Source organism: Cyclobacterium sediminis (assembly GCF_054781075.1).
The window spans coordinates 863,443-921,113 of sequence record NZ_BAAGVC010000003.1 but is presented as its reverse complement, the minus strand read 5'-3'; the positions used below and the strand labels follow the sequence as shown (position 1 = coordinate 921,113).

Genomic DNA, 57,671 nt, shown 5'->3' with positions numbered 1-57,671 from the left:
CCTCGGTTGAAGGAGTTTTGAGCTGTTCTCAAATTGGCTGCTATATCAGTGCTTTTTGCTGCATTCCCTATAATTGCAATTCCAGATATACTCGCATTATTTGCCTCAGCATTCAATTCTAAAATCATCTTACCGTCGGTTACATCTATATTTTCAAAAGAAAGAACGGTAGGAGCATTATTGTTTTCTACAAATAGATCAAAATCATTTTTCAATAACTCACCCTGTATAGAGATGTCGTAAACTCTTTTGCCAGCCCGAGCAGCGCTTCCGGCATGTCCAAACCAAATCTCATGATGCATGGTAAAGACAGTATAGGTTCCATTCGGCACAGGAATTGTATATGTCAAGTTTTCCCCACTTCTTTCTGTATGGAAAAGTGCATTGACATCGGTTATTTCATTTTTATAGCTGTTGGTACCGTCGCTGTAATATTTTTCAGTATTGGTCTCTCCCAGATAAGTGATGCCATTTAATGTAGCATCTGATTTGTCACCGGTATTCAAAAAGAAAAGGTAATCTGAATCAATAGATTGCATTACTTCTTCAGATTCTTTGATAATGGAGATACCAGAAATTGATACATTATTAGAACTAGCTATTAAACTTAAGTCTAGAGCGCCATCAACAACTTTAATTCCTTCGAAAGTAAGGACGGCTTGTTGGTTATTGTTATAGGAAAAGATGTCAAAATTATCCATAGCCAAATTGTCTTCTAAGAATATGTCGAAGACCCTTTTTCCTTCTCTAGCAGTAGAACCACCTTTACCGAAATACAACTCATTGTGGTAAGTTTTAACAGTGTAAGTTCCATTATCAAGTGGTACTACGAATTCCAATGTAGAAGCATATCTTTCAGCTTGAAAGATTTTGTCGTTGCTTGCACTTGCATTGGTAGATGTTTTAGAGTTAGCCGAGCTAATGAAAGCTGTTACGGGCTCAAAGACGTTATTCTGAAAAGAGACTGCATCTTTATAGCCAGTATTCAGGTGGATAGAAATTCCTTCTTGCTTCTCTGAGGAATCGGGTACCTCTACAGAGGGTTCTTCAATTATTGGTGATCCAACAGGAACTATAGCTATTCCAGAAATCAGACTGTTGTTGGCTGAAGCATTAAGCTCCAGGTCTAGGATTCCGTCCTTTATCTCTATGGAATTGAAAGTAAGGGTAGTTTCTTGGTTTTTGTTTTCAAGGAAAATATCAAAATCTTTCTTTACAATATTTCCTTCAATAGAAATATCAAATACCCTTAGACCGGCTCTTTCATATTTCCCATTGTTTCCAAAATACATTTCGTTGTGGTAGGTACTGATGTTATAAGTGCCATTTTCCAAAGGAATTTCAAACTTAAGGTTTTTGTTGAACATTTCAGTTTGAAATAAAACTTCGTCACTTCCAGATGCGTTGGTAGCAACATTCACACCTGATGATTTAATGAATGTCTTGTTTATCGCTTCGAATTCTTGGCCTTCATAAATGACTGTTCCATTGTAACCCACATGATAATAAATCCCTTCTAATGTATGGTCTGTTCCATTTTCAACAGGACTTTTTTCAACTTCCTCAGTCACTTTGGTTTTTGCTGTAAATGTGATTTCGGAAGAAGTGCTTATATTACCATCTATGTCTGTTACAGTAGCCCAAACGTAATTTTCACCGGCTGGTATTTCCGGAATAATTGCCTGATAAGGTGATTCTTCACAAGAACCTATCAATTTCAATCCACAATAGAAATCTACTTTTTCGACCTTATCGTCCAAATTTATAATCTCACTTCTTAATGTTACATTGTCACCTTCTGTAAGCTGTGAAATATCTTCACTTACGATTAGGTTGATTTCTGGTGTTTTGGGAACTTCAATTTCCTCTTCGGATTCAAAATCTCTAGCTATTCGAATAAGTACTATTGAACCATAAGCTGGAATTGTAACATTTCCTGAGAACCTTTCCAATTTGGCATTAACATACTCACCAGATAGTGCAATAGTTTTGCTGTTTTTAGTGGGGTTGTATTCAAATAAAATTTCTTCATCAGGATTAATAAATGATGCTTCAACTTCTACAAACTCTAAATCATCTAACCAGTAGGTGAAGTTTTCTTCTGTAGTTGTAATCAAAAGGGATACGTCATTTACATCTGCATATGGAGAAACAAGTACCTCATAACCATCAAGGCTAGTATTTACTTCAAATGTGGTCATGGCAGACAATTTTTCCCAAGGGCTACCGGTGTACCTTAAGTAAGTGGAAATGTTTCCCACTTTATTAGCCAAGGCATTGAATTTTAATAAGTAAGTTTTATCCTTTTTCAATTCTCCCAAGACTATTTTAACAGCACTTGATCCGGAAGTGGTAACTTTAAGTGCTCCACCATTTGTCTTACTATTTGACTCCCACTGTTGTTTACAATTGCTACAGTATACCCCACTCACATTTTGCTCGAAGGAAGAATTGGCATAATAGCTCGATCCAATTTTTTTGGTGATGGTATAAGTGGAAATGTCTACGGAATTACTAACAGAATTGATATCTTTTCCGAATTTAGCACTCCATTGTTCTAAGTTGTCTATAGCCGCTACTTTTTGTCCATTTCTAATGTATTGATTTTCAATGCTGAATTCATCACCTAGTGGCCTGAAAAAGTAGTTTTTGTCAAAGCTACTCAATGATTGCATATCATCTTTGTAAGTTTTAATAGAGTAGGAATTTTGATCGGAGGTTTTTAGAAAAAATTGATTGTTAATGACGTTATTGTTTCTAGTGTCTTCTCCGATAACGCTATTTCCTATAGTCAAAGCTGAATGAGAATTGAAGAAAGTGTTGTTTGAGACAAGGATATTGTTCACATTAGACATCTTTAAACCAGAGTTTTCAGTATTTCCAATGGTGTTGCCTATAATCTCAATGTTGTTGGAGTTGTCATCAAGGAAGATGCCTTCAGCCAATGGCCTGTAGTTAACCCCTTTGTCAGGAGTACCTCCTTTACTTCCAATGCTATTTACCACAATATTACCTTCAATTTTACGGCCTTTATACCCTTGATACTGTACCCCGCCAAAGGTGTAAATTCCTCCACCGTCACCCTTTATCTGGCAAAAAGTATCAACAAAATTATTTTTGACAACTGAATAGTTTCCATTGAACTGGATGCCGTTGAAACCTGAATTAATGATGGCATTGTTTTGAACCAATACATTTTCTCCATAGGCAAATATACCTATGCCTGCAGCATCTTCATTTTGAGTTCTCCCAGCGACCAACGCCGTTTTAGTTATTTCATTATCTCTAATTATTGCATTGTCATTACCATACCTTAGGTACATTGCATTGTTATAAGTGCTGTTGATATTGTTCTTTTCTACCAACAAGTCTAATACTTCTAGGGAAAGGATCCCATTCTCTCCAGAAAAGTTAATTTCAGAATTCGCAATTTTGATATTGCTTCCTCCTTCTAATTTGATGGCGTCTTTGTTGGCACCTTTAAAGTTGATGTTTTCAATAGAAACATTAATATCCCTATAATCCTTAATAAGTAAATTGTCCAAAGTACTTACTTCTATTTTCATAGCCGAAGGATTGCTGGATCCGAAGAAAACGTTAATTTTCTTAGTTGAAGGATTGAAATACCATTCTCCAAAGGTATCAAGGGTCTTGATGTGGTTCTGAATAAAAAAACCGTAATCTCTTTGAGCTGGATAAGCACTGATGTTTCCATTGTAGCGAATCTGACTTCCGCTATGTGAAGAAATTTGGTGGGTATCAATTATCCATTGGTTTTTTTTGATGACTACCTCTCCACCATTCCAGTCAGGTGATCCACCTAGCTCACTACTTGAAAGCAAGTAATTACCACTTACATCATCAATGTTTAAATACCCTTCATTAGCAACATTATTGTTTGGAAATCTTCCTAATTCATAAGCTTTACCATTGATCAAAAGAACCTTAACAGTAGAGGTATTGATAGGAGAGTTGCTCTCATAAATTCCATTGCCTATAGCTTTCCATTCACTCACAGTTTTTAAAGAAGTGATGATTGGCTTGGCTCCAGAACCGTAAGCTCCAATTTTAATGGGAGCATTTAAAGAACCTGAGGCACTTATATGTAATGTACCATAAAAAGTTTCGCCTCTATTGAACAAAATGGCATCACCGGGCTTAAGGTAATTGAAAAGTGAATTTACCTTATCAATAGACTTCCAAGGGGTAGCAGGGTTTTGAGCTTCTGCTAAAGACCGATTGTCATTTCCTTTTTCTTGAGATACATAATAATTGGCTGCAAAAATATTAGATAATGGGGCTGCCAAAACTATTAGAAAGGAAATGGAGAAAAGTAACGCTTTCATGACATTGTAGTTTTAAGTTATTATTATTTTCATTTCACAATCACCTTTTGATTCAGGTGCTTGTTAATTTTGTCCTACTTTTTTTGATTTATGAAGTCTCAAAATGGTATTTTGATTAAAAGAATCTTGTTTTTTGATTTTCATATATATCAAAATGAAATTCTAAAAAAGAATATCATATCAATAATAAGCAGTATAAAATTCTTATTTGCAAATGTTAGCTTTGGGTGAATGCCTTGCGTGTAGGGAGAAATAATTGAATAATTTCAATAGGTCAAAAGTATATTGCTTTTGGAAAGGTGAATTTTGTTGATGATCTAAAATTCAGTAGAGAAAAAATTTTTTTAATTTTTTTTACTTCTTCAATTAATTTCTAATAGGTTTAGCTATTCTAAGGAATTGTGAGAAACTATGCCCAAATAGTGGGTAGGAAGTATAAGAAGTGAATTAAGAGGAAGCTGATAGGTGAAAATTTTAATTATAAAGGAATTTATACATTAAAAGGGACTTGACCTGTTAATTTTAAGTCGACGGATGATGGTGTCGGCAGGAGGTGGATTTTTGAAAATGGCTTTTGCTTAATTATAACTTCTGAATATTACCTAAGTCCTACAAAGATAAACCAATAGCATTGATGGGTTGGAGGATTAAATCATTGAAAGCCTTTGGTATGACTTGTCCTTTGAGCCTATTATAATAATTGGAAGTGATTAAATAATGTAGGATGTAAAGAATAGGACTCTAGCCGGCTGGAAACCTTAAGGATATTAGCCTGTTTTTCGAATCAAGCTGCAGAATGGTAATGGTACGAATGAAAAACTAATTTGGAAATGGGTTGACCCAATTACAAAAGAATCGTGTAATTTGGCCTATATAGAGGATTGATTTGATTATAATTAACCAATAGGAATTTAAAAATATTAAAGTAAAAAAAAGGCCTTGTATATTACAAGGCCTTTTTTTTATCGTCATTTAATTGGTTTTAAGGCGTAACTGCAAGTCTCAAGCGCTCTATTACCCCGATGTCAGATGTAAGTGTAACAATATATATACCTTGTCTTAGGTTTTGAACAGGGATTTCGTAATTGCCATCTGAATTTTTTACTTCTTCTGCATTAGTAAAAGAAATAAGCTGTCCGTTAAAATTATGAATGCTAATATAGAAATTACCCAAATCTTCTCCAGTTTGAAGGATAGCATAAGAAATAGCTGGATTTGGATAAATTTTATTTTCTAAAGTGGGATTAAAACTATTCTCCCTTGCTTCATTCACTGTCAAAATTTCCTCAGTTTCGATAAACAATTGTCTTAAGTTACTATTACCTAAGTTGATTTTACCACTTGGGAAAACTGCGATTCCTGAAACTAAGGCATTGTTTACAATTCCCTCAAAATCGAGATTTAAATTACCATCAGATACTTTGATGTTTTCGAAACGCAAAGAGACAGGTCTATTTGAGTTTTCAATGTATAAATCTACATTATTCTTGACTGTAGTATTTTCAATATTGATATCGAACACCCTATTGTTTACCCCTGTTTTAGAAGTGATTTCACCGAAGTAGTTTTCATTATGGTAGGTGATTACTGTGTACTCTCCATTCGATACCGGAAATTGATATTTCAAGGATTTACCATAACGATTGGATTGAAACAATTTGTCTGAACTTGAAGCCGGGACATTATACAGGTAAGAATCAGCTGGTATCTGTACTTTACTGTCTTCAGATACGAAGTTAACTCCCTGGTAGTCAGTGTCAGTGTCGCTTCCGACGTTGATGAAAAATGAATCTGTGTCCAACTCGTCATAAAATCCACTCATAGGAATGATAGCTATTCCAGCAAGTAGCGCATTATTTACGGAAGCTTTAAGCTCTATTTTTAGTTCTCCATCCTTTACAAGTATGTCATTGAAGATTAAGCTTGTTTCTTGATTGCCACTTCTGGCATAGAGGTCAAGATCATTTCTAACCAATTCATTTTGAATAAAGATATCAAACACTCTCATACCAGCTTTTCCATCAGGGTGTGTAACTCCAAAATAGTTTTCAATATGGTAAGTTTTAACCCTATACGTGCCATTTTTAACTGGAATCGTGTAAATTAAATTTTCTGAAAACCTTGTGGAATGGAACAAGGGCTGATTTGAAGCTTTAGTATTTTCAGAAATTCCTGATGGAGAGAAATGCTTGTCAATATAATCCGACACAAAAACATCCCCATTGTAATTCTCGCTTGTTGTTCCTCCTACATTGATGAACTTTGCCCCTTCAGTTGGTTCCGGAACTTCTGTAGATAGACCTCTCTCAACAATTGAAATGGCAGAAATAATTGCGTTATTAGCCGAAGCAATTAAATCTAGGTTTAAGGTACCATCTGTTACCTCTATGTTTTCGTGAGTCAATATTATTTCTTGATTTTTACTGAGCGCATATAGGTCAAGGTCTTTGTATTTCGTTTCTCCATCAATAATGAGATCAAAAACCCTTTTTCCATTACTTCCTGCAACACCATTTACCCCAAAGTGAACCTCTTGATGGTAAGTCTTTACAGTGTAGGTACCATTAGGTACGGGTATTTTATAGGTAAGATCTTCATTAAATGAAATGGACTTAAAGATTGATCCTGAAAAATTGGTTAGTTCTAAAGAGTTAGATACACCAGTTGATACATTGGTTTGACTTAGTGGGAGAAATTTATTTCCCTCATATATCTCTGCGTCATTTGAGCCAATATTAAGGAATAACGAAAATCCACTAGTAACAGGGCTTTCATTATCAGAACCTGTTGTACCTGGATTAATTTTTATAGGAATGAGATCAGAAGTTGCTACTTCTGTATTGGAAGTATTGATAATCACCGCACTTACTTGATGATTACCCGCATTTCCTTCTTCCCAAGAAATACTATATGGTTGATCTGTAGCACTACCAATCAGTTGACTGCCGCTGTAAAATTCTATTTTACTAACATTATCAATATTTGGAGTTATTTCTGCAGTTAATTCAATTTTTTCACCGAATTCAAAACTGCTGTTGGCTGTAAGTGATGTGATTTTTACTTCTTGTTGAATATCAGGCTCATTTACTGGGGGAAGCACAACGTCAGAAGTTCTTACCAATAAAACTGAGGAATAAGGTTCAATTTGATAATTGCCTGAAAATGTATTTCCTTTTACGTCTTTAAATGTTCCATCTAAAAATATGGACTTCTTAGATTTAGAAGCGTTGTATTCAAATAGGAATACGTCGTCCGGGTTTGTTAGCTCTACATTAGCCTCTTTAATTTCTAAATCATCAATCATGTATTCCCAGTCGCCGACATCAGAAATAAACATGATTACCGGATTAGGAACATTTTCATATGGCTTTAGTAAAACAGAAAATTCTTGTACCTCAGGACTTACTTCAATTGCTGTACTCGGTGAAATTACTTCCCAAGGGGTTCCGGCATACCTCAAAGCTATCCTAAGGAATCCTTTTTTGTTACTTTTGGCTTTAAATTTAGCTACGTAGGTTTTGTTCTTTTCCACACTTTCTATCCTAGCCAGTGCAGAGGAATATCCCGGACTTTTGACTTTAATGGTTCCATCTAAAATCCCATTGGGTTCCCACCCTAGGGTACAGTCGTTACAGTAAAAATCATCTATGCCTTTTAGAAACGATAAATTATTATACAGGAGCTCTCCTATAAGGTTTAAAAGACTAAACTGTTTAAACTTATCTTGCTTGAATGTAGTTGAAGTATTGTCTTTGCTGAATGTGCTTTTCCAATCATCTAAGTTTTTAATTTCCTGTAACTTCTTACTATTCTGATAGTGAGTTACATATATACTATGTTCATCACCAAGGGGCCTGGCGAAATAGTTCCGATCAAAAGTACCAAAGCTTGGTATGTCGTTCTCTTTATATGTGTTAATTCGGTAGGAGTATTGGTCAGTTTCTTTAGAGAAAAGGACATTATTCGAAAAGGTTACATTTCGGACGTCTGTCCCCCTTTCACTGTTGCCTATCAATGCTTGGGTGTATGAATTGTAAAAAACGTTTTCTTTGACTGATACATTAAAAACATTGGATGCTTTAAGCCCAGAATAATTGGTGTTAGCGATAGTGTTTTTATTTATTGATACGCCATTTGCATTGTCATCTAAGAAAATACCACTTCCTTGAGGATGGTGGTTGGATACATCATGGTAGGGGGTTCCATTATTGGAAGAAAAACCATCCACAATAATATTATTTTCAATTACACGGTTGCTAAAAGTGGAAACTGAATTGCCACCAAATGTGTAAATTCCACCGCAATCATTTTTTAAGAGGCAAAATTCCTGAATCAAATTGTTTTTGATGGAGATATTATTTCCATTAAAATGGATGCCATTAAACCCTACACTTTTTACAATATTATTCTCAATTATAACATTATTACCTGATAAAAATATACCGTTACCATTATTGTCTTGATTTTGCCCACCTCCAGGAAAAGGGAAACTATTTTCAATGCTATTGTCCTTAATAATGGCATTGTCATTTCCATACCTTAGGTTTAGTCCTGTGTTTAGGGAATAATTAATTCGACAGTTTTGAATAACCAGGTCCTTGATGTTTAATGAGTTAACCCCATTTTGACCCGAGTACTCAATGTCGGTATTGTTCAAAACGATATCACTACCTTCCCCGATATAAATTGCATTTTTATTTGCACCTTTAAAGTGAATACTCTGAATTAATAGGTGGTCGATGTTATAAGATTTTACAAGGAGATTTTCTAATGTACTAACAAGTACAGTGTGATTGTTAGGATTTGAATTGCCAAAATATACATTTAATTTTCTGGAATTATTGTAAAACCACTCACCGAATTTATCAAGAGTAGAAAGGTGATTCTGAATAAAAAAACCAAATCCGGTGCTTGGGCTATATGCCCCTGAACCATTAAAATTAACAGTTGAACCTGAATTAGACTTAATCAAATGCCTATCCAGTATCCATTGATTCTTTCTAATAACTATTTCTCCATTACTGAAATTTGGCGCACCTGATAATTCGTCACTACTTATTGAAGCGTTTCCGGAAAATGAGGAAACAGTTAAATATCCACCATTTTTTTCGTCACTATTTGGAAATCGACCCTTCTCATACAATTGATCGTCGATGGTGACTATATTGGTTTCGTAACTAGAGAATGTGTTAGTGCTCTCATATCGGCCATTTCCAATGGATTTCCAGCCACTTACCTTTTCGAAGGAGGTGATAATTGGTTTAGGCCCCGACCCATAGGCATCTATTTTAATGGGATTTCCAGGACTCCCGCTCTGATTTGCTTTTATAGTGCCATAAAAAACATCCCCTCTTTTTAAATAAATTGCATCTCCAGGCTTTAAACTACTAAAAATGGCATTTAATTTGTTGATAGATTTCCAAGGAGTATCCGGATTTTGTGCTTCCGATGTACTTCTCGAATCGTTACCATGTTCAGTTGAAAAATAGTAGTCTGTTGCAATTGCATGTAAACTAAAGAATAGGAGGCTGAAACAGAGAATAAGTTTAGATAAATTTTTATTCATTGGAACTTGTATTTAGTCGGTGGTTGGTTAATATTTCTATTCAACTAAGGTTTGATATATCTATTCTATAGCCCATAATCATTTGATTAGGACAAATTGTTTTACCAGTGAAGTTTTAAAATAGGCCACTTCATCTCGATTCGATTCCCTTCTAGCTTAATTTTTACTCGCACTTAACTAATGCCTTCGCTTGGGTAATTAAAATATCGCGTTGGCATTGATGTGCTATGAAATTTCGTACCAAAATTTCATATTCAATCTGTTTTTATAATCTCAGTAACATTAATAGGTGAAATAGTTGGCGGTAATTTACTGAAACTTAATTATACATATAAATTTAAGTATGTAATACTAATAAAAATGCATTTAATATACAACGGGTTGGTTTATAATTTTTTAGAGGTTTTTTTTTTACCGATGCATCGGCTCATTTAATACTAATTTTTTTGTGGGTTGAACCCACAAAATGGTCAATTTCTCAACAAGTTTATAAATTTATTCGTTAAAGAGTAAATTATTTGCTAAAAATTACTGTTAAATTTTGAAATTAATGCGGATATGACCGTGATTTATTTCTTTTTTCGTAAATATCGCCAATTTATTTATTATCAATTATTGTTTTGGGAAAATTATTGATTTTTGCTTAAATCAATAACAAATGCTTTAAAAAACAATGATTTTTTAAGAAGGGTTTACTAAGTATTATAAAAAGAACACCCCAAATCATATGTGTACAATTTGGGGTGGTTATTGGTAAAGATGATGATTCAATTCACTTTACATTTTAAAAAAAAAAAATTGGCGTAAGCCCACAGTTTCTTTTACCAGTGGTAATTTGTTATCTATGAAAGTATTGTTGTAGGCAAACGCTTAACTGCTTAGCCTTTTAAGTTTTCTGCTTCCTGATCTTCTTCCCCAGCTGAGGAATTTTCAATCTTTAAATTTTGACCATTCTCGTTTCTTACGTATAATGTACGTGTTGGGAATGCAATAGAGATACCCATTTCTAAGAATCTATCAAAGATTTCGAAATTGATTTGCTGTTGGATGTCCATATAGGTATTATAAGCCGCGTCTTCTATATAGTAAACAACTTCAAAATTAAGACTTGAATCTCCAAATTCTTTAAAATGTGCTCGGTCAAAAGTAATGGGTTGTTGATGGTTTACGATCTCTTTTAAAATTATAGGTATTCTTTTTAAGTCTTCATTGTTTGTCTCGTAACTTACCCCGACGCTAAACAGAATCCGCCTTCGTTGCATCTTTTTGTAATTGTGAATTCTCGAGCTTGTCAAGTCACTATTTGCAATGACTAGTTGTTCCCCCGAGAGTGTCTTTACGCGTGTGGTTTTAATACCGATCTTTTCTACAACTCCATTCTTGTCATCTATTACAATAAAATCACCTATTTCTATGGGCCTGTCAAAAAATATCACAAAATAATTGAACAAGTCACCTAGTATATTTTGAGCAGCAAGGGCTACTGCTATACCACCAATACCCATACCGGTAACAATTGCGGTTACGTTGTAACCTAAATTGTCAAAGAGGAATAATATACCTAATCCCCATATTAATACGTTGATAATGAGAATGATTCCACCTATTTGCTTGACTTTTTCTTCTCCGTTCTCTTGTTCTCTTACCCAGGTTTTTAATAACAAGATCAAGACGCTGGAAACTAGCCTTACGATATAATAAGCGAGAATTACCTTGTGAGCATTGGCAAGGATTGCTCTAAACCCCTCAGAAATAGTCAGCGTTCTTATGCCAAAAAATACTATAGAGATATATAATGCCGGAATAACAAACTTCTCTATTGCCTCCAATAAAAAATCATCCAAGTTCGTGGCTGTTTTCTCAGTCAGAGATTTAATTTTTTGAAGTATTGTTTTCTTAAAAATTCTGACGATTAAAATGCCAATAACAATGATTCCCAACGCAATTAAATAATCTTGGGTCGTATTGTTCCAGAATTCGAAATTGAGGTATTCTTCTAACATATCATGATTAGTTTTAAAGTTTAAATCAAAAGAATTTTGGGTTCTTGGTAATGATTTTATGAGTAGGTGTATATGGGATCTTGGTAATGGTTTTTAGGCAAAAGCCCTATAGTTATTTTAGCTTTAATAGTACAATTCTTTTTGTCAAGTCTTATTAAGCCAGATTTCTGATATTACTCAGGTGTAAATAATTGTACCTTATGATAAAAAGCATTTCAAACAATGGGTTTTCTTTTTTTTAACAACCTAACCAATTAATGTAATAATCAGACAACCTATAAAATAAAAGGAGGCACAATAAATGTGCCTCCTTTATTATTTTAAGTAGAAAATTTTTATTAAGCTGGGCTTACCGCCTCTGTTTTTTTAGAATTCTTTTGCCAGAAGAAGAAGATGGTAAACAATACGATCAGTAATATGGGGAAAAATGCCATGTTTTGAAGCGTCGCTTGACCAGCAGCCAACTCCAATGCGTCTCCTGATAACCCTTCAGCACTTTTTTCTGCCCTAGAGGAATCAATCCACCCACCGATGATAGGTTGGAAAATTGCCGTTGAAAACATTCCTATTCCTCCGATAATAGACATACCCAAGGCTCCACTTAAAGGTACTCTTTGTGCTACCGCACCGACCATGACAGGCCAGAAGTAAGCAACACCCAAGGCGAAAATGATGGCTACAATATAAGCTATGGGGCCAGTAACTACACTGAAAAGTAAAATGCCTAATGTGGCCAAACAAGCTCCGGTTAATAACACTCCTGTTTGACCTAGTTTTTCAACTACTGGTCCTGCAAAGAATCTTGCTACGGCCATTACTCCTGTAGTCAATGCCAATATGATCATTGCATCAGCACCACTGCTTGCTAAGACGATATTTACCCATTGCTGTGGGCCGAATTCGGATATAGCTGTAAATGCCATGCACACAAAAAGAAATAGAAAGACCGGACTAAACAATGCTTTGAAATTATTAAGCAAAGAAGTGGCTCCTTCCACTTTTGCCTTTGGAAATGTTTTTCCAAAAAACAATACGGCATAAATTACTGTAGGAATCATTGTCACCCACATCTGAGCTTCCCAGCCCAGGTTTAACCCTGTCATAAAACTTGAAATCAATGCTCCAACCATAATTCCCCCCGGGAACCACATATGAAACCGGTTCAACATTTTATTCATTTTTACTCCAGAGTACATGTCCGCAATCATTGGATTACATGCAGCTTCGGTACATCCGTTACCAAAGCCAATAAATAAAGTTGAAATGAGAAGTGTTGTATACCCTCCGGCATATATGGTTAATAAAATACCAAGCGTGTGGGCCACAAATGCTACCCTCATGATATTTTTGGGGCCAAATGAGTGGTAAACTATTCCTCCAATGATCATTGAAATTGGAAAGCCTAAGAACCACATTGAGTTTATAAAACCTAATTGAGCTGCAGAAAGACCGAAATCTTCTCCTAACTGTGGTAGAATGCCGGCTCGTATACTAAAGGTGAATGCGGTGGTAATCAGTGCGAAACAGCTCCCGTTAAAGAGCGCACTTTTGTTAATGTTTTCGTTCATTGAATTTGGGTTTAGAAGTTTTATACATTTTTTTCAGATGGTTGATCAATTTAATTGGACAATATATAAAAAAAATAAATTTACCTTTTGCCCTTTTATGTAAATTATCCTTAAAAATTTGGTGAATCTCTCTTCAATTGCTTGAATGTATGTATTTTATGGGTTTTTATGAATTTTTACTTCTGATCACTTTTGGTCTGCTTACTTTTTATAATGGCCAAATTAATAGTATTTCATTTGTTTGGTTCAATTCAATTTTTTGATAATCAAATTTTCTTAAATAATAATTGAGCCTAAAGAAAAACAATTCAGTATTTTTTATTAGATTTGAAATGATATCAAAATAATATTAAAATAATATGGAAAAGACAATCAAACCCCAATCCGGATACTTTATGGTATTCATAGCCTTCTGCCTCTTGGCACTTATCGCTTTTAGCATTATTGGTAAAGTTGTGTTTCTACTTATACCAACTGTGTTGCTGTTTGCCTTCATTATTTCCGGGTTTTTTATAGTAGAGCCCAATAAGGCCATGGTGTTGCTTCTGTTTGGTTCTTACAAAGGGACAGTAAAAGACGATGGGTTCTTTTGGGTGATTCCCTTTATGACCAAGAAAAAAATTTCATTGAGGGTTCGGAACTTTGAAAATAAGCCTTTAAAAGTCAATGATAAAATAGGTAACCCGGTAATGGTGGGCACCATTGTCGTTTGGCAGGTGGCAGATACCTTCAAAGCCTCATTTGATGTGGATGACTATGAGAATTTTGTGCACTTACAAGCCGATGCGGCCGTTCGAAAGATGGCAGGGACTTATCCTTACGATAATTTTGAAGATGCACATGCGGAAATAACACTTCGGTCCGGGGTGGAAGATGTGAATAAATCGCTTGAAGATGAGATCAGTGACCGCTTGCAGCATGCGGGAATTAAAGTCATTGAAGCTAGAATTTCCCATTTGGCCTATTCGTCTGAAATTGCATCTGCCATGCTGCAAAGACAGCAAGCAACTGCAATTGTTGCTGCCAGAAGAATGATCGTAGACGGAGCAGTAGGGATGGTGGAGATGGCCTTGGAGGATTTAAAGATAAAAGGAATTATTGATTTTGAGGATGAGAAGAAAGCAGCAATGGTAAGTAACCTGATGGTAGTCCTTTGCTCCGACAAAAATGCCAGCCCCGTGGTGAATGTAGGTACTTTAAATCAATAAGTATGGTGTATAATGAGTCCCAGGCCTTAAAGGATACTTGGTTTATACCTGTTTTTTTTGGTCTTCAGTTAATAGTATCTGCTGTTTCATTGGTTTATGGTGTTGTTGAAGCAGAGGAATCTACGAACATCATGGTGCTAGCGATTGTTTTATTTGTTTCTTTGCTTATAGGTTGGATGATTGTTAGTATGAAGCTTGAGATCAGGATGGATCCTACTGCACTTTCTTATAAAAGCCCTCCATTTATTAATTCCTGGAAAAAATACAAATGGGAAGAGGTGAAAAATATCCAACAAATTAAGCAGAGATCGATTTGGAATGGGGGAGGGTTAGGTATACGCTATGACCTCAAAGGGGAGTGGAAATACCTATTCAGTACATCTTATGTAGTGAGAGTATCACTGAAAGATAGTAGTTTTGTATGGAGTACCCGCAATCCGAATAAAATTCTGGATGCTTGGGAAGAATGGAGAAGTGAAAGGTAATATATATGGCACAGAAGAAACCTTTTGCCTTGCGAATAGATGAGCGGCTAATGAAAGCCATGGAAAAATGGGCTGAAGATGAGTTCAGAAGTACCAATGGACAACTGGAATGGCTGATTCATGATGCTTTAAAAAAAGCAGGCAGGTTACCAAAATCAAAAGATGAAAAAAAATAAATCAGATCGACAAACTTATCCTCCCTGTTATGGATATAGCTCAATAGAACTTAATTATTGATAGTAATAAGCCCAATATACAAGGGGGAAACAAAGAAATTTTGCTTAATTTGTTTGCTTAAATTTAAAACAAGTGATTACCTTAAATATGGACAGTACTGAAAATAATCATATAGATCGATTAATTGGAAAATTGCTCGATCAATCAAATGAGGATCCAATGAAATATGGTGATCAGTTGGTACGGATAGGAGGAGAGGAAGTACAAGGAAAGTTGATCCATGTGCTTAAGTCAGGTGAAATGGATGAGGCTTTTTTGGCTACCAAGGTGCTTTCAAGGATGGAAAATAAACAAATAACTTTAGATGCCTTATTTGATGTGATTCACCGGCCGGCAAACCAACACCAAAATGGAGGTTTGGTCTCTCTGGTGGAAGAGTTTGATATCATTGATAAATTTGTTGATTTATTTAGGGTTTATCTTTTTGGGAACTTTAAATCGTCAACCTTAGCTAAGGTTCATTTGGATTATGCTGAGTTTGACATAACGCCGAGAACCCTTAAAAAGGCCAAAAAACATTATAATCATTTTCTCAACAATTCGTCTAAAGGAGACGATTTTGAATTAAAAAAAGCTGAAGCAGAGACAATTTTAGCAGAACTTAAAGACTTGCTTGATGAAGAGGAATAAAATTAAAAGTTAAATATATTTTAAACCCAAATTCAGTCCTAAACAGATATCTCCTGAATTTCTAATCGAAAGAATTAAAATGAACCCAATCAAGATCAGATTTTACATTTTTTCACTCTTATTATTATTTGGATACCATTCGTCTTTTGCCCAACAAAGCTGGAAAGAAATCACCTCAATTAAAGAATTATACAGGTCTTACCCATACTTGGTAGAAGGTACTTTTAATCATATGGATTTGGAGCACAAAGGGCTGGGAAAAGTAAAGACAGCAGTTTCAAATGAGAACTGGGTGCTTGCTGCCAATGAATTGTTGGCCTACTATAAAGTCTCCGAAAATGGAATGGGGCTTAGGAAAACCCTGCCTAATGCTTCGTCCAAAACAGTAGCAGCAGCTGATACCATTCTAAAAGATGTTTTCACTATTCAGAATGTAAAAGGTAAAGTTCCTTTACTGGAAAATGGACACAGGGATTGGTACTATAAGGGGCCAAATAATGATAGAGAATGGGCTTGGCTCTCCAATCGACATAGCCAATTATCCAATGTTATGGGAGCTTATTTTCAAACTGGCAATCCAAAATACGCACAATACATGGACCTGTTTTTAAGAGATTTTATCCTTGCAAGCATGCCTTACCCTGCAGAGAAGAAATCTGAATCAATTTGGAGGGGACTTGAAGTGGCTGCAAGAGTGAAAACTTGGACCAGGGTTTTCTATGGCATGATGGAAAGTGAATATATCTCACCGGTAACCCGATTTTTAATTTTGAGTAGTTTACCTGATCATGCCCATTACAATAGAAATTTTCATAGTGGCAACAATTGGTTGACGATGGAAATATCATCTTTGGCCACCGTTGTGGCCTATTTCCCGGAATACAAAGCTACCGATGAATGGATGGATTATGCGATTGCTACCATGACAGAAAGCATGCGGGGTCAGGTTTATCCTGATGGAGTCCAAACCGAATTGTCTTCTCATTACCATAACGTTTCCTTGAATAATTTTGAGCTGTTCAAAGACTTGTGTGATGAGGCGGGTCGTGAACTCCCTCAATATTTTACTCAGACCATAGAAAATATGTATGGTTATGTTGCAAAAGCAATAAGGCCTGATGGGTATAGAATATTGAACAATGATGGTGATAGAGGAAGTGATCGAGCGTATATTTTAAAAGCTGCTAAAAAATACAATAAACCGGAATGGGCTTTTTTAGCTAGTAATGGGACTGAGGGAACAAAGCCTGCTGACGGACCTTCTTACTTTATCCCTTGGGCAGGACAATTGATTTCCAGAAGTGGTTATGATGCCATGGCCCACTGGTCCTTTTTTGATATAGGCCCTTGGGGCAGTGGTCACCAACACAATGATAAACTGCACCTGTCTCTTTCAGCTTTCGGAAAGGATTTTCTTGTAGATGCAGGTAGATATGCTTATACCGGAGAGATAGCAAAGAAATTTAGACCTTATGCGTTAAGTAGCAAGGGCCATAATTTGGTTTTGATCGATGGGAAAGTTCAGGAGGATGGCCCACGTTTGGCAGACAAACCGGTGGATAGCAAGAGGGTTAAACTTACAGAAGACTTTGATTTTGCCTCTTCTTCCTTCGATGATTTCATTGATTTAGATGGGAAAGCAAGTCACAATAGAAGTCTCTTTTATGTTAGAGGGGCGTTTTGGGTAGTAGTAGATAGGATCCGAACTGAGCAGCCCAGGGAAATAAGTACCTTATGGCATTGGCATCCGGATGCAGATGTCAAACAAAACGGCAATATTACCGTGGGAAGTTATTCGGAAGGTAGCCTGGAAATTGTTCCTGTTGGGGATGTCGCATTTGATATTCAAATGATCATGGGGCAAGAAGAACCTGAAATTCAAGGTTGGTACAGCCCTGAATACAATTTATACGAACCAAATGTAGCCAGCATCTACAATAGTAAAATAAAGGATAACGACACGACGTTGGTTTGGTTGTTGATTCCCTCTCCGGGAAACGCAAGTAAGCATAAAAGCAACGCTAAAATTATAGGAGAAAGTCAAAATGCAATTGAACTTGAAGTGAGTCACAATGGACAAACTTATGAACTTTCTATCCCTTTTGAGGACAATAGGTTTGCCAAGTTTAATAAAAAATAAACCACTATTGGTTGTGTTTTCTATAAGGCTATTTCAGAAAGTCTAAAGAATAAATAAATAAAAAAAGAGGCAGGTTTCTGTGAAGAAACTTGCCTCTTTGATTATACCCTGGAGAATATTTCTTTTTCACAAGGTCAGTGTCTTACTGATCTTGGATCAAAGTCCTGTATAATTGAATGGTGTTATTTCCTTTAACTCCTTTTTAATTTCTTCAGACACATTGAGGTTATTGATAAATGTAGCTATTGAGTCTTCGGTAATTTTTTCATTGGTTCTGGTAAGTGCTTTCAGCGCCTCATATGGTTTAGGAAAAGCTTCTCTCCTAAGCACTGTTTGGATGGCCTCTGCCACTACAGCCCAGTTTTCATCCAAGTCTTTTTCTATGGCAACTTGGTTCAATTCCAATTTTTCTATGCCTTTATCCAGAGAAAGAAAAGCAATTTGCATATGTGCCAATGGAACACCTATTACCCGAAGAACAGTACTGTCTGTCAAATCTCTTTGGAGACGGCTGATGGGAAGTTTTGCCGCCAAATGCTCCAATAAAGCATTGGCTATCCCAAGGTTTCCTTCTGCATTTTCAAAATCTATAGGGTTGACCTTATGTGGCATAGCTGATGAACCCACCTCACCCGCTTTGATTTTTTGTTTGAAATAATTCATGGCCACATACTGCCAAATATCTTTACTGAAATCTAGTAAGATGGTGTTCAATCTTTTGAGGCCATCAAAATGAGCTGCAAAATGATCGTAATGTTCAATTTGGGTCGTTGGGTAACTTCTGCTTAGGCCTAGGTTTTTAGAGACCAGGTTGTTAGCGAAGGTGTTCCAGTCAATTTCCGGAAAAGCCACGTGATGGGCATTCATGTTTCCGGTAGCACCACCAAATTTGGCTGCAAAAGGAATGTTGTTTAATAATTCCAATTGGGAAGAAAGACGGCTTACAAAAACATCAAATTCTTTTCCCAAGCGAGTTGGAGAGGCAGGCTGCCCATGTGTTTTGGCCAACATAGGAACTCTTGCCCACTCTTCTGCACGAGATTTGATTTTATCGAATACTTGGGTTAAAGCAGGAAGGATTACTTCTTTGATGCCATCCCTGTACATCATGGGGACGGCAGTATTGTTGATGTCCTGTGAGGTCAATCCAAAATGGATAAATTCAACAACCTCTTCAAGCCCTAAAGCGGTGAATTTATCTTTTAAGAAATATTCAACTGCCTTGACATCATGGTTGGTGGTTTTTTCAATGTCTTTAATTGCCTGGGCATCTGCCTCGGTGAAATCCTTTTCTATGGACCTGATAACCTCAAATTTTTCCGGTTTCACACTTTTTAATTGGGGAAGAGGTAATTCACACAGGGCAATGAAATATTCAATCTCCACTTTAACCCTATACCGAATCAATGCATATTCAGAAAAATAGGCCATTAAAGGGCTTGTTTTGGAGGCATATCTGCCATCAATGGAAGAGATTGCGGTAAGCGGATTAAGTTTCATCATTTGTCTGTAAATCAATTGAGGCACAAAAATAATTGTTATTATTCAAAAGACGAGGCCAAGACCAAATTAATATAAAATAAAAGGGGACCCTGTTTCCAGGATCCCCTTAAAATAAACATTGTTAAGTTAACTAATAGTTGGGATAGTTTCTTATCAATTGAAGGCGAAGGGCTTCTGCGGAGTTACTATCTGCACCCAATTTACCTCTGATGACTACCGTATAAATTCTGCCTTCCCTGAGGTGAATGTCATTTAAACGGATCAGCTCATTCTGGTCATCAGAAGAAACCTTTAGAATAAGGTCTGTTTCTCCGATGTCAACATTGACAAAATCGGTAAATTCCAAAAAGGAAAGCTCCTCCAAAACTGCATCTTCATTGTTCCTTTGGTATAAATCCACTTCCGGTCCATCAGCTGCTAAGTGAACGAGTCTTATCAGAGCTTTACCATTCACCGGGTTTTCCAAACTGTCTTCAATAAATAGGGTAGTGTATTCGTCTCCTGTTTCTGTAAGAAAAAACGAATAGGCCTTTTCAACTCCTAAGTTTACAGCAGTGTCTAATAGGGATTGATCTGAATCATTGTCTACAAAAGAGAAATTTCTTTCACCTGTATAGAAATACCAATAATCTATGAATTCGCCAAATTCAAAAGACTTGCGATCATATACTGTTGTATCGACCTCTATTTGAATATCCGATGATTCGTTAGTACCATTATAAAAAGAAACATAGGCTGTTGGTTCATAGGCTGAGTTTGGTCCTTCATCGTCAAGGCAAGAGAAAGTAATGGGGAGGATCATTAGTATTAATAAGTATTTTCCTGTTGCCGAAGCTTTTTTCTTTAAATAATTGATTTTAGTATTCATAATCTTATAGTTGTTTTGTTTTCTAAAGCCAGTACGAATGGATGCTTCTAAATGCTACAATGGAATAAGAAATTCTTTGGAATTTGAAGGAAAGTAAGGCTTTTGAGTTAAAGTTTGGTAACTATTTTTTCTCGCAATAGGTAATTGGAAAAGAGTATGTTAATTTTGTATGAATTGCTCATCAAACTATTCCTTTTATTGTAATGCTGTTTAAACTATTTAAGAAGAAAAAGGATGATCTCGAAAAGGATGATCATTACCTTACCCTCAGAATTAGGGAAACTGTCCAAGAAACTTCTGATACCGTAACCATATATTTTGACCAGCCGGATCCCATCATGGATTACCTGCCCGGTCAATTCCTTACTATAATTGTTGAAGTTAACGGAAAACAAGAGCGAAGAGCTTATAGCTTGTCGACCTCGCCTTTTGTGGACCCTTTTCCGGGGATCACTGTGAAGCGTCTGGAAGGCGGATTGGTTTCAAATTTCATTAATGACACTTTCGTGCCTGGTAAGCGGGTAACTGTCATGAAACCCTTAGGTAATTTTACTGCTGAGTACCACTCGCAAAACAAGAGAAAGTACGGTATGTTTGCCGGAGGAAGTGGCATTACTCCAATTATGGGGATTATCAAATCCATATTGATTAATGAGCCGAAATCTGAAGTGAATTTGCTTTATTGCAGCCGTTCTCAAGACATGATTATTTTTGATAAGGCGCTCAAGGAACTGGTAGAAAAATACCCCGGTAAATTAAATATTACCCATAACCTTACCCAACCCAAAGCAGGATGGGAGGGGGCTTCAGGGAGGTTAAACCAGGAAAAAGTCAATGAATTTTTTGATAATCATTTCACTCATTTTGCCGAAAACCAACGCTTTTTTGTATGCGGACCGGAGGGAATGATGGAAACTGCTCAGGAATGTTTGGGGAAGCTGGATGTCAAAAAAGAATTCATCCATAGTGAAAGCTTTTACCTCGAAAAAGAGGAAAGCCAAGATGATGTTCCAGTTGAAGGGGTGATCAACAGACCTGTGAAAATTTTATTGGAAGGGGAGGAGTATAGCTTTGACGTTGGTCCGAGTAAAACCATTTTAGAGGCCGGATTAGACGAAGGATTAAATATGCCTTATTCTTGTCAGAGTGGGCTCTGTACTGCATGTCGAGGGAAGCTGCTTTCCGGAACAGTGGAAATGGAAGAGGATGCAGGCTTAAGTGAAAACGAGATAAAGGCCGGCTATATCCTTTGTTGTTCCGCAAAGCCTACCAGTGCAGAGGTTAAGATTCAGATTGACTAATGGCAGAAGAAAATCAAATTAAGACAATGAAGAAAGATTTTCGCTTGTTGGAGCGAAATGTCTTGCTATTGATTGCAATACCTTTACCTCTTTTTTCTTTTGCTTATTTGTATGTGACAAGCGGCAACCTGGACTTTAATTTACCTGCACTCCCGGAGGTGTTTAACTATATTGTCCTAGGTTTGGTAAGTGCAATGCTTGTGGTCCAACAATTTGCTTTTACCAAGCGAATTAGGGCCATCAGAACAAGCGGAGTGCCGGTAAATCAAAAAGTCAAAGGATACGCCAAGGCGACTTTTTTGAGGTATTGGCAGTTGTTTTGGATAGGCGTGTTGTGCGCTTTCGGCTTGTTTTTCTATGAAAATCAAGGTTTTACAATTGTTTACGCAGCCACTTTATTGTTTGTTTCTTTGGCTAAACCAATGCCGGGCAGGATTGTAAGTGTCTTGCGTCTAAAAGGAGAAGAAAAAGAGCAAGTCATGGAAATCCAAAAAAGAGATGCTTTGGACTAATAAAAATAACCGCCAACCCTTTTGAAGCAATTTATTACAAGGGTTGGCGGCTTTTACCTTTTTATAATGGTTGAATAGAGATATTACCTGAACCAACTTTTCCGACGATCATTCCATTTTTGCCATTGTCAATATAAACGGTACTTTTACCCGATTGAGTTCCTACCCTAATGTTTCCGCTACCTGCTTTTAAGTCAAAATTATAATTCGATAAATTACTACCGGTATAGATTTGAATATTTCCTGAGGAGGCGTTCAAACTGGTGTCCAGTCCAAGTCCGGCATTATCTGCTCTGATATTTCCTGAACTTACCTCCAGGTTACCTAATTCCCCTATTTGGTTTAATTTTATGTTCCCGGATGTGAGTTTGGCATTTAATAGTCCTGACAAGGAATTGATTTTTAACTGCCCACTGGTAGCTTTAAAGTTCATGTTTCCCATTACATCTTCAATTGTGGCATTCCCGGAAGTAACTTTGCATTCCAGATTGCCTGTTAAGCCTGTCAATTGGACATTTCCCGAGGAGGCTTTTAAGCTTAAGTCCCCGCTGATGTCTGATGCCTTAATTAGCCCGGAACTTGCCTCAATCTGATGTGATGGTGCGCGTACTCCGGAAACGTAAGTAGCTCCGGAACTTGATTTTATATTTAATTGAATATTTGAAGGCCCGGTTAACCTAAGGTATCTTTTGCTTTTAGGGCGTGAATTGTTTTTGCCATTAAAGGCAATTTTTAAGGTGTTACCCACCGTTATCATCACCAGGTCCTTGTCTGCATTTTCTTCATGGCCTAAAAATGCTTCTAAATCTATCTGGGCTAAATTATCTTGTCCTTCATATTGGATCTCTATAGCTCCGGATTTTATTTCAAGGATTTCTATACCGGAAAACGATTTATTGATGACTTGTTGGCCTTGCGAAGATCCTAGACCGGTAAATAGCAGGGCTATTAGCAATAGCAGGTGTTTTAATTTATATTTCATAGTTAAGTGGGTTGTTTATTGTTAGAAAACCAATCCAAAGGAAAATGGACTAAGGCTTGGGCTAAGGGGCTTCTGGAAAAATGGGTTGAAATCATAAGTGCTGTAGAAAGTAACACTTCTAAAACCAATTTCGCCTCTAAGCCCATACCTGAAATTGCTGAGATAGCCACCCGCTGATGTTTTGTCTTTTTTTCTGCCTGACCCTCCGATCTCTCTGTAAACAAATTTGCTTCTGCCTCCCAACCTATATCCTGCATAGGGTCCGATAGCGACTCTCAATCCATTTTTACCACTGTCATTCAGTTTTCCAAAGTCTAACTTGTACATGGTCAATACATTTAAATAGGATGCTGATACCTTGCTTTTAAAGCCATTTACGTCAGTTCTGTCTACAAAAGAAACTCCGTTTTCAGTGCCTAGAATTTGGTAGTTGGCATTGTCCAATTTGAAATTATACCAACTCAGCCCAAGGCCGAAATCCCAGTACCTTCCCTTGGATAATTTTTGGCTGGCCATCCAGTTCCAACCTATATTCCAGCTTCCCCAACCTTTGGTACTATAGGGTTTTATTCCCCCCGGTATATTTCCGTTTTCAAAAAATGTGTTGATACCCAAGTCCATATTGATATAAGTCCTAAATTCAGGGTCTTTCTCTTTCTTTGGTTCGGTGATAAGCCGAACTTTGGTTTTAGAACCTTTCTCGTCCACAATTACCTTATATCTTCCTACAGTAACTTCCGTTTCCTCTTTGTCCTCATAGATAGTAACAATTTCTTTGTTTCCCTCCTTGTGTTTGATTTCAACTACTGTGAGTTCACCGTCTTTGCTTGTTTCCGGGAGGTCAAGTTCTTTGATGATTTGGTTGATGTCCATATTCTTCAACCTTTCAAAATCATCCGGATTGTCGATCACAAAAACCATTTTTCCTGAATGGCCAAACTCCACAATGATGCTATCATTTACGGGCCTATCATCCGGAATTTCAGGGTTGCCAAATACCATTTGTGCCAGTGCCATCAGAAGAATGACAATAATGTACCTTTTCATGTCTGTAAATATCTAGTTAGTTTTTCTTTTTTTCTCGTTTTGTAGTCAGTGAGGCAAAGAGGTTGTTTTTAGCATCCCGAAGGTCACCAAACCCTTCGTCCACTTTGGTGAAAAAACCACCGATTTTATTTTCAAGCTCAGCCACCAATTGTTCCTTTTCAGGTTGTATGGCATATCCATTGGAAATTATTTTTACTTTATACCCCTTGTATGACTTGTCCGGTGTTTCTTTTCTATCAATAGTGGGATTGAGAGCCATCTGTTCGCTAATTGTTGCCGTTAATTCGTCTTTGTTAAGGGGCTCCATTTGGGCCAAAACTGGAGGCAATTGCTCTCGCACTCTTTTGATACTTGGCCTAGTTTTTTCAGTTAAGGGCTTTTCCAATTTTTCTTTAGATTTCAGTTCTCCACTTTCTGGAATTGGTTCCTTAGCTACTTTTTTTGATTGGCTTTTAATTTTTTCTTTTCCGGCAATATCTGTAGAAGCGGAAATGCTGAAAGGATTTTTTTCTGATATTTTAGTGTCTTGAATAGCCAAAGAAGGATCCTGAACTTCCACAACAAAAGAGTGATGGAATAGCCAAAATGAAACCAAAACTACTGCTACAGCCGCTGCCCATCTCCAAGGAGTAAATAAGAATCCTTTGTCTTTATTGTCCAAAGAAGCGGATAATTTATCCCAAACCTCCGGAGCCGGACTTGTGGTATGATTGCTCAAGGCATTTTTGAACAATTTGTCCAAATCATCTATGTTACCTGCCATTGCTTTTTTGTTTAATTGAATGAGGGGCGATTTGCTTTTGCAAAAGTGACCTGGCCCTGCTCAGTTGAGACTTTGAGGTGCTTTCTGAAATCCCTAATAAATTGCTTATTTCACGGTGGCTATATCCTTCTATGGCATATAAGTTAAAAACTGTTCTATATCCCACTGGCAAGGAGGCTACTAGTTTTAACAATTCATCTGCTTCTATTTTCCCAAAAACCAAATTTGAAGAAGTGATATGGTCTTTATCATCCCAATCTACTTCCATTAATAATTTCTTATTCTTTCTGAGCGTTTGCAAAGCTTGGGTAACCATGATTTTTTTCATCCAGCCTTCAAAACTCCCCTCTTGTCTGTAAGTGTCTAACTTTTCAAATATTTTCATGAACCCCTCTACCAATACATCCTGTGCCAAGTCTTGGTCTTTGATATACCGCAAACAAATGCTTAGAAATTTACCTGAATAAAGCTCATACAAACCTCTTTGGCTTTTTCTGTCTCCTTCAAGGCAACCTTTGATCAGGCCGAGCACTATTCCTGTATGGTTTTCTTTGATTGGCATTTATTTTTGTCTTCAATAAGGTAGATACCCAAAGTATAAAAATGGTTGCATGCCAAAGTTAAAAAAAATTAATTGTTGTTTTAAAATATTGTAATTCAGTTAATTATAATTAGAAGGTGGCCTTGTAGTTGATGGTTATGGCCACCTTACTCCATTCGCCTTTCTCTACTTTTACAGGATGAATATAACTGTCAAGATCAAAGATGCTCGCGAAATAGCCATTCTCTTCTACCGTGAATAGGGAATATTTACCCGGGGGGAGTTCTACAGAAAATTCTCCCGCCTCATTGGTCTCTATGGAGGCAACAAGGGGTGTCTCGATATTTCCAAAAAGATAATCGCCTAAGCTTGCTTGATTGATATGGGTCAATTGATGGATATGTATGGTTCGCTTAACCGGCTTTTGGGAAGCAGGAGAAAGACTTGAATCTTCTCCTTGGGAAGCTTGTGGCATTTGGTTTCCTTCAATCCAATAAACATTCCCATGAATACCCTGATTTTTCATTTTCTGAGGTTTACAAGAGGCTAAAAGCACTAATCCGAGAAAACACAAATAGGTCAATTTAGAGAAGTTATTCATTGATGCTTGATTAAGTTTAGTTTTCCATTTGATCCAATGAAATACACCCTCTAAATTCCGGAAAATAATAGGAAAGATTCCATATAAAGCGGGCTGATCGTATTCCAGTTTAATTTGTCTTTCAAAATTCCGGCCAATTCTTCTCTGGCCTCAGGTTCTCCATGTATTAAAAAGGTGAATTTTGGTTTTGAAATAAAATTGTCACACCAATCTACCAGCTCGGTCTGGTCGGCATGGGCAGACAAGCCATCTATATAGTAAGGCCTAGCTTTTACAGGTACATCTATCCCATAAATTCTACACGTTTCTTCACCTTCTAGGATCCTTCGCCCCCTGGTCCCTTCTGCCTGATAGCCGACAAAGAGTATGCTGTCTTCTTTATTGGGTAATCTATTGTAAAGGTGGTGTAATATTCGTCCTCCTGTAGCCATTCCACTTGCCGAAATAATAATGGCATTGTTTTTTATATTATTTAGGCTGATGGAAGATTCCTGATCTCTGTAATAATGTAGGTTTTTATGTAAAAAAGGATTGGCGTTTGAATTTTCAAGCGAAGGGCCTAAATGGTGGTATTCAGGGAAGTCTTTGTACAAGCTTGTCACATCAATGGCCATGGGGCTGTCTACATAGATAGGGATTTGAGGGATAAACCCCTTTTGTTGAAGTCGGTGCAAGTAAAACAATATCATTTGTGTCCTGCCAACAGCAAAGGAAGGAATTAATGAAACCCCTCCATTGTAATAGGTGTCCCGAATTACCTTTCCTAACTTTCTATCTATCCCGGTTGATTCGTTTACCCGGTTTCCATAGGTGGTTTCTAAAAACAATACATCTGCAAAAGGTATTTCTGCCGGAGGGTTTAATATGGGATCTTTAGTCCTACCTAGATCTCCGGAAAACACAATGCTTTTTTCCTGTTTGTCCCCTTTGACCTGTAATTTTAGTATTGATGCACCGAGAATGTGACCCGCATTGTATGCAGTGATGCTTAACTGATCATTAATTTTGACCGCTTGATCAAAGGAAATGGGTTTGAGTTTTGGGAAAACTTTTTCTGCATCTTCCCGGGTAAACAAAGGTTGTGGGTTTGAATGTTTGGAGTAGCCCTTCTTTCGGGCAAACTTGGCTTCTTCTTCTTGTAGTTTGCCTGCATCCAGTAATAAGATTTTTACCAATTCTAAAGAAGCTTCAGTCAGATAAATGGGCCCCTGATATCCTTCTTTTACTAATTTAGGCAAGTATCCCGAATGGTCGATATGTGCATGCGTAAGTAAAACAATGTCAATTGTTTCAGGTTGAACAGGGAAGGTGTCCCAGTTTCTTAGACGGTTTTCCTTCAGGCCTTGGAATAAGCCGCAATCAACGAGAACCCTAAAAGATCCGATCTCTAAAAAAAAGCGAGAACCTGTAACGGTTCCTGCGGCGCCTAAAAATTTAACTTTAACATCCATAGTGCTATAATTTTGGGCAATTGACACTGATTAACCTTTGTGATTCAGGTCTGATTTATGTTTAGTTAAAGTATTGCTTTAAAACCTATTAACCTAAAAATCAAACAGGAATTTTTTCTTTTTCAATAGCATCTAATAGAAGGTCAATTAGGAAAATCGAAATAATTGATCTGAGTCATAATGAAGATGTGGTGGCTTTATAATGGAGTGATCTCTGGTCAACTCGGTGAAAAGGCATGTTTACAAGTGCTGAGGTTGATAAAAAATCCCCCCGCTTATTTAATTAAATAGGCGGGGGGATTAATATGTACAGAGTGATAAGTAGTTGTTAGCCTAGCCTGCTATTTTTTCATTATAAAACTCTCATTGTATAAAGATCTGGAAAGGCTATCGGTAGAAGATTGTTTGTGGTCATTGACACAATTCAAGCAAAGCAAGCCATTTTCATTATATACCCAATAGTTTTGACTATTGATATCTCTGTTTTTATATCCGTCTTTTCCTAAGGTGTTTCTTAAAATTGAGAGTAAATTACGATCAATTACAAAGGCCTTGTTATAGGGGATAAATAATGTCTGCTCCAAGTGTTGCATCCTAAACTTTGCTGTGTCGGGAAAGGTCAGGGATTTATCGAAAATCAACAGGCTGTCAGTAAGTTGTAATTCGTAGGCTACTTCCGAAGCATTTTCTATGGCGTCACTTCTATTGGAGCCCTTGGAAATAAACTTTTGCTTCACTATCAAGTCATCCTTTTCATGCCCTTTTAGTTGTAGTTTAACAAAGCCTAGTTCGCCTTCATCTATTCCACTACTTTCGGCGCTTAATAATAGTGTGTTTTCAGGAACTTCAAGATTTTGGTCAACCGTAAAACTGCCTTCACTTTTAAATTGACCAATTATTTTTGGTGCTTGGAAGGCGCCTAAAAGAATGCACATGATCCAAATGCCGAAGATAACAAGACCAAACCTTCCATCGATGAGGTTCCTTTTGATTAATACACTAATGCCTAAAAGAACCAATACTATACTTGGTATAAAGACAATCACAGATAGCGCAATTGCCAACCATACAGGTAAAAGCTCAGCAATGGTATTGATTGGGAAACCGTCCCACATATAAGCCCAATCATTGCTAATGATCAATTCACTGTAAAGTCCTAAAAAGGCAAGTGGGATTATAAGGATTACCATTCCTAAGGTAAAAATCAAGAGACCAAAAAATACCCTTATGACTGCCAATAAGAATGCTCCAAATGGGCCAAGTGCTTTCCCTATAGCATTAATTGCTTTTCCTAGGAACCTAAACGGAGCGAGCACTATTCTTTTTGAAGTAGACTCCTCCTTGCTGCTTTCGGTAGATAGATTTTGCTGGATGGTGGTCTCAATATTACTTAAAGTTATAGCTCCCCCTTTCATCTCAATCCTCTCTGTAATGGATTTGGCCATAGGTGTAATTATCCATAGGATAAAGTACAATACAAATCCTGAACCTCCGGCAAAAGTAAGACCGAAAAAAGCCAGCCGTACCCAAATGACATCTATATCGAAATAAGCAGCCAAGCCACTACCTACCCCTCCCAATACCCTATCATCAGGGTTTCTGTAAAGCTTCTTGATGTTTTTATCTTCCGGTTTATCATAGGAGACCGGAAGAATAATCCATAGTAAGGCATAAGCAATTACCGTCCACCAGCCGATGGCAGTGTTCAAATGAAAGCCTTCAGAAAGGAAAGGTAAGCTTAGTGCATTTAAATTTAAGCCGCCGCTAAACAGCATTAATATGGTGATGAGTCGGGTCCAAAGCGGGTCTATGGAGAAATAGTTTGCAAAGCCGGCACACACTCCTCCCAGTATTTTACCATGGACCAGGCGGGTTAGTTTCTTATATCCTTTCCCTGAATTTTGATCCGGAGGAGTTACGTATTTATAAAAGTCATTGTTTGGATCCTCAGTCTGTTTTTCCTCCTCCAAGTCCTGTTCAATAGCTTTAAAATCCGCTATTGTTCCCATTTTTTGGATTAGGTTAGAAACATTGTCTGCTGTAATAACCTGCTTATTGTTTTTTAGATTACTTAGGAAGATTTCGGCTATCCTATTTTCAATGTCGGTAATAATTTCTTGATTATCCTCGTAATGGGAGAAATGTTGATTGATGGCATCCAGGTAATTTTTTAAGGCGGTATATCCATCCTCCTCAATATGGAAGAGAATGCCACTGATATTTATGCTAATTGTCTTTTTCATGATTTAAATGACTAAGGTCAAGAAAATATATATTAATTACTTGATCGTTCCTATTCGTTTTTTGCTTTCGCTATTATTTGATTGACGGATGTGTCCAGGTTTTCCCATGTCTGCTGTAAGTCATTTAAGAATTCCAGCCCCTGAGGCGTGATAGAATAATATTTTCTTGGTGGACCTGCCTCTGATTCCACCCATTTATAGGAAGCTAATTTGGCATTTTTCAGCCTGTTCAAAAGAGGATATAAGGTACCTTCTACAATTATCATCTCAGCACTTTGCAACTCCTCTATCAGATCGGTCGCGTAGACCTCTCCTCTGGAAATGATATGTAATATGCAGAATTCCAAAATCCCTTTCCGCATTTGGGTTTGGGTGTTTGAAGCTTTCATGTTTTATTGTTCAAAGAAATATACTAGTTCACAATTATTTTAATCGATTGATCTCACCTATTGGAAAAATAATACCAACTTTTTACCTGCTAGTAGGTATTGCCTAATTCCATGATATGCAAAGATCGAAGCAATACCCAATTTTGGGCTAAAATGCGTTAATTTTTGTTTTAAAAGCAGATTATGGTAGGGCTAATAAAATATTAAAATTTTGCGTTTTTTTTATTCTAACTAGTATTACCAATAACCAAAGTATTTTTTTGGATGTCACCGTACAGTTTATTGTTCAGATGTGAACAATTCCGAACAAAGCATTCAATAATTTTTTAATTTCAGAATATTTACAATGGTTTTTTCTTTTTACTTTGCGAAAGGATTATTATTTAAACTCATGTTTGGTAGGGTAAATTTTTGTGTGTTGGTGGGGATTTTGCTATCAGGAGCCGTAAGAGCCCAAGGGATAGCCCCTAAATATTCCAACGAATTCATGAACATTGGGATTGGAGCTAGGGCTTTAGGTATGGCCGGAGCCCAAGTGTCAGCAGTCAATGATGTTACCGCCGCCTATTGGAATCCTGCAGGTTTGCTTGGGATCAAGCACGAGCACGAATTCTCTTTGATGCATGCTGAGTATTTTGCGGGAATTGCAAAATTTGATTTCGCAGGTTATTCTACAAATATTCAAGAAGACAATCAAATAGCTGTTTCACTCATTAGGTTTGGGGTAGATGATATCCCAGATACTCGATTTTTATATGATGCCAATGGAGCCTTAAATTATGACAATATCCAGTTTTTTAATGCTGCGGATTATGCATTGCTTTTGTCCTTTGCTAGGGATATTAGTGATTATTTAAAGGTGGGAGTGAATGCAAAAGTAATCCATAGAAATGTAGGTAAATTTGCCAAGGCATGGGGTTTCGGGTTAGATTTTGGAGCTATTTATATGGAAAATGGCTGGCGTGTTGGCTTAATGGCCAGAGACATTACTACCACCTTTAATGCCTGGTCTCATAACGCTGAATTGGTAAGAGATATTTATGCCCAAACCCAAAATCAAATTCCTATCAATAGTATAGAGCTTACCCTCCCAAGAGCTACCCTCAGTTTTTCCAAGAATTTTGAGCTAACAGAGGAGATTGATTTTTTGACGGTATTGGATGTAGATTTAACCTTTGACGGAGAAAGGAACGCATTGTATGGAAGCGACCTGTTTAATTTGTCTCCTAAAATCGGAATGGAGCTGGGGTACAGGCAGACTGCATTTTTTAGGATTGGAGCGGGAAATGTGCAAACATTGAAAGATTTTGATGGTTCCAAATACACTTCTTTTCAACCCGGTTTTGGCTTGGGGTTTAGGGTAAGTGAGGCCGTTCTAGTGGATTATGCCCTTACTGATATAGGTAGTATTTCAGAAACGCCTTATTCTCATGTTTTCAGTGTTAAAGTTTCACTTAACCCATTAAAGTCTGGTTTTAGATTATATGATGGATTATAGAATAAATAGTTTTAAGGCCTTGCGTATGACCTTCCTTTTGGTGGGGATTTTTCAACACTTTTTTGTGAGTGGGCAGTCAAATGATTGGTTGAATTATGATAGAGACTATTATAAAATACCTACAAGCTCGGATGGAATTTATCGATTAAGCTATACCACCCTTTCTGCATCAGGCCTGTCAGTAGATGATTTGGATCCCCGAGAGATCAAAGTTTATCACCGGGGTGAAGAGGTGTCGGTGTACATTAGTGGTCAAGAAGATGGCTCATTTGACCAGAATGATTACCTGGAATTTATAGGGAAAAGAAATGATGGAACATTAGACAAATTATTGTATGAAGATGAATCTTGGATGACCAATCCTCATTACAATACACATAATGATACTACAGCATTCTTTCTTACAATAGACCAGGGTAATTTGGGTAAAAGAATTCCAACTCCTGCTGCAGGAGAAGGCTTAGAACAAGTCGAGATATATGAGTTGGAGTCTATACAGCATTTTGCTGAGCAATATGCTTTGGGAAGAGAATATTTCCCCGGAGTACATTTATCCATATATGACCAAGGCCAAGGCTGGACTTCTTCCACAATTTCTAGGGGAAGAAGTAGAACATTAACTTTTGAAGGCTTGGGGCAGGTAGTGGAAGGCAAAGCTAGTCCGCAGCTGGAGCTTAGCATAGGCGGGAGATCCGAAACCTCCCATAAAATGACAGTTGAGATAGGCCCTACTGTCAATAACTTAAGAGAACTGGGGCAGTATACCTTTGAAGAATTTGAGAACTATGTGCTGGTAGAACAACTTGAATTGTCTGATTTTTCAGCCGGAGGAGAATGTTATATTAGAGTGACTTCCTTGGGGGTTGACAATAACCTAGACAATATTTCCATAAATTATGCGCAATTAAATTACAGCAGTACTGGTGTTTCAGGAGATTTTGAAGAGGAGATATTTACTTTTAGTGAAGGTGGAAAGGCATTGGTAATCAATAATGTAAATGAGGAATATACTGCGTATAACATCGCGGATATTTCTAACCCAGTAAGACTTGAGGTGAAAAAAACAGGTACTGACCTTTACCTTCCTACAGGAGCAACTGCAGGGCAAGTACTGGTTCAAAATCAAAGAAATATACTTGAATTAAATGTATTAGAAAAGGTTAGGTTTAGGGATTTACTCAATCAACAGGCTAATTTTATTATTATCTCTCATAAATTGCTCAGGGAGCCGGCAGACAATTACGGTGACCCGGTAGGGGCATATGCTGCTTACAGGGCCACACCTGTGGGAGGAGGCTATGATACCCTAACAGTGAATGTACAGGATTTGTACAATCAATTTTCTTACGGGGAACAATCACCTTTGGGGATCCGAAGGTTTTTAGCTCTTTATCAGGAGCAATTTGTACCTGAAAATATTCTTTTGGTAGGTAGAGCTTACGGTATTTTCAATACGAAAAGGTCTTCAGGGATTACTTATTTTTATAGAGATAACCCTGCGGTTTTTAGTTTTCAAGAGTTGGTTCCCACCTTTGGGTATCCTTATTCTGATAATCGATTTGTGATTGGTTTAGATCCATCAAAACCATTGGAACGAAATACTAGTGTTGGCCGGATTCCTGCCAGAACCCCCAATGATGTGGCGGCCTATTTGGATAAAATAAAGGAAAAAGAGGCCTTAGGTGTTTCAGAGACTTGGCAGAAAAATTTGATGCACTTAAGTGGAGGAAGATCTGCCTTTGAATTGGAGAGGTTTTATAATTTCCTCAATGGGTTTAAGGTAATCGCTGAGGATGTTTATCTTGGTGGGAATGTGGAGACGGTAAGAAAAAGATCCAATGAAACAACCGAGTTAATTAATATTTCAGATCAGGTAAATGCAGGTTTGAGTTTGGTAACTTTCTTTGGTCATGCCGCACCTTCCACTACCGATATAGATATTGGTTTTGCCAGTGTTAATGAGATGGGATACAGGAACAAAGGAAAATATCCTGTCTTATTATTAAATGGCTGTGATGCAGGAAATGCTTTTGGAGATGCTTATACTTTTGGTGAAGACTGGATCATCACTCCGGAGCGAGGGGCCTCAAATTTTCTGGCACATGCAGATGTGGGGATTGATGTGTATTTAAGGAGATTTAGTGAATCCTTTTATACCACAGCTTTTTCAGACTCCAGCATGATTTATCAAAATCTTGGAAGGGTAAAACTTCAGGCGGAAAAATTGTTTTTTTCCAAATATGGGGATTCTGAAGTAAATCAATCTCATGCCAACCAAATTATCATGTTGGGAGATCCGGCAGTTAGGATTTTCCCTGCCAATAAAGCAGATTATGTGATTTATGCAGATGATATTGAATTAGGAGGAGTAAATGATCAAGTTTTGAATTCACTTTCCGATACTTTAGAATTAACTCTTCCAATTAGGAATTTGGGGATTGTAGATCTAGAAGAGGTGGAGGTAGATGTCAGTCGGCAACTTCCAGATGGAACCCTTATTACCCTGCCCACAAGTACAATTCCTCCTGTATTTAGGTTAGATACTTTGGTGCTCTCTATCCCAAACTCAGGCATCAATTCTTTTGGTGATAACTTGTTTACCATCACTGTAAATAAAGGCAAAGAGATTGACGAAATGACTTATGCCAATAATACAGTGTCGGTTTCATTCTTTGTTCCTTTAAGCGGAACACTGAATTTGTTTCCTTTAGATTTTGGAATTGTTAAAGAAAAAGAAGTAACGTTAATTGCTCAAATCCCGGGATTAACAACAGCGCAAAGAAACCTAACCATTCAGCTGGATACCGCTTCAGATTTCTCAAGCCCAAGAAGGAAAGAAGTACGGATCACTACCAGTAATTTGGCCAGATGGAAAGTGAATTTATTTGAAGATATTCCTCAAGCTGATTCATTGACATTTTATTGGAGGACTAAATTTTCTTCCCCTAGAGAAGGGGAAGATGTAAGTTGGAAAGGGAGTAGCTTTTCTTATATAGAAAATGGACCGGAAGGCTGGACACAAAGAAAATTGCCTCAGTTTTTAGACAATCAATTATCCAATATCAGTATTTCAGCTTCGGATCAACAGTGGCAGTTTCAAGAAACAGCCCTAAATATTGATGTTTTTACTTTTGGTTCAGAAAATGAAGATTATGGTGTGGAGAACACCCAGATTATGCTAAATGGTGTGGCCTATATTTTAGATACCTTTAACCGTTTCTGCCCAAATGGGACACTTGGATTGATGGCTTTTGATCACCAGACTTTAGAACCTTACCTGCCGGTTCCATTGGTAACCATAGATGTATTGGACTCTAGGTCCTGCGGTAGAGTACCTCAGGTTATACAGAGCATCTCCAATGCCAGGATAACAGGTGAAGGCAATACCATGCTATTGGACTTTGTAGATGGAATGAAAGAAGATGATTATGTTATTATTTTCTCAGTTGGGAGGGTGACATTTTCTGATTGGCCTGATGAAGCATATATCAAATTAAAGGAATTAGGAGCAAATGAGGCCACATTAAGAAACTTAGTAACCGGTGATCCTTATATACTTTTTGGAAAAAAAGGCATGCGTCCGGGGGAAGCCATTGAGGTGGTGCCAACCACAGCTGATGAAATTGAAAGAGATTCTCAGGTTATTTCTTTCGAAACAGATATTCAAGGTTATTTTCCTACAGGTAGCATACTGTCCCCAAAGGTGGGGCCTGCATCAGATTGGATTAGCTTTTTCAATGAAGTGAGAGGAAAAGATTTGTTTCAGCCGGAAAATAGTTCCATGGATGTGTTAGGAGTGACTCCTGACGGAGGTGAGGTTTCCTTGTTGCAAGATGTGACCTTGGAAACAATGGACCTTACCGCTTTTGATGCCAATAGCTATCCTTACCTTAGATTGCGTTATTCTTTGGAAGATTTGCCTGATCAAGAGTTACCACAATTGGCCAAGTGGCAGGTTGACTATACCGGTGTGCCTGAGGGTGTGCTGATTTTGAATGATCAAAGAAGCGAAGTGATCTTAGATGAAGGAGAAGAAGATCAATTGACGTTTGAATTCATCAATATTTCAAAACATGATTTCCTTGATTCTATTCAAGTAGACTATTCCTTCCTGAATGTTGACCAACGGAAAGTTACAGAATATTCTATAAAAATACCGGCTGTAAAAGGCGGAGAGTCTACAACTTTCACCATTGAATTTGACTCCAAAGGCAATGGAGGGAATAATTCCTTGAATGTGTTTGTAAATCCAAGGATTTTAACGGAACAAGTTTATAGAAATAATGTGATGGATTTGCCTGAGTTCTTTAAAGTAAATAGCGATGATCTAAACCCGGTTTTGGATGTCAATTTTGATGGTAAATACATAATGAATGGTGACATTGTTTCTCCAACGGTCATTATTTCTGCAAAGGTGAAGGATGAAAATGAGATTGCGCTCAAGCAAGATACCACAGGGATGGAGTTGATGTTAAGGGCACCATGTGAGACTTGTGATTTTGAAAAAATTAGCTTCAGTAATGAGAGGGTAAAGTGGTTTCCGGCTACCGAAAACGCGGATTTCACCATAGAATTTCAGCCCGGACCATTAGATGATGGGATTTATACCTTGAAAATAAATGCAAGTGATGCGGCAGGAAATATGGCCGGAACCGTTCCTTATGAAGTTAGTTTTGAGGTGATCAATGAGAGTCAGATTACTAATTTTTACCCCTATCCCAACCCTTTTAGTAGTAATGTAAGGTTTGTGTTTACCGTTACAGGTGCGGAGATTCCTGATGAAATAAAAATCCAAATCATGACCATAACCGGGAAAGTGGTCAAGGAAATTTTCCAGGATGAATTGGGTCCTGTATCTATTGGGAATAATATTACAGAATATGCCTGGGATGGAAAAGATGAATTTGGCGACCAATTGGCCAATGGTGTTTATATTTACAGGGTTTTGGTAAGAAAAAATGGACAGTTTATGGAACATAGAAATACTTCAGGAGACAAGGCCTTCAAAAAAGGGTATGGAAAAATGTATTTATTGCGTTGATGAAGCCAAATAATAAATTATCAATCCATTTTCCTTGTGTACCCCAATAGTCGGATTGTTACTTAAATCATTGATTTCCATTTTGTTAAAAAGGATGATAATTGCTGCCCCATTTAAAAGTGCTTCTACACTTTTCTTGCGTTCCAAAATGGATTCCTTCTTGCTAAGTTGGTAGTTTTTCCCCTCTATAAACCGGGTTTTTGGAGCAATTTGAAGAACATCATTTTTTAAAAAAGAAAGCATAATTTTTTCAGGAGCATCAGTATAAATCTGTTGGCGATTTCCAATCAGTAGCTTGTCAATGGTTTGCTTTTTTTTGCTGTAATGAAAGTTTTTTGCTGCAAATAAAGATGAAACATCATCTCTTTGCCAAATCAAATAATGGCCCAATAAAGTATGGCCTGTGATAAGAATGGCAATTGTTATCAAGGCCACTACTTTTCTCGTTTGTATCAGAAATAGCCATAGTGCCATTGACAACACTAGCAGGTGCGGGAATAATGTTCTGAAATTAATTTCTTTGTAGCCGATCCACTGTTGAAAGCCAAGAAAAAAAACGCTATATACCAGACTGATCAAGATTAGTTTGTAAATAGGCTCCCTGAAATTATGCCGGAATCTTACAATATAATAGCTTAACCAAATGAAACCCAAGCAGCCTAAGGCAAAGGCTACAGGCATTGGAATGTATTGGGTAATAAAGTCAGAAAAGATTAATCCAAGGCTTACCTGCGCCCAAGTAGCCAAATTTTCATAGAAAAGCTTAAAGGGATTTGTTATAAACATTTCTAAAACTACCTGATTAGACAGATGGATTTGGAGAATATTTTCAGGTAGAACCAGTTGATATACTGCCCATGAACTTAAGAGGGCAGCTATTACAATTAGCCATTGTTTTTCTTTACTAAGGATTAACCAGGCACCTAAAAGTGGAATCAAAAATAAGCTATTAAGCTTGCACCATACCATCACTGCTGAAAGTAGGCTAATTAGAATTATACTCCTTTTGTCATCGGCGTTATTCCGGATAAATAAATATATCCAAAGCAGAAACAAAACATAAAAATGACTGTCTGCATGTGCGCTTCCTAAAATGCGGAAGGACCACCATGAAAGTAGGCTGCAACCCAATGCGTAAAAAATACTTTTGTTTTTAATTTGGGTTTGTTGGTAGAATTTAAAATTAAACAACATAGCGAGAAAAAACATCGCTATTGCCGAAATACTTGCCCTATCAAAAATAGAAAGAAAAGAAAATGGGGGTAAAGAAAGCACAAAGGAATAAAAGGGAGACAAGACACCAAGTTCTTCATAATTGCCTTCAATCATTTTTAAATACCCAATGGTATCAGGTGTGATATATGGGCCGTACTTCCAAAAATCCAACAAGGTGCCAATCAGAATGGCATAAAAAAGTATCTTCAAAGCAGTAACAGTTTTCCTTTCGTTAGGGAGCGAACTTTGACCAGATACCTTTCTATAAAAATTCCACATAAACGTTAGTAGTTTTGAAAGAATGCATAAGCTTTGGGAGGGAAATCAGCGTTTCAGATTTATTAGGATTGGTTTTTATAAAAAATGTAGATTCTTAGAAAGGGTAAAGTTATAAATAATATTAAGCGATTTGAAAATAAGGTGCGTTAGTTGGTTCTTCTGGGAGACTGTTCTTCCTCGTTAGGGAACACTAGCTGAAGGTAATGCAATTTAATTGTCCTATTAAGTCTTAAACCTTGAAACCTATTGATCCCTTCTTGCGCTTCCTTTTGCCATTAATTTTTGTAGTTTTATGGGGCTAATACGGGGATTAACCAAATTCAGAATTGTATTAAATTGGCCAATAATTAAGAAGTAAATAAATGGAGATGAATAGAAGAAATGTACTCAAAACGATGGGGCTAAGCTCATTGGCTGCAATTCAGCCAATGAAATCATTTGCTGCACCAAAAAAGAAAGGCAAGTTTACTTATTGTTTAAATACAAGTACCATAAGAGGTCAAAACCCGGGTTTAGCCAAGTACATAGAAATCGCTGCTGAAGCAGGCTATGATGGGATCGAAATCTGGATCCAGGATTTACAAAAATACCTTGCTGAGGGAAATAGTACTTCTGTTTTGGCTTCCCAAATTAAGGATAGTGGATTAAAAGTTGAGAATGCCATAGGTTTCGCTCCTTGGATGGCTAATGATGAAGAAAAAAGCAAGCAAGGATTTAAGCAGATGGAAGAGGAAATGAATTTACTTGCGGCCATAGGCTGTCATAGGGTAGCCGCTCCGGGAATTGGTGCTGAAGCCCCGGTAGATCTTTTCTCAGCAGGTCAAAAGTTCAAAGAATTAATAAACTTAGGAAGGAAAACCGGGGTCATGCCTCAATTGGAATTTTGGGGCGCTTTCAAACCTTTTCACCATTTAGGGCAAATCCTAATGGTGGCGGCAATAGCCAATGATCCGGATGCACGTTTGTTGCCTGATATTTATCATTTGTTCAGGGGTGGTTCGGGTTTTGATGGATTAAAACTGGTTTCAGGAGATGCCGTAGAGATCTTTCACATGAATGATTTTCCTGCAAATATACCTAGGGAAGAACAAGCCGATAAGGATAGGGTTTATCCTGGCGATGGTGTGGGCCCCTTGGTTCAGGTGGTCAAAGACCTTCAAAATATGGGAGGTGATAAAGTATTGTCACTTGAATTGTTTAATCCTGACTATTGGAAACAGGATCCCTTGCTAGTAGCCAAAACAGGACTCTCTAAAATGAAAGCCATAGTGAAAGAGGCTTCTTAAACCCGAAATATGCAATAGACCTGTTATGATGTGCTGAAATCATTTCTTAGTCAGCTATTTCGTTGCTGTTTTTAATTTCATCATAGTGATGCCATACTAAAATCTTCAAACAATTTAATTTTCTTGCCATTTCCCAACCCTTCCCGTGGAAAGGGGCAGGCTTCACAAATTCTTTAGCATAATCCTGCGTAAAAAATGATTTATAGATAAAAATAAAAAAATGCAGCTTAAATTTTAAGCTGCATTTTTATTAGTGTTTGATGAAAGATATTGCCTTATGAAGCTTTACCTTCTTTAAATATTAACGGTTTAATTTCCTCTTGTAGACCTACTGGACCTTGTAGCTGAAGATGAACTTCTAGAGCTTCTGGAAGAACTACCTACTGTACCCCTGTTTTGGGTTCGGTTACTACTGCTGGAGGACCTGATCCTTGAATTTGTAGATCGCTGCGGTGCTTTTTTTACGCGACTGTTATTTCTTGAAGGAGGAGTAACAGTTCGAGAGTTTGAGCGGTTTCTAGGTGCGCTCCTTACTTCTCTTCTCTGGGCAGGAGTACTCTGTCTTTTAACGTTTGGTTGGCTGCTAACACCACTAGATCTACGATTAGTGGATGAAGGTGAAGTACTTCTTTGGATCACCTTATTTCTATTGGTAGCAGCGTTGCCATTACTTCTTCTTGAATTGGGAGTTACCATAGACCTATTAGATCTCGTACTGTTTGAAGGAGAAACAGCTCTTTGATTCGAATTGCTTCTACCAGGTGTAACGGTACTTCTTGCTGACCTTGAAGCCGGACTATTGCTCTTTCTTAAGGTTTCAGACCGTACATTATTGTTTCTTGAGTTAGTTGCGGAAGATGATCTTCTAATTGAAGGGTTTCCTGCAGTTGATCTCGCATTACTATATTCCCTAGCACTCACATACTTTTTCGGTCTGACGGTATTAGAGCTTCTAGATGAAGACCTTGGAGAAACTTGAGGCCTGTATAGATTGATACTATTGTTTCCAATCGAAGCCCTACCCGGCCTTCTCCCTTGTTTTACTGTAAATACAGGAACGTTTTTTCGGGTAGTTCTTTTTAACTCTGCCCTGCTTGGACCTGCATTGAACCTTACATTATTGTGAACATAGGTATTGTTAATAATAGTTGTTTGATTGTAGATTACATTTACATTGCGTCCACGCATAAAATACCTGTGGATTTTTCTACTTAATAATCTTCTCCTTGGTACGAATACCCAGTGAGAATATCCATAGTGTCTGGCGGTACGGTAAAAGTGTCTTTGTGGTCCTAAAGGAACCCACCCGTAATAACCTCTACCTGATCTCCAGCTAACCCATGCAGGACCCCATTCGTATCCGGGGATCCAGGCCCAACCATAAAAATCACTAAAAAACCATCTACCATAGTGGAAAGGTGCCCATCCCCAATTGTATTGAGATACCCATGTATTTCCATAATTGGACATTACCCAGTGACCATTGGTACTGTAGGGTTGAAATGATTGGTCTACGTAAGGTACCCAAATAAACCCATAATTAGGATCCTCTATCCAATCTCCGTATGGACTTAATTCATCATAAAATACCTGAAATGAAATTGATATAGGGGCTGCCTTTGTATTTTGTTTACTACCAACAAAGAATAATAGTAAAACTAAGCCAATTACTTTTAAGGATGCTACATACCTTGACCAGTTGTTTATTGAATTTTTCATGGCACATAATTATTGGTGATAATATTGATATTACAATAAGTGTTCCAAGTTTTCTTCAATTTTACGCGGGTGTCTTAAAAGATGTTAATAGAGGTAAATCGGTTTGTGATTAGCTATAAATTGAAAGTTAAACAATTGGATTTGTGAAATTACTTAGCTTGGTGAATTTTCAATTTGTCAATTTTTTTTGCAACCTCTTCTGCATCAGCCATTAACTTGTCAGAAAGTTTACGGTCATGATGTGAAGCTTTATGTGCTTTTTCAAGGAAAGATTGGTATTGTTCCTGAAGTTTTTCTAGAGGTGATTTCTTTTTAAATAGTCCAAACATCGCTTTTTATTTAGACAACACGTAAAAGATCAATATGTTCAGACATTAATCAAAATCTTGAAATAAGTCACTTTCTTCGGGAATTTCATTAGGTAAAACTTCATCATCATCAAATTGGATAATATCTTCAAGGTTTCCGGAACGGGTATAATATTTCCAAGGTCCTTCTTTTTTGCCATCCACCATTTTTCCTTCGGAGGCTAACCTTCCGTTATCATGGTAATATTTCCAATTCCCCTCAGGTTTGCCGGATTGGTAGTTGCCTTCCGATTCTTTTGCCCCATTAATATAATAGGTAATCCTAGTGCCATTTCCATCCCTTAAGGTACCCGGATTTAATGTTTTACTGCCATTGTAATTGTTATATTCGCTAATGTTTAGCAACCTGCCAAAATCCCAAGTTTCCTCTTGAGTCAGTTGCTTGTTGTCATAAAATAGACCCCAAATACCATCCTCCTGACCAAGTAAATAACTTCCTACAGACTTCAATTGGCCACCATCGTAATAATAAAACCATTGCCCATGTTCATTGCCCAATTGGTATTTACCTTCGGCAACAAGGATTCCAATTTTATTAAAGTATTTCCACAGTCCTGATTTCAAGTCATTTTTATATTCTCCTATGGAAAATAAGTTGCCTTCAGGATAATAGCTTTTCCAAACCCCGGATCGAAAACCATTTTCATATTGCCCTCTGACAGACGGTTTTCCATTGCTGTGATTTTCAATGTATTTACCTGTAGGTACACCTAAGTCATAAATAACCTGCTTTGACAATGATTTATCTGTGAAGAATTCTTCCCATTTTCCAACTGGAATGTCATTTTCGTATCTTTCTACCCTTGCAGTTCTTTTGTTTTCATAGAAATAGGTCCAGGTACCGGTTTTATGGCCTGATTTGTCATAGAGTTTTACGGACTCCACAATATTGGTATTAGGGAAATAACTCGTCCATTTTCCAACTCTTCTTCCCGAATTGTATTCTCCGGACTCCTGAATTCTACCATTTGGTGAGAATCTCTTGAATTCACCATCCGGTTGATTGTTGGTGTAGTTTGCCTCAACAACCAACTGATCAAATGGATCATATTCTTTATAAGGGCCAACCTTTAACCCTTCTTCGTAATTAATCTCAACTGCTTTTTTTCCATTATCATAGTAAAAAACCCATTCGCCGGTTTTTTTTCCATTGATATAATTGCCCTCAGTTTTAACTTGTTTGGGATTGGCATACCCAGACCTGCTTTGGTTACCATAGTATTCTTTATAAGGGCCTACTAATACGCTGTCTTGATAAACCGCATTTTTAATCAAAGCTCCACCTAAATCGTACTCTAAAAAGGACCCATTCCTTTTGTTGTCTTTATACTCTGCTACAATATGTTTTTGTTTGTTTGAAAAATAAATGGTCCATTCCCCATCTTTAAGACCATTTTTAAAATTACCTTGTTGGATGAGACGGTTGGTTTTGGGGTTGATAAATTTCCATAGTCCATCCATTTTGTTGTTTAGCATGACGCCATTGCCCATAAGGGTGGAGTCTTGGTTATAGAGGTTTACTACTTGGCCTTGTCCATACGAAGAAGACACAAAAAAAATCATCAAAAGCCAGGCAAATGTATATTTCATGAGTTTTTTAATCGATTTAGTAAAGTCATACGAAATGGATACAATCTTGGTTCCAATTTACATTATATAGTTAAAAAATTACATTTCATTCGGTGAAAGTTTAACAATATTTCTATTTATAGCTATTGCTAACTTAATTAAAACCAAAAACTAAAATTTATCTCTCAAGATGAAAGGCATGAAAATCTATAAATTCTGCTTCCAATTTTTGACGAAGCGTACTGAGATTATCAAATGAGATTGGTTTAATTATTTGAAAAGGAAATTCACTTTTAAGGTGATTCATCATCAGTTCTAGAGTTAGACTACTGCTTGGAATAATCTTTTTTTGATCGATTATTTCCTTATAATCCCAAAGGCCGGTGGTGCACAAATCAAAAGATTTATACTTTAACCATTTGAATAGTTTATTGGGCTTTACAATTAAGGGGTGATTTGCACCATAAAAGACAAGGAAATAGGCTCCTCTTCCCCACCAATGTAGGATTCTGATATTTAACCCGGTGTTAAGATCAAAATCCCTCACAATGTCTAACACTTGATAGGGGCAGCTTTGCAATTCATTGCCTTGGCTGATTTTAATGCCTTTATGCTCATCATGGATCTCCTCAATTTTATTAAAAGGAATACGATTTCCTACCAGAGACAATGCATGAATAAATTCTTTTTTTGCCCGACTTATGTTTTCAAATAATTCCTTTTCTTTCGTGATTTGAATTAAGGTGGAGATTGAACCAGTATCGTCATGATTTTTTACCATCTTATCAGAGCTGAAGCCCAAGAAAAGCCACTACCAAAGGCTGCCAGACAGACCAGGTCGCCTGATTTGACTTTCCCTTGCTGCATAACTTCACTTATAGCGATAGGAATTGTAGCTGCAGTGGTATTTCCATAATACATGATATTGTTGAAGACCTGTGCATCGCTTAACCCCATTTTTTCTTGGATGTATTGGCTAATCCTTAGGTTTGCTTGATGAGGGATCAATAAATCAATGTCAGAGCTATGGAAACTATTGGCATTTAAAGCTTCTTCAATCACCTCTTTAAACCTCAATACCGCATGTTTAAAAACTGTGTTTCCATTCATTGATAAATTAAAAGAGCCACTTTCGATTAAGGGGGTAGAAAGTCTAATTTCTCGGCTACTTCCAGGGTCTTTAACATATAGTTCTTCAGCAAAATCGCCATCTGCATGCAGGTGAGTAGTAAGGATCCCTCTGTTTTTATCCTCAGTAGCGCTACAAACTACTGCACCTGCCCCATCTGCAAAAATGACGGCACTGGATCTACCCTCATCATTTTTACTTAATGCTGAAGACTGAATTTCTGCTCCTACTACAAGAATGTTTTTGTACATACCTGTCTTGATAAACTGATCCGCAATGGAGAGGGCATAAATAAATCCTGAGCAGGCATTTCTTACATCCAATGCTCCAATGCCCTGTAAACCAAGTTCTCTTTGAAGCAACACCCCATTTCCAGGGATAAAATAATCCGGTGTAACGGTTGCAAAAATGATAAAATCAATAGCGTTAGTTTCAATTCCGGCATTTTGAATAGCCATAATTGATGCATTTTTTGCCATGCTGGTGACAGTGTCCACACCCGGTGTAAACCACCTTCTTTCCCGAATACCTGTTCTCTCTACGATCCACTCATCATTGGTATTCATCATTTTGGAAAGGTCATCGTTTGTTACGACTCTTTCCGGTAAGCAATGGCCGGCACCTGCGATAATTGATTTCAGCATTTTACTATTGATATTAGTTGGACAACAAATATGTTGAATTTAATTGAAAAATCAATTTTGGTGTTTTTGTCAAATTATGAAAATCATAATCGGTTTTCTTTTTTCAATTTCCAATACCTAAGTAAACCTCCTACTGACATCCAACTAGGGTTGGCTAGTTCATATAGCTTCTGAAGATTTTTGTCGGCACCTTTACTTTCCAATTGCTTGGCGGTGTATTTCATAAATTCAGGTGTGATATCATCAACTTGATCCTTATTGTCAAACCTTTTTTTTATCCAACGGGCCCAGTCATCAAGAATTTCTATCAATTGGTCTAGGTGCTCTTTTGGATTGATGATTTTACCAAAATGAGTTAAGTACAATCCCTTAGGTTGGCGATCTAATATTTTGGCAACGGAGGCCTTCCATGCTTCAATATCAATGTCGGGAGGAGGGCAAGGAGGAACTACAGGCCCATCATTTATTTTAACCCCGCCCACATCACCAGTAAATATCATGTCATCTAATTGCCAGGCAATATGGTGGCTGGCATGGCCCGGGCTGTGAATGGGAATGAAGGTTAGGTCTTCAATCAAAACCTGTTCTTTGTCTTCCACAGGAACCAGCAAACTTTGGTCAATACTTTCCATTGGCCCCCATAAGGTATCCATTTGTTCATTGCCATAGATCTTAGCGGCAGAGTTCCAAAGCCTTTCGGGGTTGGATAAGTGTTCCAAACCCTTTGGGTGGAGGTATACCTTTACGCCGGCTTTAGCAAATTCCCATGCAGCTCCGGCATGGTCAAAATGTATATGGGTCAACAGAACAGCAGCTAAATCTTTAGGTTGATAACCAAGATGCTGCAGGCTAAATTTCAACTGAATCCAAGTACTGTGGGGGCCTGTTTCAATTAATACCGGTTTACCCTCGCCTTGAATTAAGAAACTGGCAATAGTTTCTTCAACCTGCTGAAACTTCAAGTCAATTGTCTGGATTGTATACATTATCCAAAAAGGGTGTAATTACCAAACTGATCCATAGGAAGTGTTTTCCTAATTACAAAAGGGCTGTCGTTTACTACTTGGTTAACCATAGGTGATACGGTGTATTTTGTCATTTGCTCATCCGGATAGGGGGCTAGCATATCCAATAGCTCATCTTCGCTACTGTTTAGGTTCAGCCATTTTTCTTCGTTCTCTTTTTTTAAGATTACCGGCATTCTATCGTGTATTTCGGAGGTCAAGCTGTTGGGTCGGGTTGTTAATATGGTAAATGTGTGAGCAATTTCCCCTTTTTCAGTTTCAAACTCTTCCCATATTCCTGCAAATGAAAACAAAGACTCATTAAGAAAGACAAACCTGTAAGGAACTTTGGTTTTTTTTCCCACCTTTTTCCATTCAAAAAAGCCATCTGCCGGAACCAGGCATCTACTTTTTTTAAAGGCGTTCTTAAAAGAAATCTTTTCCGTGATAGTTTCAGCCCTGGCATTGATCAGTTTATTGGCCACAGGTTTGTTCTTTGCAAAGCTTGGGGTGATGCCCCAATAGAAGTGAGAAAAGCCTTTTGGACTATCTGAAGTGATCACTGGAACCAATTGAGAAGGTGCAATATTGTACCGAGGTTTGAAATCTTCCAGCATCTCTGCTTGAAATCTTTCTTCAAGTTCCATTTTTGATTTTGCGAGCGAATATCTTCCACACATATTATTTTTATCAAAATCCTAATTAAAATTTTTATTTTGGATGAATTCCAAAGCCCTTGTTTCCGACCAGAATCTTTCTTTTACTGTTCTTGGGCTAAATCCAACATGGCCTCCATGTTTTGGGTATTCCAGGTACAAGGATGTCTCATATTTATTGGCATTGGTTGGATAACAAGCCCTACTTAAAAATGGGTCATTTTGCGCGTTCAATACCAAGGTGGGGTGTTTAATATGGGGTAGAAAATGCAGGGAGGAACACTGCTGGTAATAATCCGCGGCATCCTTAAACCCATGCAACGGGGCTGTAAATTCATTGTCAAAACCCCTTAGTGAATGAATACCCGAGAGTTTTTTAACCGATAATTTTTCTGGGAATAATAAAGCTTTTTTTCTTATTTTCTGCTTTAACGAATAAAGAAAGTTATAGGCATATAATTTATTTCCAAATTCGTCTATTCTGTCACAAGAGCCTCCCAAATCCAAAGGTACCGAAATAGCAACTGCTTTTTCTATGTATTTTATACTTTTCCAGGTGTGCTCACCGAGGTATTTAAGGGTAAGATTAGCGCCCAAGCTAAATCCTATTAGGTGGATTGTAGGATAATGTTTGGCAGCATGAGAAATTACCAAGTCTAAGTCATAAGTGGCTCCGGAGTGATAAAATACGGGTTGAGTATTCATGGATTCACTACAACCTCTAAAATTCCAATTGAGGACATCGTAACCTGATTCAAAAAACATTTTTGCCATTCCTGTCATATAAGGTCTTTGGCTGTTTCCCTCCAAACCATGACTCAAAATAACTAAACTATCCTTTCCTTTTTTTAACCAGTCAAGATCTAAGAAATCCCCGTCAGTTGTGTTAATTCTCTCCCTTTTAAATGGTAAATCAACTTTTTTTCTAAAGATGGCAGGGTAAATGGTTTGTAAATGGCCATTAAAAAGAAGCTGATTTCGGAGATATTTTGATGTTTTAACTACTGGCATTCTATGACTTTACTCGATTCACTTTTCTATCTTACGTGAAAATACTATTATTAAATTTGAATAAACATATTTTAAGAACTATTTTTGGATTGCTGAAAATATGAATTCGAATAATTTAACTTATGGCCGAAATAATACGAATGCCCAAAATGAGCGACACCATGGAAGAAGGGGTGATTGCTCAATGGTTGAAAAAGGTAGGTGATAAAGTAAAACCCGGAGATATTCTGGCAGAAGTGGAAACTGATAAAGCGACCATGGAACTGGAATCATACGATGAGGGTACCTTGCTTCACATTGGAGTAAAGGAAAAGGATGCTGTTCCTGTCAATGGTGTTATTGCCATTCTGGGTGAAGAAGGTGAGAATATAGACGATCTTTTGAAAGATGTGGACTCAGGAGGAAGCTCAGAAAGTGCTGCTGCTGAAAGTAAAGAAGAAACAGCTGAAGAAAATTCTGAAGATAAAGCTAAGGAAACTACTGCTGAAATAGATGTTTCAGGAATTGCTGCTACGGTAATCACTATGCCTAAGATGAGTGATACCATGCAGGAAGGTACCATCGCCAGCTGGTTGAAAAAGGAGGGAGACGAAGTCAAGGCAGGTGATGTCTTAGCCGAGGTGGAAACTGATAAGGCGACCATGGAATTAGAGTCTTATGATGATGGAACCCTGCTTTACATCGGTGTGTCTGAAGGGGATTCGGTTGAAGTAAATGGAGTCATTGCCATCATTGGTGAGAAAGATGCTGATTATAAGACCTTACTTAAAGCCCACCAACAAAAATCATCTGGTGCTGAAGAGGCAAAATCAGAACCTGCAAAAGAAGAGAAACCAGCTCCAAAAGCAGAGGAAAATAAGCCATCTAGTGCTGTAGCCGATTCTACTTCTAATTCAACGGATAAAGGTAGAATTAAAGCCTCTCCTCTTGCCAAGAAAATGGCAAGCGAAAAAGGCATAGATATTTCACTCGTTCAAGGAAGCGGTGATAACGGCAGAATAATTAAAAAGGACATAGAGAATTTTGATCCTTCAAAAGTTGCAGCTACCGCTGCATCAAGCAGTGATTCGGCAGATGGCGTTGCCATAGGTCAAGAGTCCTATACTGATGTAAAAGTCTCTCAAATGAGGAAGGTGATTGCCAAGCGATTGGCAGAAAGTAAATTCACTGCACCTCATTTTTACTTGACCATGGAAATCAACATGGACAAAGCGATTGAGGCTAGAAAAAGTATGAATGAAGTTGCTCCAGTGAAAATATCTTTCAATGATATGGTCATCAAAGCAGCCGCTGCCTCTCTTAAACAACATCCAGCAGTTAATTCTGCGTGGATGGAAGACAAAATCAGATACAATGATCATGTTCACATTGGCATGGCTGTAGCTATAGACGATGGATTATTGGTTCCTGTTATTCGATTTACAGATAATAAATCCCTATCTCAAATTTCTAAAGAAGCCAAATCTTTGGCAGGGAAAGCCAAAAACAAAGAATTGCAACCAAAAGATTGGGAAGGCAATACCTTTACGGTTTCTAATTTGGGGATGTTTGGCATAGAAGAATTTACTGCCATCATAAATCCGCCGGATGCTTGTATTTTGGCAATTGGTGGAATCAAACAAACGCCAATTGTAAAAGATGGAGAAATCAAAATAGGTAATGTTATGAAAGTTACCTTGTCTTGTGATCACCGAGTAGTGGATGGGGCTGTAGGGTCAGCTTTCCTTAAAACTTTAAAAAGTTTACTTGAAGATCCTGTTAGGTTGTTAATCTGACATATCCAATCATTAAACAATGTCAAAAAGTCCTAGAAATAGGACTTTTTGTTTTAAGTATGGTTTTTGAGAAATAGTTTAAAAACAAAAATGGAAAAAATTAAATCGACTACCGTAGTTGCCATAAAGCATGAGGGGAAAGTAGCCATAGGTGCGGATGGGCAAGCGACGATGGGGAATACCATTGCCAAAAGCAGTGTCAATAAAATAAGAAAACTGCAGGGAGGTAAAATTGTAACCGGTTTTGCAGGATCAACAGCAGACGCTTTTACACTCTTGGAAAAATTTGAAGAGAAACTGGGGGCCTACAGCAACAATATGAAAAGAGCTGCAGTGGAATTGGCAAAGGAATGGAGAACAGATAGAATGCTAAGCAAGTTGGAAGCCATGATGATTGTGGCTGATGCTGAGGATATATTGATTATTTCCGGTACTGGGGATGTTATTGAGCCGGATATGGGGATCGCAACAATTGGTTCCGGTAGTATGTATGCTCAATCTGCTGCCAGGGCATTAAAGAAATTTGCCACCGGCTTAACGGCAAAGGAAATGGTGGAAGAAAGTTTAACCATAGCAGCTGATATTTGTATCTATACCAACCACAATACAATAATCGAAGAAGTAACCAATTAAAATTAAAAGAGGCTTTCTAGTAAGAAAGCCTCTATTTTATCAAACTTCGAAATCATAAATTTTGACCGAAGCCCATTTGTCTTTATGGTCTTTAATAAATTTGAGGTGAATAGGATCTTCTTGATACAGGTCATGATCCGCAATGCTTTCAAAATTAACCATTAGGGCAATATCGTAACTGTCATCAATTACTTCTCGTTTTTCCGTAGCAGCAGGTTTGCCTATGGCGTAACTTTTTACACTCTCTGCTTGCGCAATTTCTTTGCAACCTTCTAGAACTGCGTTTAAATCTTTTTCAGGCTTATGAAGCCAAAAGAATACTTGGTGTACAATCATAATAAATTTTTATTTGAAACTGGGTTTATAAGACCATAATCCCTAGGTGAGACTAGGGATTGTTGAGATAAGCTTTTAAATAGCTTGAACCAATAATAAATAAAGGTAAAAAGATAAGTTTAAAAAAGATAAAAACGCAAAGATTATGAAATGCCTAAATCCAAAAAGAACTAATTCCCTATAGGTTAGGCTTTATTGCTGGGAGAGGTACGGTGATGTAGAACCAATTGCTATAGCCTTTGCCTTATGCGCCATTCTATAAATGTGCAGAGAGTGGTGTGTAATATAAATCCTGGATACAAAAAGAGACTGTAATCTGTATCCAGGATTTAAGTTTACTTGAAATTCAGGCCTTGGACTTGTCACCCATAAGCAATACATCGTTGATTTGGACTTCTGTTATGTACCTTTTTTGCCCGTCTTTGTCTTCATAAGAACGATTGACCAGTTTGCCTTGAATGCAAATTTCAGAACCTTTGTCGGTATATTTGTTTATTATTTCGGCCGTTTTACCAAAGGCCACCAGGTTATGCCAATAAGTTTCTTCCACTTTCTCTCCTTTGCTATTTTTGTAAAACTCGTTAGTGGCAAGGTTTAATTTTACCATCGGAGTGTCTCCTTTTACTGTTTTGAAATCAGCTTTTGCGCCTAATCTTCCAATCAATTGTACATTGTTTCTAATACTGTTCATGATATTGTTATTTAGTGTGAATAGATAAATTCGTTTCCGATTTTGGAACAGTACAAAGTTGGGGAGTGCGGCTACATTTAGTCCGATGTTATACGTTTGTATCCGTTTGTAAACGTTTGTAAACGTTTACAAACGTTTTTTTAAATTTATTTTATACTTATATTAGGTTAAATAAGTGTTTTATAAAAGATGTCTCCTCGAATTCAAAATTGTATAGATTGCGGAGCCCCGCTAAATGGAAGGGCTGATAAACGGTTTTGTGATGATTATTGTAGGATCCATTACAATAATAAAATGAAATCCGGAGGCAATAATTTTATTCGAAACATTAACAATGCCTTGAAAAAAAACAGAAACATTCTTGCAAGTGTGCTGAAAGATGGAGAAGATACAACTAAAATTTCTAGAGAAAAATTATTAAACAGTGGCTTTATTTTTAAGTATGGAACGCATTCCTATACAACAAAAAAAGGCAGTAAATACATTTACTGCTATGATTATGGCTACCTCAAACTTGAACATGACTGGTTTTTGGTGGTTAGATTAAAAAATGAGCATTTGGACAAGCCAAATTCTATCAAAGGATAAAATTTGGCTTGTCTAGTTTTTTGTCAATTCTGTAAGCTGCATTCAATAGTCCTACATGGCTGTAAGTTTGAGGGAAATTACCCCACTGACTACCGGTATGTTGATCCACATCCTCTGAAAATAATTGCAAGTGGTTGCAATATTTACTGAGTGTCTCAAAGCCTTCCAATGCTTCATCCAAGCGATTAACGCAAGCCAAGGCTTCAATGTACCAGAAAGCACATATTAAGAAGGTGGTTTCCGGAGCGCCAAAATCATCTTGATGTTTGTACCTGTAAAACAAGTAGTTTTTGGCCAAAAGATCTTCTTCCAAAGCTTTTAAGTGATTGTTGGCTTTCTCTATATCGTCACCAAAATATCCCATAGTGATTAATTGCAAAGTGCTTGCATCCATGTGTTTAGATCCTATGGCTTGTGCATAAGCTTTTCTTTCAGGAATATAACAAGCCTCTATCTTCTGGATCGACTTATTTTTCAAATCGATGGCTTTTTCCATCATTTCTGTGTCGTTCATCCGTTCTGCTATTTTGATGGCCGCACATGATCCTGCCCAATGGAAAAGGAAGGTGTAGCAATGCTCTTGCTGTAAATTCCTAAATTCCCACAGTCCGGCATCTTTTTCATCCATAGTTTCTTCAATTTTATCAAGTAGGTTATTGATAAAAGGTTTTGAATGACTTTTTTCGGATTCTACAAACCGTTTGTCAGCGTATAGAGGGAGTAAGGTTACCAATACTTGTCCGTAAAGATCATTTTGAATATGGGTATAAGCGTCGTTGCCAAACCTGACGGGTTTTTCACCTTTGTAACCATCCAGATCCGAGATAACCTCAATAAGTTTGGAGGACCCTGTAATGGCATATAATGGCTGGTACCTGCCTCTATTATCAGTAGGAAGGTTTTGTAGATATTCAAAATACCTTTCCAGTTCCTCAAAATGGCCAAGATGATTAAAAACATTTAAGGTATAATAGGCATCTCTCATCCAACAATACCGATAGTCCCAGTTTCTAGTTGAGCCGGGCGACTCCGGTAAACTGGAAGTAGATGAAGCGATTATTCCCCCGGTATCTTCATACTGGTGAATTTTTAGAATCAGTGAAGAGCGGACAACCAGTCTCTGGTGAAAATTTGGAATACTTGTAGATTTAACCCAATTTCTCCAATACTTAAGTGTAGCGATTAAAAATTTTTCAACCGTACTTTCTATAGGAGCTTCTAAGGGGCTGCCATAAGTAAGCACCAGGTATACTGTTTTTTGAAGGTGAAAAGCCTCCTCTTCCATTATATAAGTAATGGAGCAATTGGTGGTAAGTCTAACTTCTTGATCTCTTCCGGAGTATTGGATGTGATTGCTTTCTGGAATTGCTTTTAGTTTATTTTTACCGTAGTTTGAAACGGGATGGCAATTGATTTTGATCTTAGGTTCACCTTTAATGGGTTTGATTTTCCGAATTACCATGGATGGTTTAAAATACCTTTCATAATTGAAAAACCTTGGGGCAAAATCTGTGACCTTATAAGCCTCACCCTCCGCAGTCTCAATAAATGTGTCGAGGATATTAGAATTTTCACGGTATTCTTGACGAGAAGTAAAGTTATTGTCGGGAGGTAGGATAGTAAATTCCCCGCCTTTTTCCTTGTCAAGCATGCTGCCAAATAAAAAATCACTGTCAAATCTTGGCATACAAAGCCAACTTATATTTGTGTTTTTTTCGATGTGAGCGATGTAACTACAATTGCCTATTAATCCGGTGCCGTAGGTATGCTTTTCCATAAAAGTAGGATGTGTTTAGAGTGATTATATTAGTGGTTTTTTAACAATATGAAACCAAAAACTGCCATCGGTGGCACAAGTTATTAAAAATATTGTGCTTTATTAATGAATTGATAATATTTATCAGATGATTTTCAAAAATTTTCTTGGAACATTCACTAGCATACTTTGATTGATACTAGGAATGCGGATGATAAAGTAATCTTGATTAGACTTTTTAATGCATTCTCCTTGTAAGCCTTGTAAAGGCCCGCCAAGAATTTTTACCATTTCTCCTTTCTCAATATTGTCTGTATCTACTTCTACCGAAACCCCTGTATCAATGATACGCTGAATGGTTTCAATTTCTTCTTGCCTTATATAAGAATGTTCTCCGGAAAAGTTGATAAACTTTACAGCACCCGTAACTTGAAGAGATTCCCATAATCTTTCTTTACTAGTATGAACGAAAACGTATCCGTTAAATAAGGGTTTTTGAATTTTTTTCTTTCGATCACTCCATTGTCTAATTTCTTCAACCATAGGGAGGTATACTTCTGTGCCTTTTTCTTTTAGCCTTTCCGCTACTTTTTTTTCTGCTCTTGGGGCGGTGTACATTACGTACCAGTTAAGCTTTTCAGTCATTTTTTTACTAAGGGTTAAAAACCGAAAGTACCGAAAATATCGGCCATACTTCAAATTTGAATGGATAAAAATAAATAATTATACTGATAAGCAACCATAGAAATTCACTACAAATAATAAAAAACGCATTTTAAATATATGATATAGCTATTTGAAAAATTATTAATATGATATTCAATTTTTAATTACTTTTGTACGTGGCTTCAATTCCATCTTAATTTGGTTTTAACAAATTAAAAAGCCTTTAATTTTTTTAGGTATTTTTGTTGTTACCAAGTATTTTTGAAAAATATTAAAGAACCTATTTTAAATTTTAATTGATTATATTTTGTGGAAAGGTAGTCGGATAGGTTATGGTCTACCAATAACAGTGAAAATGCAAATTCATGAAAATCGTTAATGTAATATTATCAGGAGGAGTTGGCAGTAGGCTGTGGCCTCTTTCCAGGAAAAGTAAGCCTAAACAATATCTTCCCATTTTTGAAGGGCAATCACTTTTTGAGAAAACTGTTATTAGAAATTCAAAAGTATGTAACCAAGTAATGGTGGTGGGGGGAGTGGACAATTACCAACTCTCAAGAGATATATTAAATAAAAATGAAAACGCCGATTATTTGGAATTGGTTGAAGCTGCGCCACGAAATACCGCTGCTGCCATAGCATTTGCAGCGTCGTCATTACCAGAAGATGCGATCATGTTGGTTACTCCTTCAGATCATTTAATTGGAGATCAGGAAGTTTATGATGCATCAATAGATCAGGCCATTGACATGGCCAAAAAGGGTTTTTTGGTTACTTTTGGACTTATTCCCAATAAACCCGAAACCGGATTTGGATACATTGAGCATGAGGGGAATGATGTAATTAGCTTTAGAGAAAAACCTGGACTAGCGCAAGCTGAATCGTATTTGGAACAAGGTAACTTTCTTTGGAATAGTGGCATGTTCTGTTTTGAAGCAGGTACTTACCTGAACGAACTGAAAAAACATGAGCCAGAAGTTTATGAAACTTCCTTAGTTGCTTTAGAAAATGCTAAAGATGGCTTTTTACCACTAGATTTAAGCATGAACATTCCATCGATCAGCGTGGATTATGCAGTGATGGAGAAATCGAATAAAATTAAAGTTGTACCTTCAAGCTTTTCATGGTCAGATATGGGGTCCTTTGAAGCCTTGTTTGATTATTATCCAGAAGGAAGCAAAGAAAAGGTAGGTGGCAATTTAGTATTGGGCTCTGGCAAGCATGTTGAATTTGTGGGCTTGGAAGATGTTGTGTTGGTGGAGACTAAGGATGCTATTCTTGTATTGAACCGGAGTAATGCTCAAGATGTTAAAAAAGTATATGAAAGATTAGAAAAGGAAAATCCGAGATTACTAAGTTAAGGAAATGGTAAATAATAACACTAAAATTTATATTGCAGGACACCGTGGAATGGTGGGTTCTGCGATCCATAGGTCACTTGAAAGTAAGGGATATACAAATATAATTGGCTTTAGTAGTAAATATCTGGATTTGACCAATCAGCAAGCGGTTAAGGATTTTTTTGAAAAAGAAAAGCCTCAAATAGTAATTGATGCTGCAGCGAGAGTAGGAGGAATATTGGCCAATAATAATTATCCTTATACTTTTCTTATGGAGAATATGTTGATTCAAAATAATTTGATCAATTATTCCCATCAGTATGGTGTGGAAAAATTTATCTTCTTGGGAAGTTCTTGTATTTATCCCAAGTTGGCACCGCAACCTTTAAAAGAAGATAGCCTACTAACCTCCTCATTGGAGCCGACTAACGAATGGTATGCACTAGCAAAAATTACGGGAGTAAAAGCCTGTGATGCAATTCGTAAACAATATGGCAAAGACTTTATTAGTTTAATGCCTACTAATCTCTATGGGCCTTACGATAATTTTGATTTGGAGACTTCACATGTGTTGCCCGCCATGATCAGAAAATTTCATGAAGCCAAAGAAAATGGCCACAAACCTGTTACTCTTTGGGGATCAGGTTCTCCAATGAGAGAGTTTTTGCATGTAAATGATATGGCAGATGCAGTCGTATTTGCAGTCGAAAACAGCTTTAAAGATAACCTTTACAATGTAGGTACTGGGAAAGATTTAACCATAAAATCTCTAGCAGAACTGATCCAAAAAATTACAGGACATACCGGAAAAATTGAGTGGGATAGTGAGAAACCGGACGGTACTCCACGTAAATTAATGGATGTAAGTAAAATGTCTGATGCCGGTTGGCAGGCAAAAATTGGCCTTGAAGAAGGTGTTAAGGAAACCTACCAATGGTTTTTGAATAATATCGGCCAATATAAACAAGTGAAACTTTAACTATAGAATTTATTTATTTAACAGCTCATTAATTTAGATGTCTATGAAAACGGCGTTAATTACAGGTATAACAGGTCAGGATGGTGCTTATCTTGCAGAACTTTTATTGTCAAAAGGATATATTGTTCACGGAATAAAAAGAAGATCCTCTTTGTTTAATACGGATAGGATTGATCACTTGTATCAAGACCCACACGAGGATGACAAGCGTTTATTCCTTCATTATGGTGACTTGACAGATTCAATGAATTTGACGAGGATCATCCAAGAAACCAAACCGGATGAGATTTACAATCTGGCAGCCATGAGTCATGTGAAAGTGAGCTTTGATACGCCGGAATATACAGCAAATGCTGATGGCATAGGCACCTTAAGGATTTTGGAAGCTGTTCGCCTTTTGGGAATGGAGAAAACCACCAAAATCTATCAGGCATCTACTTCCGAGCTTTATGGTTTGGTTCAGGCAGTTCCTCAATCAGAGACTACTCCATTCTATCCCAGGTCTCCTTACGCCGTTGCAAAACTATATGGTTATTGGATAACTGTAAATTACAGAGAAGCATACGGTATGTATGCTTGTAATGGTATCCTATTCAACCACGAATCTCCTTTAAGAGGTGAAACTTTTGTGACCAGGAAAATCACCAGAGCTGTTGCAAAAATTGCATTGGGTTTTCAAGATAAGCTTTTTATGGGAAACTTAGATGCCAAAAGAGATTGGGGACATGCTAAGGATTATGTTGATGCCATGTGGAGAATTCTTCAGCAGGATGAACCTGAAGATTATGTAATTGCTACTGGCGTGACTACCAAAGTAAGAGACTTTATTAGAATGGCTTTTGAATTAGTCGGGTTTACCTTAAAGTTTGAAGGTGAAGGCTTGGATGAAAAAGGGATTTTAGAATCCATTGACAAAGAAAAAGCCTTTGAGGTTTTGGGGACTTCAACTTTCAACGTGAAAAAGGGGGATGTTTTGGTTAATGTGGATCCGGCATATTTTAGACCTACAGAGGTTGACTTATTAATTGGTGACCCTAATAAGGCAATGACCAAACTGGACTGGAAACCAAAATATGATCTAAAACTCTTGGTAGAAGACATGGT

Annotated in this window: 43 protein-coding genes (2 of these 43 only partly in view); 16 read left to right on the top strand and 27 right to left on the bottom strand. The window is 37.3% G+C overall.

The window, feature by feature from the left end; all coding sequences use genetic code 11:
- The 4 genes from ACYVHJ_RS06170 to ACYVHJ_RS06155 all read right to left on the bottom strand — a co-directional run.
- A protein-coding gene (locus tag ACYVHJ_RS06170; protein ID WP_460513244.1) for a malectin domain-containing carbohydrate-binding protein crosses the window boundary here: on the bottom strand, positions 1-4,346 show its 5' portion. The gene continues 319 nt to the left of window position 1, outside the view; 4,346 of the gene's 4,665 nt are visible here — the first part of the coding sequence; the start codon lies at positions 4,344-4,346; the stop codon falls past the left edge of the window.
- Between the two features lie 982 nt (positions 4,347-5,328).
- Positions 5,329-9,912 (bottom strand): malectin domain-containing carbohydrate-binding protein, encoded by a 4,584-nt coding sequence (locus ACYVHJ_RS06165; RefSeq protein WP_460513242.1) that lies wholly within the window; start codon positions 9,910-9,912, stop codon positions 5,329-5,331.
- A gap of 878 nt (positions 9,913-10,790) precedes the next feature.
- Positions 10,791-11,915 carry a mechanosensitive ion channel family protein gene (locus tag ACYVHJ_RS06160; protein ID WP_460513240.1) on the bottom strand — a complete coding sequence of 375 codons (1,125 nt, stop codon included), beginning with the start codon at positions 11,913-11,915 and terminating at the stop codon, positions 10,791-10,793.
- 338 nt (positions 11,916-12,253) lie between these two features.
- Positions 12,254-13,483, bottom strand: coding sequence for an MFS transporter (locus tag ACYVHJ_RS06155; protein WP_460513238.1), 1,230 nt, complete (start codon positions 13,481-13,483; stop codon positions 12,254-12,256).
- Positions 13,484-13,842: 359 nt separating this feature from the next.
- On the opposite strand from ACYVHJ_RS06155, the gene ACYVHJ_RS06150 reads away from it, so the two are divergent.
- The 5 genes from ACYVHJ_RS06150 to ACYVHJ_RS06130 all read left to right on the top strand — a co-directional run bounded on the left by ACYVHJ_RS06150 (position 13,843) and on the right by ACYVHJ_RS06130 (position 18,183).
- Entirely contained in the window at positions 13,843-14,691 is an 849-nt protein-coding gene (locus tag ACYVHJ_RS06150; RefSeq protein ID WP_460513237.1) for an SPFH domain-containing protein, read from the top strand.
- 2 nt (positions 14,692-14,693) lie between these two features.
- A complete protein-coding gene (locus tag ACYVHJ_RS06145) occupies positions 14,694-15,176 on the top strand; it encodes a hypothetical protein (protein ID WP_460513234.1) in 483 nt (160 codons plus the stop codon).
- Between the two features lie 5 nt (positions 15,177-15,181).
- Positions 15,182-15,352, top strand: a complete 171-nt coding sequence (locus ACYVHJ_RS06140; RefSeq protein ID WP_460513232.1) for a type II toxin-antitoxin system antitoxin — start codon at positions 15,182-15,184, stop codon at positions 15,350-15,352.
- Between the two features lie 148 nt (positions 15,353-15,500).
- On the top strand, positions 15,501-16,043 hold the full coding sequence (locus ACYVHJ_RS06135; RefSeq protein WP_460513230.1) for a HEAT repeat domain-containing protein: 543 nt from the start codon (positions 15,501-15,503) through the stop codon (positions 16,041-16,043).
- Positions 16,044-16,122: 79 nt separating this feature from the next.
- Complete coding sequence (locus ACYVHJ_RS06130) at positions 16,123-18,183, top strand: alginate lyase family protein (protein WP_460513227.1); 2,061 nt, start codon at positions 16,123-16,125, stop codon at positions 18,181-18,183.
- Between the two features lie 156 nt (positions 18,184-18,339).
- Here the strand turns inward: ACYVHJ_RS06130 and purB are convergent, their stop codons facing one another.
- Positions 18,340-19,683, bottom strand: coding sequence for an adenylosuccinate lyase (gene purB, locus ACYVHJ_RS06125; protein WP_460513694.1), 1,344 nt, complete (start codon positions 19,681-19,683; stop codon positions 18,340-18,342).
- Positions 19,684-19,816: 133 nt separating this feature from the next.
- Positions 19,817-20,554: a DUF4397 domain-containing protein gene (locus ACYVHJ_RS06120; RefSeq protein WP_460513225.1), complete on the bottom strand. Its 738-nt coding sequence runs from the start codon at positions 20,552-20,554 to the stop codon at positions 19,817-19,819.
- A gap of 203 nt (positions 20,555-20,757) precedes the next feature.
- On the opposite strand from ACYVHJ_RS06120, the gene ACYVHJ_RS06115 reads away from it, so the two are divergent.
- Positions 20,758-21,855 carry a ferredoxin--NADP reductase gene (locus ACYVHJ_RS06115; protein WP_339905713.1) on the top strand — a complete coding sequence of 366 codons (1,098 nt, stop codon included), beginning with the start codon at positions 20,758-20,760 and terminating at the stop codon, positions 21,853-21,855.
- A 26-nt stretch (positions 21,856-21,881) separates the two neighbouring features.
- Positions 21,882-22,367: a hypothetical protein gene (locus ACYVHJ_RS06110; protein WP_339905714.1), complete on the top strand. Its 486-nt coding sequence runs from the start codon at positions 21,882-21,884 to the stop codon at positions 22,365-22,367.
- 61 nt (positions 22,368-22,428) lie between these two features.
- Here ACYVHJ_RS06110 and ACYVHJ_RS06105 read toward each other — a convergent pair whose 3' ends face one another.
- The 8 genes from ACYVHJ_RS06105 to ACYVHJ_RS06070 form a co-directional block, all read right to left on the bottom strand.
- The gene (locus ACYVHJ_RS06105; protein WP_460513222.1) at positions 22,429-23,349 is read right to left on the bottom strand and encodes a DUF4097 family beta strand repeat-containing protein; all 921 of its coding nucleotides are present in this window, start codon (positions 23,347-23,349) and stop codon (positions 22,429-22,431) included.
- Positions 23,350-23,370: 21 nt separating this feature from the next.
- A complete protein-coding gene (locus ACYVHJ_RS06100) occupies positions 23,371-24,396 on the bottom strand; it encodes a hypothetical protein (protein ID WP_339905654.1) in 1,026 nt (341 codons plus the stop codon).
- A 16-nt stretch (positions 24,397-24,412) separates the two neighbouring features.
- The gene (locus ACYVHJ_RS06095) at positions 24,413-25,159 is read right to left on the bottom strand and encodes a hypothetical protein (RefSeq protein WP_460513220.1); all 747 of its coding nucleotides are present in this window, start codon (positions 25,157-25,159) and stop codon (positions 24,413-24,415) included.
- The gene (locus tag ACYVHJ_RS06090) at positions 25,149-25,721 is read right to left on the bottom strand and encodes an RNA polymerase sigma factor (protein ID WP_460513218.1); all 573 of its coding nucleotides are present in this window, start codon (positions 25,719-25,721) and stop codon (positions 25,149-25,151) included. Before ACYVHJ_RS06090 ends, ACYVHJ_RS06095 begins: the two co-directional genes overlap by 11 nt.
- A gap of 109 nt (positions 25,722-25,830) precedes the next feature.
- Positions 25,831-26,226 (bottom strand): carboxypeptidase regulatory-like domain-containing protein, encoded by a 396-nt coding sequence (locus tag ACYVHJ_RS06085; protein WP_460513215.1) that lies wholly within the window; start codon positions 26,224-26,226, stop codon positions 25,831-25,833.
- Positions 26,227-26,351: 125 nt separating this feature from the next.
- Positions 26,352-27,752, bottom strand: a complete 1,401-nt coding sequence (locus ACYVHJ_RS06080; protein ID WP_460513213.1) for an MBL fold metallo-hydrolase RNA specificity domain-containing protein — start codon at positions 27,750-27,752, stop codon at positions 26,352-26,354.
- A gap of 341 nt (positions 27,753-28,093) precedes the next feature.
- The gene (locus ACYVHJ_RS06075; RefSeq protein ID WP_460513211.1) at positions 28,094-29,995 is read right to left on the bottom strand and encodes a PspC domain-containing protein; all 1,902 of its coding nucleotides are present in this window, start codon (positions 29,993-29,995) and stop codon (positions 28,094-28,096) included.
- A gap of 50 nt (positions 29,996-30,045) precedes the next feature.
- On the bottom strand, positions 30,046-30,384 hold the full coding sequence (locus ACYVHJ_RS06070) for a PadR family transcriptional regulator (RefSeq protein WP_303614695.1): 339 nt from the start codon (positions 30,382-30,384) through the stop codon (positions 30,046-30,048).
- A 391-nt stretch (positions 30,385-30,775) separates the two neighbouring features.
- Between ACYVHJ_RS06070 and ACYVHJ_RS06065 the strand changes: the two genes are divergently transcribed.
- Positions 30,776-31,882: a PorV/PorQ family protein gene (locus ACYVHJ_RS06065; RefSeq protein WP_460513208.1), complete on the top strand. Its 1,107-nt coding sequence runs from the start codon at positions 30,776-30,778 to the stop codon at positions 31,880-31,882.
- Positions 31,869-36,923 carry a putative type IX secretion system sortase PorU2 gene (porU2, locus tag ACYVHJ_RS06060; protein ID WP_460513206.1) on the top strand — a complete coding sequence of 1,685 codons (5,055 nt, stop codon included), beginning with the start codon at positions 31,869-31,871 and terminating at the stop codon, positions 36,921-36,923. Before ACYVHJ_RS06065 ends, porU2 begins: the two co-directional genes overlap by 14 nt.
- Here the strand turns inward: porU2 and ACYVHJ_RS06055 are convergent.
- Positions 36,912-38,348: a hypothetical protein gene (locus ACYVHJ_RS06055; protein WP_460513204.1), complete on the bottom strand. Its 1,437-nt coding sequence runs from the start codon at positions 38,346-38,348 to the stop codon at positions 36,912-36,914. The two genes, porU2 and ACYVHJ_RS06055, sit on opposite strands and share 12 nt — an antisense overlap.
- A 437-nt stretch (positions 38,349-38,785) precedes the next feature.
- Between ACYVHJ_RS06055 and ACYVHJ_RS06050 the strand changes: the two genes are divergently transcribed.
- Positions 38,786-39,703: a sugar phosphate isomerase/epimerase family protein gene (locus ACYVHJ_RS06050; protein ID WP_460513202.1), complete on the top strand. Its 918-nt coding sequence runs from the start codon at positions 38,786-38,788 to the stop codon at positions 39,701-39,703.
- Between the two features lie 309 nt (positions 39,704-40,012).
- Here the strand turns inward: ACYVHJ_RS06050 and ACYVHJ_RS06045 are convergent, their stop codons facing one another.
- The 8 genes from ACYVHJ_RS06045 to ACYVHJ_RS06010 all read right to left on the bottom strand — a co-directional run bounded on the left by ACYVHJ_RS06045 (position 40,013) and on the right by ACYVHJ_RS06010 (position 47,803).
- Entirely contained in the window at positions 40,013-41,422 is a 1,410-nt protein-coding gene (locus ACYVHJ_RS06045; protein WP_460513200.1) for a DUF6600 domain-containing protein, read from the bottom strand.
- 149 nt (positions 41,423-41,571) lie between these two features.
- Positions 41,572-41,751 carry a Lacal_2735 family protein gene (locus tag ACYVHJ_RS06040; protein WP_460513198.1) on the bottom strand — a complete coding sequence of 60 codons (180 nt, stop codon included), beginning with the start codon at positions 41,749-41,751 and terminating at the stop codon, positions 41,572-41,574.
- A gap of 45 nt (positions 41,752-41,796) precedes the next feature.
- Positions 41,797-43,380 carry a toxin-antitoxin system YwqK family antitoxin gene (locus ACYVHJ_RS06035; protein ID WP_460513196.1) on the bottom strand — a complete coding sequence of 528 codons (1,584 nt, stop codon included), beginning with the start codon at positions 43,378-43,380 and terminating at the stop codon, positions 41,797-41,799.
- A 157-nt stretch (positions 43,381-43,537) separates the two neighbouring features.
- Positions 43,538-44,140: a hypothetical protein gene (locus ACYVHJ_RS06030; protein ID WP_460513194.1), complete on the bottom strand. Its 603-nt coding sequence runs from the start codon at positions 44,138-44,140 to the stop codon at positions 43,538-43,540.
- Positions 44,134-45,132: a 3-oxoacyl-ACP synthase III family protein gene (locus ACYVHJ_RS06025; protein WP_339903590.1), complete on the bottom strand. Its 999-nt coding sequence runs from the start codon at positions 45,130-45,132 to the stop codon at positions 44,134-44,136. Before ACYVHJ_RS06025 ends, ACYVHJ_RS06030 begins: the two co-directional genes overlap by 7 nt.
- A gap of 83 nt (positions 45,133-45,215) precedes the next feature.
- Positions 45,216-46,118 carry an MBL fold metallo-hydrolase gene (locus ACYVHJ_RS06020; RefSeq protein ID WP_460513192.1) on the bottom strand — a complete coding sequence of 301 codons (903 nt, stop codon included), beginning with the start codon at positions 46,116-46,118 and terminating at the stop codon, positions 45,216-45,218.
- A complete protein-coding gene (locus ACYVHJ_RS06015; protein ID WP_460513190.1) occupies positions 46,118-46,816 on the bottom strand; it encodes an SOS response-associated peptidase in 699 nt (232 codons plus the stop codon). The genes ACYVHJ_RS06020 and ACYVHJ_RS06015 overlap by 1 nt, the downstream gene beginning before the upstream one ends.
- An 18-nt stretch (positions 46,817-46,834) precedes the next feature.
- Positions 46,835-47,803 carry a YheT family hydrolase gene (locus ACYVHJ_RS06010; RefSeq protein WP_460513188.1) on the bottom strand — a complete coding sequence of 323 codons (969 nt, stop codon included), beginning with the start codon at positions 47,801-47,803 and terminating at the stop codon, positions 46,835-46,837.
- Between the two features lie 122 nt (positions 47,804-47,925).
- Here ACYVHJ_RS06010 and ACYVHJ_RS06005 point away from each other — a divergent pair, with 122 nt between their 5' ends.
- Together ACYVHJ_RS06005 and hslV are read left to right on the top strand one after the other, a co-directional pair.
- Positions 47,926-49,578 (top strand): dihydrolipoamide acetyltransferase family protein, encoded by a 1,653-nt coding sequence (locus tag ACYVHJ_RS06005; RefSeq protein ID WP_460513186.1) that lies wholly within the window; start codon positions 47,926-47,928, stop codon positions 49,576-49,578.
- Between the two features lie 90 nt (positions 49,579-49,668).
- Positions 49,669-50,211, top strand: a complete 543-nt coding sequence (gene hslV / locus ACYVHJ_RS06000; RefSeq protein ID WP_460513184.1) for an ATP-dependent protease subunit HslV — start codon at positions 49,669-49,671, stop codon at positions 50,209-50,211.
- A gap of 39 nt (positions 50,212-50,250) precedes the next feature.
- Here hslV and ACYVHJ_RS05995 read toward each other — a convergent pair whose 3' ends face one another.
- Positions 50,251-50,547 carry a Dabb family protein gene (locus tag ACYVHJ_RS05995; protein ID WP_339906185.1) on the bottom strand — a complete coding sequence of 99 codons (297 nt, stop codon included), beginning with the start codon at positions 50,545-50,547 and terminating at the stop codon, positions 50,251-50,253.
- A gap of 346 nt (positions 50,548-50,893) precedes the next feature.
- Positions 50,894-51,238, bottom strand: coding sequence for a single-stranded DNA-binding protein (locus ACYVHJ_RS05990; protein WP_339906183.1), 345 nt, complete (start codon positions 51,236-51,238; stop codon positions 50,894-50,896).
- A gap of 189 nt (positions 51,239-51,427) precedes the next feature.
- On the opposite strand from ACYVHJ_RS05990, the gene ACYVHJ_RS05985 reads away from it, so the two are divergent.
- Positions 51,428-51,826, top strand: a complete 399-nt coding sequence (locus tag ACYVHJ_RS05985; protein ID WP_339901980.1) for a hypothetical protein — start codon at positions 51,428-51,430, stop codon at positions 51,824-51,826.
- Here the strand turns inward: ACYVHJ_RS05985 and ACYVHJ_RS05980 are convergent.
- Positions 51,816-53,603, bottom strand: coding sequence for a glycoside hydrolase family 15 protein (locus ACYVHJ_RS05980; protein ID WP_339901979.1), 1,788 nt, complete (start codon positions 53,601-53,603; stop codon positions 51,816-51,818). The genes ACYVHJ_RS05985 and ACYVHJ_RS05980 overlap by 11 nt on opposite strands.
- A 123-nt stretch (positions 53,604-53,726) precedes the next feature.
- The gene (locus ACYVHJ_RS05975) at positions 53,727-54,227 is read right to left on the bottom strand and encodes a UpxY family transcription antiterminator (RefSeq protein ID WP_339901978.1); all 501 of its coding nucleotides are present in this window, start codon (positions 54,225-54,227) and stop codon (positions 53,727-53,729) included.
- 386 nt (positions 54,228-54,613) lie between these two features.
- Here ACYVHJ_RS05975 and ACYVHJ_RS05970 point away from each other — a divergent pair, with 386 nt between their 5' ends.
- The 3 genes in view from ACYVHJ_RS05970 to gmd are tightly spaced (at most 43 nt apart) and all read left to right on the top strand, a layout consistent with a single transcriptional unit that may run on beyond the window.
- Positions 54,614-55,609, top strand: coding sequence for a mannose-1-phosphate guanylyltransferase (locus ACYVHJ_RS05970; protein ID WP_460513180.1), 996 nt, complete (start codon positions 54,614-54,616; stop codon positions 55,607-55,609).
- A gap of 4 nt (positions 55,610-55,613) precedes the next feature.
- A complete protein-coding gene (locus ACYVHJ_RS05965; protein ID WP_339901976.1) occupies positions 55,614-56,567 on the top strand; it encodes a GDP-L-fucose synthase family protein in 954 nt (317 codons plus the stop codon).
- Between the two features lie 43 nt (positions 56,568-56,610).
- A protein-coding gene (gmd, locus tag ACYVHJ_RS05960; RefSeq protein ID WP_339901975.1) for a GDP-mannose 4,6-dehydratase crosses the window boundary here: on the top strand, positions 56,611-57,671 show its 5' portion. Its footprint extends 79 nt past the window's final position; only the first 1,061 of its 1,140 coding nucleotides appear in the window; it begins with the start codon at positions 56,611-56,613; its stop codon lies off the right edge, out of view.

Excerpts from the sequence above, each read along its gene's own strand:
- ACYVHJ_RS06005 (WP_460513186.1), top strand. The coding sequence starts at position 47,926 with ATGGCCGAAATAATACGAATGCCCAAAATGAGCGACACCATGGAAGAA.
- ACYVHJ_RS06110 (WP_339905714.1), top strand. The coding sequence starts at position 21,882 with ATGAAGAAAGATTTTCGCTTGTTGGAGCGAAATGTCTTGCTATTGATT.
- ACYVHJ_RS05985 (WP_339901980.1), top strand. The coding sequence starts at position 51,428 with ATGTCTCCTCGAATTCAAAATTGTATAGATTGCGGAGCCCCGCTAAAT.
- ACYVHJ_RS06020 (WP_460513192.1), bottom strand. The coding sequence starts at position 46,118 with ATGTATACAATCCAGACAATTGACTTGAAGTTTCAGCAGGTTGAAGAA.
- ACYVHJ_RS06095 (WP_460513220.1), bottom strand. The coding sequence starts at position 25,159 with ATGGCAGGTAACATAGATGATTTGGACAAATTGTTCAAAAATGCCTTG.
- ACYVHJ_RS06115 (WP_339905713.1), top strand. The coding sequence starts at position 20,758 with ATGCTGTTTAAACTATTTAAGAAGAAAAAGGATGATCTCGAAAAGGAT.
- hslV (WP_460513184.1), top strand. The coding sequence starts at position 49,669 with ATGGAAAAAATTAAATCGACTACCGTAGTTGCCATAAAGCATGAGGGG.
- ACYVHJ_RS06075 (WP_460513211.1), bottom strand. The coding sequence starts at position 29,995 with ATGAAAAAGACAATTAGCATAAATATCAGTGGCATTCTCTTCCATATT.
- ACYVHJ_RS06040 (WP_460513198.1), bottom strand. The coding sequence starts at position 41,751 with ATGTTTGGACTATTTAAAAAGAAATCACCTCTAGAAAAACTTCAGGAA.
- ACYVHJ_RS06010 (WP_460513188.1), bottom strand. The coding sequence starts at position 47,803 with ATGCCAGTAGTTAAAACATCAAAATATCTCCGAAATCAGCTTCTTTTT.
- ACYVHJ_RS05990 (WP_339906183.1), bottom strand. The coding sequence starts at position 51,238 with ATGAACAGTATTAGAAACAATGTACAATTGATTGGAAGATTAGGCGCA.
- ACYVHJ_RS06155 (WP_460513238.1), bottom strand. The coding sequence starts at position 13,483 with ATGAACGAAAACATTAACAAAAGTGCGCTCTTTAACGGGAGCTGTTTC.
- ACYVHJ_RS05970 (WP_460513180.1), top strand. The coding sequence starts at position 54,614 with ATGAAAATCGTTAATGTAATATTATCAGGAGGAGTTGGCAGTAGGCTG.
- ACYVHJ_RS06160 (WP_460513240.1), bottom strand. The coding sequence starts at position 11,915 with ATGTTAGAAGAATACCTCAATTTCGAATTCTGGAACAATACGACCCAA.
- ACYVHJ_RS05980 (WP_339901979.1), bottom strand. The coding sequence starts at position 53,603 with ATGGAAAAGCATACCTACGGCACCGGATTAATAGGCAATTGTAGTTAC.
- purB (WP_460513694.1), bottom strand. The coding sequence starts at position 19,683 with ATGAAACTTAATCCGCTTACCGCAATCTCTTCCATTGATGGCAGATAT.
- ACYVHJ_RS06120 (WP_460513225.1), bottom strand. The coding sequence starts at position 20,554 with ATGAATACTAAAATCAATTATTTAAAGAAAAAAGCTTCGGCAACAGGA.
- ACYVHJ_RS06045 (WP_460513200.1), bottom strand. The coding sequence starts at position 41,422 with ATGAAAAATTCAATAAACAACTGGTCAAGGTATGTAGCATCCTTAAAA.
- ACYVHJ_RS06145 (WP_460513234.1), top strand. The coding sequence starts at position 14,694 with ATGGTGTATAATGAGTCCCAGGCCTTAAAGGATACTTGGTTTATACCT.
- ACYVHJ_RS06150 (WP_460513237.1), top strand. The coding sequence starts at position 13,843 with ATGGAAAAGACAATCAAACCCCAATCCGGATACTTTATGGTATTCATA.
- ACYVHJ_RS06130 (WP_460513227.1), top strand. The coding sequence starts at position 16,123 with ATGAACCCAATCAAGATCAGATTTTACATTTTTTCACTCTTATTATTA.
- ACYVHJ_RS06070 (WP_303614695.1), bottom strand. The coding sequence starts at position 30,384 with ATGAAAGCTTCAAACACCCAAACCCAAATGCGGAAAGGGATTTTGGAA.
- ACYVHJ_RS06105 (WP_460513222.1), bottom strand. The coding sequence starts at position 23,349 with ATGAAATATAAATTAAAACACCTGCTATTGCTAATAGCCCTGCTATTT.
- ACYVHJ_RS06135 (WP_460513230.1), top strand. The coding sequence starts at position 15,501 with ATGGACAGTACTGAAAATAATCATATAGATCGATTAATTGGAAAATTG.
- ACYVHJ_RS06035 (WP_460513196.1), bottom strand. The coding sequence starts at position 43,380 with ATGAAATATACATTTGCCTGGCTTTTGATGATTTTTTTTGTGTCTTCT.
- ACYVHJ_RS06065 (WP_460513208.1), top strand. The coding sequence starts at position 30,776 with ATGTTTGGTAGGGTAAATTTTTGTGTGTTGGTGGGGATTTTGCTATCA.
- ACYVHJ_RS05965 (WP_339901976.1), top strand. The coding sequence starts at position 55,614 with ATGGTAAATAATAACACTAAAATTTATATTGCAGGACACCGTGGAATG.
- ACYVHJ_RS06025 (WP_339903590.1), bottom strand. The coding sequence starts at position 45,132 with ATGCTGAAATCAATTATCGCAGGTGCCGGCCATTGCTTACCGGAAAGA.
- ACYVHJ_RS05975 (WP_339901978.1), bottom strand. The coding sequence starts at position 54,227 with ATGACTGAAAAGCTTAACTGGTACGTAATGTACACCGCCCCAAGAGCA.
- ACYVHJ_RS06050 (WP_460513202.1), top strand. The coding sequence starts at position 38,786 with ATGAATAGAAGAAATGTACTCAAAACGATGGGGCTAAGCTCATTGGCT.
- porU2 (WP_460513206.1), top strand. The coding sequence starts at position 31,869 with ATGATGGATTATAGAATAAATAGTTTTAAGGCCTTGCGTATGACCTTC.
- ACYVHJ_RS06165 (WP_460513242.1), bottom strand. The coding sequence starts at position 9,912 with ATGAATAAAAATTTATCTAAACTTATTCTCTGTTTCAGCCTCCTATTC.
- ACYVHJ_RS06085 (WP_460513215.1), bottom strand. The coding sequence starts at position 26,226 with ATGAAAAATCAGGGTATTCATGGGAATGTTTATTGGATTGAAGGAAAC.
- ACYVHJ_RS06080 (WP_460513213.1), bottom strand. The coding sequence starts at position 27,752 with ATGGATGTTAAAGTTAAATTTTTAGGCGCCGCAGGAACCGTTACAGGT.
- ACYVHJ_RS06030 (WP_460513194.1), bottom strand. The coding sequence starts at position 44,140 with ATGGTAAAAAATCATGACGATACTGGTTCAATCTCCACCTTAATTCAA.
- ACYVHJ_RS06140 (WP_460513232.1), top strand. The coding sequence starts at position 15,182 with ATGGCACAGAAGAAACCTTTTGCCTTGCGAATAGATGAGCGGCTAATG.
- ACYVHJ_RS06090 (WP_460513218.1), bottom strand. The coding sequence starts at position 25,721 with ATGCCAATCAAAGAAAACCATACAGGAATAGTGCTCGGCCTGATCAAA.
- ACYVHJ_RS05995 (WP_339906185.1), bottom strand. The coding sequence starts at position 50,547 with ATGATTGTACACCAAGTATTCTTTTGGCTTCATAAGCCTGAAAAAGAT.
- ACYVHJ_RS06100 (WP_339905654.1), bottom strand. The coding sequence starts at position 24,396 with ATGAAAAGGTACATTATTGTCATTCTTCTGATGGCACTGGCACAAATG.
- ACYVHJ_RS06015 (WP_460513190.1), bottom strand. The coding sequence starts at position 46,816 with ATGTGTGGAAGATATTCGCTCGCAAAATCAAAAATGGAACTTGAAGAA.